Genomic DNA, 56,203 nt, shown 5'->3' with positions numbered 1-56,203 from the left:
CACCGGTTCGCTGCCGGGCTTCGTCGCCTGTCTCTGGGTGTGCATCGAGGACGACGTCGCGGCGGTCACTCTCGCCAATGCCACGTCCGGGCCGCTGATGGCGTCGGTGGCGGCCGATCTCGTAAGGATCGTGGCGGAGGCCGAGCCCCGGTTCCCCGAGCCGTGGCGGCCGGTACCCGAGGCCGAGGTCGATCGGGAGCTGCTGGAGCTTGCCGGGCCCTGGTACTGGGGTACGTACGCGTTCGGGCTGCGCCTTGGCGCGGACCGCGGTGTGACCCTCGAACCGCTGAGCGGTGTCGGACGGCGGGCGACCTTCCGAGCGCTGCCGGAGGGCGGCTGGATCGGACTGAACGGCTACTACCTGGGGGAGACACTCCGCCCGGTCCGTCGTCCTGACGGCTCGGTGAGCCATCTCGATCTGGGGTCGTTCGTCTTCACCCGGGAGCCGTACGAGCAGAGTGACGCGGTCCCGGGCGGAGTGGACGAGGCCGGCTGGCGCGGACTCTGAGCGGCTGTTTCACGTGAAACAGGCCATCGAGGACCGCTAGGCGGGAGCGTGGGGGCCTTCGACGACGCGGACCAGGGGTGCCAGCTCCGGGTTCTTGGCCGCCTCGTCGAGGGCTTCGCGCAGCGCCCGGTCATTTGTGGGCCGGGCCTCGGTGAGGAGTTCCATGCCCGCCTCGGTGACGTCGGTGTAGATGCCGCGGCGGTCGGTGGCGCAGAGGTAGCGGGTCAGGAGACCTCGGTCCTCCAGGCGGGTCACGAGCCGTGTGGTGGCACTCTGGCTGAGGACGACGGCGTCGGCGACCTGCTTCATCTGGAGATGCCCGCCGGGGCCGCTGTGCTGGCGGCTGAGCACATCGAGCAGGGAGTACTCGCGGACGCTCAGGCCGTGCTGCGACTCCAGAGCGCGCTCGATGTGGGACTCGATCCTGCCGTGCAGCAACGAGAGGGCACACCAGCCCTGGGAGAGGGCGGTGAGTGCGGGGGCGGTCGCGGTCATGGTCTCTCCTCGGTCCGGAGCGGCTTCCCCCAGAGTAGACGATGTGCGCAAAAGCCCGCGTGTGCAATTACTGGTCTTATCCCGCCGCCACGGTCAGGGGTGCGAACCGACGGCTCCAGTCACCCGGAAGGTCGGGCCGGGAGCGTGTCATGACCGCGTTGAACGCGATCGGGGCGAGGCCGCACGCCTTGAGCCAGGCCAGCAGTGCCTCGTGGCGTACGTCGACGTCCGTGCGCAGGGGGCGGTCGGTGGCGGCGGCCAGGGCGGCGACGAGGGCCTGTGCGGTGGCCGTGTCCCGAGCGATCAGCGGGCCGACCACATGGGTGTCCATGTTGGGCCAGGCCGCTGCGAAGCCGGTGATCTCGCCGTTCTCCTCGGCGACGCGGAGGTGGTCCGCGAAGGCCGGCAGCCGGGTGATCATATGGGTGCGGTCCAGGCCGAAGACCTCGGCATCCAGGCGGAGCACGGTCGGGAGGTCCTCGGCCGTGGCGGCGCGGGTCGTGATCGCCGGGACCGGCTCCGTCGCCGTGAAGTGTCCGCGGAGCATCTCCGCGCGACCCGTCTGGGCGAAGCCCAGCTGCTCGTAGAGCGGCTGACCGTTCGGGGTCGCGTGCAGCGTGAGCGGGGTGTTCCCGGCCTCCGCCACCACATGTCGCATCAGGCGGATCCCCACGCCCCGGCGGGCGTACCGTTCGGCGACCAGCACCATGCCGATCGCGGAGAGCTCGGGCCCGTACGAGGTGACGATGCTCGACGCGATCAGCCCCTTGCCGTCGGGGTCGTCAATGCCGAAGCCGGTACCCGCAGTCAGCAGAAGATTCCATTTGTGCTCCTCGCGCGGCCAGCCCCGGTCCTCCGAGAGATCGGCACAGGCGGTGAGGTCTGCGGAGGTGAGGACACGGATGGGGAGCTGGTCGAGCGGGGCAAGCGACGTCGGCATGAGGCTCAGGCTCTCTGACGCGATGATCGTTCGTCCACCGCTTTACGGGAACTGGCCAGGGCCCGCAGGCGTCGGCCCCTGCGGGTCAGGCCCCAGGGCTTCAGCACCGAGATCGCGGTCATGAAGAGATATGCGGTCGTCGACACCATGGGCGCCGACACCAGGCTGGCGTCGGGCACCCCGGCAGCCGCGGCATGCTCGATCTCCGGGCGCAGGGCGAAGACGGTCGCGGCTGCGGTGGCGAGGGTGATCCAGAACTTGATCCAGACCCAGCGGTGTCGCGCCAGCCCCCAGGGAGTCCCCAGGGAGAGCACCAGCCCGCTCACCAGCGTCACCACCGCGACGGGAGCCAGCAGCCAGTCCCCGAAGACCTTCATCGCGCGGTACGAGGCGTCGGTGAGGGAGGGGTCGCCCGTCGTGTAGGCCGTGATGCCGAGCGTCAGCAGACCCACACTGAGCCCGAGCCACGCCACAGAGATGGCGACATGGACGACGAGGAGAGCCCGCCGAGCGGGGCGCTGAAGATGTTTCACGTGAAACACCGTGTCGTCCCATGCCCTCACCCCGCGTCTGACAGGAGGAGTAACCACACGTACTAGCCTCGGCGTACATGACCACTTCTCCGGGCGCGGGCAGGCTTCACCTCTTCGACCTCGACGGCACCCTCATCAGGGGCTCGGCGGCCGCGGTGGAGATCTCGCGCCAGCTCGGCGTCGACGAGGAGATCGCCGCCCTGGAGCGGAGGTTCCTGCTGGACGGGATGGCGCCCGACGAATTCGCGGTCCAGGCCCATGCCCTGTGGTCCGCTCTGACTCTGGAGCAGGTCGTGGCCGCGTTCGAAGGGGCTCCCTGGCTGGCAGGCATTCGCGAGGTCTGGGCCGACATCCACGCTCAGGGAGGGCGCTGCGCCGTCATCTCGCTCTCGCCGGACTTCTTCGTGGAGCGTCTCCTCGACTGGGGGGCCGATGCGACCCATGGCTCCCGGTGGCCGGCGGTTCCGTTCACCGCGCCCATCCACCGGCCTGGCATCCTCAACGCCGCCGCGAAGGTGAGCATCGCGCGCCGCCTCTGCGCGGAGTACGGGCTGGGCCTGGAGGACTGCGTGGCCTACGGCGACTCGATGTCCGACGCGGAGCTCTTCGCCGCCGTACCGGTCACCGTGGCGGTGAACGCCGATCACCACCTTGCGGGGCTGTCGCGCCACACCTACGCCGGGGGCGATCTGCGCGAGGCCTACGACCTGATCCGAAAGAGCGAAGCCTAGTCCGTGCAACGTGGCTAATGCCCGAGAATTCCACTTTCTGTCCGAACCGGAGGCCGAACCTGTCAAGCTGCGGCGACAAGAGCCGCATGCGTGAGGCGAGGCACACGATGGAAGAGGCCGTGCACGACGACGGCGAAGAGCCGCCCCGGATAGCTCCGGGCCCGTCTCCGGACAGACCATTTCCCGACAGACCGTCCCCCGACAGACCGTCCCCTGACGCGATCCTCATTCGCCGCACTCTGGCCGAGATCGCTCCCGTCGCCGACAAGGTGACCTCGTACTTCTACGCCTTACTCTTCGTCCGCCACCCCGAGATGCGCGCGATGTTCCCCGCGGCGATGGACACCCAGCGCGACCGCCTCCTCAAGGCGCTGCTGACGGCGGCCGAGCACATGGACGACGCCGCCGTACTCACGGAGTACCTCCAGAACCTGGGCCGTGGACACCGCAAGTACGGGACCCGGCCGACGCACTACCCGGCCGTCGGCGAGGCGCTGATCGGCGCGCTGATCCGGTACGCCACTCTGACCTGGAACAAGGAGAGCGAGGCCGCCTGGGTGCGGACGTACACGACGATCTCGCAGATCATGATCGACGCGGCGGCCGAGAACGAGCTGCACGCGCCCGCCTGGTGGCAGGCCGAGGTCGTCTCCCACGATCTGCGGACCCCGGACGTCGCGGTGATCACGCTGCGGCCCGACCAGCAGTACACCTTCCTCGCCGGCCAGTACACGACGCTGGAGACGCCGTGGTGGCCTCGCGTATGGCGGCACTACTCCTTCGCCTCGGCCCCTCGCCCCGACGGGCTGCTCACCCTCCACGTCAAGGCCGTCCCGGCCGGCTGGGTGTCGAACGCCCTGGTGCATCATGCGCGCCCCGGCGACGTCCTGCGTCTCGGCCCGCCCGCGGGGTCGATGACGGTCGACCACTCCACGGACAACGGGCTGCTGTGCCTGGGCGGCGGTACGGGGATCGCGCCCATCAAGGCGCTGGTCGAGGATGTCGCCGAGCACGGCGACCGACGCCCCGTGGAGGTGTTCTACGGCGCGCGCAGCGGACATGACCTGTACGACATCGACACGATGATGCGGCTCCAGAAGACCTACCCCTGGCTGTCCGTGCGGCCGGTCACCGAGGACCAGGCACAGCTGCCGGACGCCGTGCGCCAGTACGGCCCGTGGACCGAGTGCGAGGCCTATCTGTCGGGGCCACCCGGCATGATCCGGCGCGGGGTCGACGCCCTGCGGGGGGTCGGCATCCCCGCGGAGCGGATCCGCCACGACCTTCTGACGGAGCTGGCGTCCTAGCCCGGAGGCTCGCTCCGGGCCCAGGAACGCGCTGTTCGGTCCGGTCAGCCCAGGTCGGGGGCGTGCATCGCGCGGACGCCCTCGATGTTGCCGTCCAGGTAGTGACGCAGGGACAACGGCACGAGATGGACGGCGGCGATGCCGACCCGGCTGAAGGGCACCCGGACGATCTCGTACTCGCCGCAGGGCTCCTCCACCTCGGGCCCATGCCGCAGCGAGGGATCCATCGACTCGAGCCGGCAGACGAAGAAGTGCTGGACCTTCACCCCCGAGACACCGCCGTCGACGATGTGCTCGACGGTGTCGACGAAGCAGGGGACCACATCGGTGACCTTGGCGCCGAGCTCCTCGTGCACCTCGCGGTGCAGGGCCTCGACGACGGTGGAGTCCGAGGGCTCGACCCCGCCGCCGGGTGTCAGCCAGTAGGGATCCACCCCCGGCTTCGTGCGCTTGATGAGGATGAGGTCGTTTCCATCGAGCAGAATGGCGCGTGCGGTGCGCTTGACCACAGGACGTTCGGTCATGGGAAGAAAATGGCCCGCCACAGGTGTCCTGAAACTCACCAGTCGCCGGAGGCTCGCAGGAGCCACTCGTGCGCCCGCGCGATGTGCGGCAGCGCGAGGGTCCCGGTACGGACGACCAGGAAGTACGTCCGCAGCGGCGGCACGGGCGGATCGAGCAGCGCCACGAGGCGGCCCTGTTCCAAGGCCTCCTCGCACAGATAGCGGGGCAGGACGGCGAGGCCGGCCCCGGAGGCCGTGGATTCCAGGACGGCCCGCAGGTCGGGCGCCACGACGGTGGCGGTCGCGGCCGGCTTGGTCTCGAAGACGGCCGCCCAGTAGCGGGAGACGAACGGCAGCGACTCGTGCACCTCGACCACCGGCAGCTGCTCCAGAACCACGGCACCCCTGCGCAGGAGCAGGTCGGGCGCCAGCCGGGCGGCCCAGCGGGGGGCGGCGACCAGGACATGTTCCTCGTCGCAGAGCGGAGTGGAATGGAACAGCCCTCCGCGCGGGCGGGCGGTGGCGACGGCCAGATCGTGGTGGCCCGCGGCGAGCCCGTCGAGGATCTCCTCGGTCGTGGCGGGGAACCCGGCTCGCACGGCGAGCCCCTGGGCGACCAGCGGGGTGAGGGCGGGTAACACCCGCGCCGAGGTGAACTCGGGAGGTCCGGCGAGATGGAGGGTGCGGACGCCGTTCTCCTCGTCCAGACCGGTCTCGGCGATCTCCACGAGCGCGTCCAGATGCGGGGCGGCGCGGTGGGCGAGCTCGTCGCCGATGGTGGTGGGGGTGACCCCACGGGCCTGTCTGAGGAAGAGCGGGCGGCCCAGCTGACGTTCCAGGGTGCGGATCTGGCTGGTGACCGCGGGCTGGGAGAGGCCGAGAAGGGCCGCGGCGCGGGTGAAGGAACCGGCCCGGTGCACCGCGACGAAGGTGCGCAGTAGGGCGAGGTCCATGTCCGCCCCCTCCTGGCCGTTGTCGGCCTCGACTCATGCGGTCGGCTGACTGCGCCTCAGGACCGTCCAACTATAAATAAGTCGATAGGTCTCTGTCGCTACCGTGATTGGACACTGACGCAGAGTCAACTAGCCTTGTGCAGGCGGTTCTCCGCGCGTAAAACCCGGGGCGTTCCGAGCCATGAGGGGGGAGGCTCGGAGCGCCCCGTTCTGTGCGGGGCGCTCCGGAACCGGTCAGGCCTGCACGCGGGCACGACGCAGGCAGGCACGCGGGCATGCCTGCGGGCATCAAGCGGTGCGTCTCAGCCGGCCGTGGCCGCTTCCGCCACGTCGAGGGCGCGCAGGACGTCGGTGATCAGGTCCTCCGGGTCCTCCGCTCCGACGGAGAAGCGGATGAAACCCTCCGGCACGGCGTCGCCGCCCCACCGACCGCGCCGCTCGGCCGTCGAGCGCACACCGCCGAAGCTGGTGGCGTCGTCCACGAGCCGCAGTGCGCCGAGGAACCGCTCCGCCCGCTCCCGGTCGGCCAGGACGAAGGAGACCACGGGCCCGAAGCGCTTCATCTGCGTCGCCGCGACCGCGTGGGACGGGTCGTCCGGCAGTCCGGGATAGCGCAGCCCGGTCACCTCTGCCCGCTTGCTCAGCGCCTCCGCGAGAGCGAGCGCCGAGGTGCACTGTCGGTCGATGCGGAGCTGCAGCGTGGCCAGGGAACGGTGGGCGAGCCAGGCCTCCATGGGCCCGGGGATGGCCCCGACGATCTTGCGCCAGCGCCGGACGTCCGCCGCGAGCCCCGGGTCGAGGCAGCTGACGTGGCCGAGGAGGATGTCGCCGTGGCCGGTCATGCCCTTGGTGTCGCTGGCGACGGAGAAGTCCGCGCCCAGCTCCAGGGGCCGCTGGCCGAGGGGAGTGGCCAGGGTGTTGTCGACGGCGACCAGCGCCCCGGCCTCGTGCGCGGCCCGCGCCAGACGGCGGATGTCGCAGACGTCGAGCCCCGGGTTGGAGGGCGTCTCGATCCACAGCAGCCGCGCACCCTCCAGTACGGACAGCTGGGCGTCGCCGCCGGTGGGCGCGGTGCGGACCTCGATCCCGTACGCCCTGAGCTGCTCGTGCACCAGGGGCAGCGCCTGATAGCCGTCGTCCGGTACGACGACCGCGTCGCCGGCCTTCAGCTGGGAGAAGAGGACGGCGGAGATGGCTGCCATGCCCGAGGCGAAGACGAGCGTCTCGACACCCGGCTCCCCCGGCGCCTCCAGCTCCCCGATGGCGCGTTCCAGGTGCGTCCAGGTGGGGTTCTCGTCCCGGCCGTACGTATAGGGGCCGGTGGGGTCGCCCGGCAGGTGGAAGTGGGCGGCGAAGACCGGTCCCGGCAAGGTCGGTTCGTACTTCACCGGCTCGGGGAGTCCCGCCCGTACCGCCCGTGTCCCGTCACCGACGGCACCGAGTTCCTCGGCGCCCCCGAACGTGTCCGTGCTCATGCCGACCGATCCCCCACACTCTCGCTCACCGCGGCCAGCAGTCCCTCGCTCGCCGCCTCCACCATCTCAAGGCACTCCTCGAAGCCTTCTGTCCCCCCGTAGTACGGGTCGGGCACGTCGAGGCCGTCGGCCGCCGGGTCGTACGAGCGCAGCAGCCGCACCTTCGCCTCGTCCTCCGGGGTCGGCGCGAGCGCGCGCAGGGCCCGCTGATGTCCCTCGTCGAGGGCGATCACCAGGTCGAGGGCAGGGAACCACGAGGCGCGGAACTGGCGTGCGGTGTGTCCGGAGGCGTAGCCGTGCTCCTCCAGGACGGCGACCGTGCGCGGGTCGGCGGCGTCACCCTCGTGCCAGCCGCCGGTGCCCGCGCTGTCCACCTCGACCGCGCCCGCCAGGCCGGCCTCCTCCACGCGGGCGCGGAAGACGGACTCGGCCATCGGAGAGCGGCAGATGTTGCCGGTACAGACGAAGCAGACGCGGTAGGTCATCGTCCGCACTCAGTCCCCGTCGGGGAGGACGACGTTGAGCGCCCAGGAGACGATCGAGATGATCAGACCGCCGAGGACGGCGGTCCAGAAGCCGTCGACGTGGAAGTCCAGCCCGATGGTGTCGGCCAGCCAGGAGGTGAGCAGGAGCATCAGGGCGTTGATCACCAGAGTGATCAGGCCGAGGGTGAGGATGAACAGGGGAAGCGAGATCAGCTTGACGACCGGCTTCACCAAGAAGTTCACCAGGCCGAAAACCAGAGCGACGAGTATGAGCGTCCAGGCCTTGTCGGCGGTGCTGTTGCCGGTCAGCTCGATGTCCGGCGACAGCAGCCAGACGGCCACACCCAGGGCACCCGCGTTCGCGAGCGTCTTGACTACGAAATTCATCATGTGTCTGATCGTGGCAGACATGATCGGGCCAACGGCAGGGGCAGACGACCGATGAAAGCATTCCGACTGGACGAGCTGGAGGCGGAGCGCGCCGCCAACGACGGTGCGTACCTCCAGTTCCTGCGGGAGCGGAACATGTCCGTCGGTCTGTACGCCCTCGACGCGGGCTCACTCGACCCTCAGCAGCCGCACGGTCAGGACGAGGTGTACTTCGTCGTGAGCGGGCGGGCCGCCATCACGGTCGGGATGGAGACGACGCAGGTGGCGCGAGGCAGCGTGGTCTATGTGCCGGCGGGTGTCGCCCACAAGTTCCACCACATCACCGAGGACCTGCGGGTCATGGTGGTGTTCTCGCCGCCGGAGAGCTGAGCCGCCCGAGAGCCAGCTGAGCCGCCGGGGCGCCGGGCTCCCCTAGGGGGCGGATCAGGGGAGAGCAAGGGCTCCGAGGCCCCCGCGGGCACAGGTGTCCCGCCTAGCATCGGGAGTGTCCGGCGCAGAGTGCGCGGGACGGACACTGCGGAGATGAGGGAAGCGCGATGGCGGTACGAGAGATTGTCGCGGGGATGCCCTGGTGGGTGAAGTGGGTCGCCATACCCGTCATCGCCCTGTTCGTCTTCGGTGGTCTGATCACCAGCATCGCGACGTTCGTGATCGGTCTGCTCTTCAAGGCGCTGATCTTCGTCGCCCTCGTCGGTGGACTGATCTACGTCGTACGGAAGTTCATGTCCTCGTCGTCGTCGCGCGAGGACTGGTAGAACACGCTACCGAGCGGTAGGCGCGGGCCGCGGGTGTGTTAGCCCGGGCGAGGGACGCGGCCCGAGAATCCAGGCTCGGGCCTGAGAGCTGCCATTAGAGTGCAGATCTCTGCCGCCCCGGGGAAAGCCGGCGTAGACCTCCGCATCGTCCTGCGGTGGTCCACCCGTCCCGGGCGGGTCCGCCATGGACCCCACCGGTTCCCAGGCCGCGGCGGGCGCGGGGGCGGCCCCCGCGGGCGGGTGTACGGCACCCGTCGTCACGCCTGGGGGTGACCTTTGGCCACGGCTACGCAGTCCGCCGCTCCTACCCTGATCGGCTCGGTGCAGCGGGCGCTGAGACTACTGGAAGCCGTGGGCTCCCACGAGGACGGAGCTCCCGCCAAACAGCTCGCGCGTGAGGCAGGGCTCCCGCTGCCCACCGCGTACCACCTGCTCCGCACCCTGACGCACGAGGGCTATCTCCGCCGCGAGAAGGGTGTGTTCGTCTTCGGCGACGCGGCAGGTCGACTCGCCGGTGGCGGAGTTCTGCAGAATCGTCGCACCAAGATCGAAGATTCCCTCGCGCGCTGGCGCGACGAAATCGGGGTCCCCGTCTACTTCGCGATCTACCGCGAGGGCGAGATCGAGCTCGTCGCCGTCGCCGACACCCCGTCCGCCCCCGCCGTGGACGAATGGGCCGACTTCCGCGAGACGGGTCATGCGCATGCGATCGGTCAGTGTCTGCTCAGTCAACTGGATCTGAAATCTCGTCAAGACCACCTCGATCGCCATCCGGTGGAATCCATCACCCCGTACACGGTGCGTAACCGCCGCACCCTTTTGGATCGTTTGGGCGGTATGGGGCGAATGGAGCCCCTGGTGGAGCGTCAGGAATATGCGCTGGGCACGGTCTGCGCCGCAATCCCCATCACCGCGGGCTCCACCGCGGCCACGATGGCCATTTCCCTCCCCCTCCACCAGCAAGAACGGTTGCTGCCCGCAGTCAACCAACTACGTAACGAAATCGGAGGGCTCTTCAGCTCCTTCGCTTTCTCTATCAGTATCTGAAAAATCACTCCTTGTGATCTGCTAGTGCGTGCAGCACGATTGCGTCAAGCAGGCCATGGGGGATCATTCCTGGCCGTTTTGGTCACAGCTTTCAGCTGCTGTGTTTACACAACTGCTTCATCTACTGCGGGGTACATCATGCGAGAGTCGGTGCAGGCCGAGGTCCTGATGAGCTTCCTCGTCTCCGAGGAGCTTTCCTTCAGGATTCCGGTGGAGCTGCGTTACGAGACCCGGGATCCCTACGCGGTGCGGATGACGTTCCACCTCCCCGGAGACGCCCCGGTGACCTGGGCGTTCGGCCGGGAGCTGCTGCTCGACGGGATCAACGGACCGAGCGGTGACGGCGATGTTCACATCGCGCCCACCGAACCCGAGGCTCTCTCGGACGTCGCCATCCGGCTCCAGGTCGGCAGCGACCGCGCGCTGTTCCGCGCCAGCGCTCCGCCCCTCGTCGCGTTCCTCGACCGTACGGACAAGCTCGTTCCGCTGGGCCAGGAACGGACATTGGGCGACTTCGAGGACAATCTGGAGGCGGCGCTCGGCCGGATCCTCGCGGAGGAGAACGCCGGCTGAACCGGCGCACTCACTTGGCGCGACGGCGGCGGCCACCTCTGGCCGCGGGCTTCCCCACGCCACCCGGCCGGTCGGCCGAGACCACCAGGGCAGCGAGAGCCGTGGTGAGCGGCACCGAGGCGACCAGCCCGATCGATCCCACCAGCGTGCGGACGATCTCCTCCGCGACCAGTTCGCTGTTGGCCACGGCCCCCACGCTGCTCTGAGCGATGGAGAAGAGCAGCAGCAGGGGCAGGGCCGCACCGGCGTACGCCAGCACCAGTGTGTTCACCACGGACGCGATGTGATCGCGGCCGATCCGGATCCCGGCCCGGTACAGTGCCCGCGGCCCCATACGGGGATCGGCCTGGTGCAGCTCCCACACGGACGAGGTCTGTGTCACCGTCACGTCGTCGAGCACACCGAGCGAACCGATGATGATGCCCGCCAGCAGCAGACCCGACATGTCGATCTCCGGGTAGAGACCGTGGATCAGCCCGGTGTTGTCGTCGGTGTTCCCCGACAGCGACGCCCAGCTGATGAAGTACGAGCCGAGCAGCCCGATCAGCAGCAGTGAGATCAGCGTCCCGAGCACCGCGACCGACGTGCGGGCGGAGAGTCCGTGGCACATGTAGAGGGCGATCAGCATGATCGCGCTCGACCCGACCACCGCCACCACCAGCGGATTCGACCCCTGCAGAATCGCCGGCAGGATGAAGAAGGTCAGCACCATGAAGCTGATCGCCAGCGCGATCAGTGCCATCACGCCGCGCATCCGTCCGACGAGCACCACGGCGAGGGCGAAGATCCCGGCGAGGACGGCCAGCGGAATCTTGCGGTCGACGTCCGTCACCGAATACTGCAGATCGCGTGGGGCGTCGGGCGCGTACGCCACCACCACGCCCTGCCCCTCGTCCAGTTGACGCGGTGCGTCCGGCTGCACGATCTCGGTGAAGGTACGGCCCTTGTCCGGACCGCTGGTGACCTCGATCGTCGCCTTCTCGCACTGCCCCTGCTGCGCGTTGAGCGCCTCACGCCCCTGGGGCGTCGAGACGTCCCCGGTCGGCGGCACCTGACCGGCGTTCACGTCCTGGCAGTCGACCTGCTCGACCGAGGTGACCTTGCCCTGGTAGGTCTGCCGGTCGAAGCCGACGCCGGTGCGTTCGTGCTCCGGGGCCCCGCCGGGCCACAGGACGACGAGCCCGACCACGACGGCCGTGGCGAACGGGATCAGGACGGCGGCGATGATTCTGCGCAGATGCCGGGAGACGGGCGCGGCCGGTCCGTGGCTGTGGGTGTGGCCGTGCCCGTGACCGACGTCACCGGGTCCGTGACCGACGTCGCCGTGTCCGTCGTGGCCGTCGGGTTCCGGGGTCTGCTGCGAGGAAGTCACCGACCGATCATCGCAAGAACGGCGGGGGCCCACTGTTCAGCATGGCCGGGTTGACGCTAGCGTGGTGCCACCTTTGCACACGCGGGAGCTCGGAGCACCGGGCTGAGAGGGCGCTGATCACCGTACGCGCGTACCGATGTACGTACGGGAGGAGGCTGCGCCGACCGCCGAACCTGTTACCGGGTAATGCCGGCGTAGGGAGATCGGTCTCATGACCATTCAGGATGCACGCACGCCTGCCACCAGCCAGAACGAGGCTCAGGACGAGCGCAAGCCGGGCTGGCACAAGGGATACGTCGAGGGCTCGCGCCCCGACCTCCGGGTGCCCGTCCGACAGGTGCACCTCACCAACGGCAAGGACGTGACGCTGTACGACACGTCCGGTCCGTACACCGACCCCACCATCGACACCGACGTACGGCGCGGCCTCCCGCCGCTGCGCGAGAACTGGATCATCGCGCGGGGCGACACGGAGGAGTACGCGGGCCGCCCGGTCCGCCCCGAGGACGACGGCATCAAGCACACCTCGCCGCGCGGTGGCCTGAAGAACCTCGACGCGGTCTTCCCCGGCCGCCCGCGCCAGCCCCGCCGGGGCCGAGACGGCCAGGCGGTGACCCAGCTCGCGTACGCCCGCCGGGGCGAGATCACCCCGGAGATGGAGTACGTCGCGATCCGCGAGAACGTCTCCCCCGAGGTCGTACGGGAGGAGATCGCGGCAGGTCGGGCCGTCCTTCCGGCCAACGTCAATCACCCGGAGATCGAGCCGATGATCATCGGCAAGCGGTTCCTGGTGAAGGTCAACGCCAACATCGGCAACTCCGCCGTCACCTCCTCCATCGAGGAGGAGGTGGAGAAGATGACCTGGGCGACCAAGTGGGGCGCGGACACGGTCATGGACCTCTCCACCGGCCGCAACATCCACACCACGCGCGAGTGGGTGCTGCGCAACTCTCCCGTGCCGATCGGCACCGTGCCGCTCTACCAGGCCCTGGAGAAGGTCGACGGGAAGGCCGAGGAGCTGACCTGGGAGATCTACAAGGACACGGTCATCGAGCAGGCCGAGCAGGGCGTCGACTACATGACGGTCCACGCCGGCGTGCTGCTGCCGTACGTGCCGCTGACGGCCCGTCGCAAGACCGGCATCGTCTCGCGCGGCGGCTCGATCATGGCCGCCTGGTGCCTCGCGCACCACAAGGAGAACTTCCTCTACACGAACTTCGAGGAGCTCTGCGAGATCCTGGCGACGTACGACGTCACGTACTCGCTGGGCGACGGCCTGCGGCCCGGCTCGATCGCCGACGCCAACGACGAGGCGCAGTTCGCCGAGCTGCGCACGCTCGGTGAGCTGAACACGATCGCCAAGCGCCACAACGTGCAGACGATGATCGAGGGCCCGGGCCACGTCCCGATGCACAAGATCAAGGAGAACATCGACCTCCAGCAGGAGATCTGCGAGGAGGCGCCGTTCTACACGCTCGGCCCGCTCACCACGGACGTCGCCCCGGCGTACGACCACATCACCTCGGGCATCGGCGCCGCGATGATCGCCTGGTGGGGCACGGCGATGCTCTGCTACGTCACGCCCAAGGAGCACCTGGGCCTGCCCAACCGCGACGACGTGAAGACCGGTGTCATCACGTACAAGATCGCGGCGCACGCGGCCGACCTGGCCAAGGGGCACCCGGGGGCGCAGGAGTGGGACGACGCGCTGTCGGACGCGCGGTTCGAGTTCCGCTGGGAGGACCAGTTCAACCTGGCGCTCGACCCGGACACGGCCCGCGAGTTCCACGACGAGACGCTGCCGGCGGAGCCCGCGAAGACCGCGCACTTCTGCTCGATGTGCGGTCCGAAGTTCTGCTCGATGAAGATCTCGCAGGACATCCGCAGGGAGCACGGCGGCGACCTCAAGTCGGACGAGATCGCGGCCGGCATGGAGGAGAAGTCCAAGGAGTTCGCGGCCGCGGGCAACCGGGTGTACCTGCCGCTGGCTGAGTAGTCGCGCCCTTCCGTACGTACGTCATGGCGGGTCGCATGAAGCGGCGGGGGCGGACCGCATGGTCGGGGGGCCGTGTGGCTCGCGCCCGCCGCGGCGTCTCCGGCGCCGCGGTCCCGCACCCGCCCGGGCAGGTCTGCTCCGGTCCGGTCTCCTCGGACCAGGTCTGCTCCGGTCCGTCTGCTCTGGGCAGGTCTGCTCCGCCGTCTACTCCGGGCCGTGGTCCGGAGGGCCGAAGTCCGGGCTGGAGAAGTCGGGGCTGCTGAACCTCGGGCGGGTGCCCGAGGAACCCTCGTTCGGGCTGGTGAAGTCCGGGCCGCTGTAACCGATCTTCGGTATGCGATCGGCGCGGGGCGGTGCGACGGGCGGCGCCGCCGGGAGGGGGTCCGGGGCGGCCAGGGCGTCGCGCAGGAACGGCACGATGCCCCGGTCCACCAGCGCGCGGCGCCAGGCCTCGCGGGCGCGGGACAGTTCGTCGTCCGCCTCGGCGGGCGGCGGATCGCTCGCGGCCACCTGCGTGGAACGGTTGCCCAGCGCCGTGAGCAGTAGCCCGACCGCGGCGCAGAAGAGGCCGGCGGCGGCGACGGCGCCGAAGAACCATCCCGCGGTCAGCAGCGTGTCGGCGAACGCGAGCGTGGGGGCCAGCACCTTCAGTACGGCGCCGAACAGCAGGAATATCACCGCTGCCGTGCCGGCGAGGACCGGGGCGAGGACCGTCACGATCGCGACAATGCCGGCGCCCGGTCCGGCGCCCGGCCCCTCGCCCTCTGCCGCCAGGACGGCGTTCATCACGCTCGAACCGCTCGGTGAGCGGCTCTCTTCGCGGACCTTCACGAAGTGGTCGTACTCGACCGCCGCCGCGGCGGTGATCAGCGCCGTCGCGTTCAGTGCCATCGTGCGCAGCTGTTCGGCCGTGAGCCGCTTTCCGGTCTCGGCGAGATCCGGATGGTCGTGCGCGTTGCGCAGTGCGTCGTCGAGGAGTCGCACGTACTCGGCACGATCCTCGGTCAGCAGGTGCGGAGCCACGTTCATGTGCATCCCCCGATGCTCCGTAGGGCCTTGCCGGCCGTGAGGAACGGCCGGTTGGGCGGAAACGGAGGAGAGCCTGCTACGGATGAGCCGATGGTATTGCGGTTATGGCACAGGGTGACAGGGGGTTTCCCGAAATCGACTTCCCCGGATGCGGAGGGTTATGCCTCAGCCATGCAGGGGGAGTTGGACGACCAGCAGCTTTCCGGCCATGGTCACTCCGCCGTCCATGGCGATCGCGAGACCGTCCGCGTACACGTGCGGACCGTCGACGACCGGGTCCGAAGCGGCCTCGCCGTCCTCCGTGCCGACCTGGCCCAGGAGGTACGGGATGGGGCTGTGACCGTGCACGACACGGCCGCCGCCGTAGGTGGCGAGCAGCTCCTGGACGGCCTGGGGGCCGGCGTCGTCGCGGAAGGCGAAGCGCTTGGTGAACTTGCGGAACAGGTCCCAGACCTCGTCCGCGTCGTTCCGGTTGATGATCTCGTGGACGGTCTCGTTGACGTCCTCGATGGTGGAGCCGTAGTCGAGGTAGGCGGTGGTGTCGGAGTGCATCAGCAGGTGCCCGTCCTCCTCCACCACGGCGTCGAGCCGGGACATCCACTGGAGGTGGACGTCCTGGAGGCGGTCCATGTCGTGCTTCTGGCCGCCGTTGAGCAGCCAGGCCGCCTGGAAGGTGGCGGTGCCCGCGCCGGAGTTGACGGGGGTGTCCCCGAAGCGCTTGGCGCCGATGAGGAGCAGCTCGTGGTTGCCCATCAGGGCCTTGCAGTAGCCACCGGCGGCCGCGGCCTCCGCGGAGAGCCGCATGACGAGGTCGATGACCCCGATGCCGTCGGGGCCGCGGTCGGTGAAGTCGCCGAGGAACCAGAGGCGGGCGTTGCCCGCGGCCCAGGCGCCGTTCTCGTCGATCAGGCGCCGCTCGCGCAGGGCGTCGACGAGCTCGTCGAGGTATCCGTGGACGTCGCCGACCACCCAGAGGGGGCCGGGGCCTTCGCCGGCCGGGGCGGGCGCGGGGGCCGCTGCCGGGTCCACGTGGACCTGGACGGTGTCCCCGCGGTTGATCACCGGGAGGTCGCGCTCCGTGGGGGTGTAGCCCTCGGGGAGCTGGTCGTCCGGGAAGGCGTTCCCGGGGTGGCCCGGAGTTGCGGCGGCGGGGGTGACCAGGGTGGTCAGGGCGGAGAGCGCGGGGGAGGGCCGGCCGAGGAGGAGCGTGGGGTCGGCGACGGTGACGCGCGCGGGGGGTGCCGGCTCGGACGGTGCGACCGCATCGATCGGCTCGACGTACTCGATCGGCCTGAGGTGCTCGACCGGCTCGACGTGCTCGACCGACCTGAGGTGCTCGACAGGCTCGACGACCTCGACGCGCTTCGCGAACTCGACCCGTTCGAAGGAGGCCCCGTGCGCGACGGGTTCACCGTGCGGGCCCGTTTCGAGGGGTGCGCCGTGCGCGACGGGAGCGACGGGTTCGCCGGGCGCACCCGGGTCGACCGGTGCGCCGGGCTCGTACGGCACGACGGGGTGTCCGGCCGGCGGCTCCGGGGCCTGGCCCTGCACGGGCACCCGGGCGTACGGCGGTACGCGGAAATCACGCAATGTCGCCGTGCGCACCACGGGTTCCTGCCCGGCCCCCTGAGTCATCGACCCCTCCACCACCGTCGCGATGCCCTGCACATCGCGGACCGACCTGGTCGGGGTGGTCCGCGGTGTCGTGCGCCCATCATAGGAATGAGGGTCCGCCTGTGTGACGCACCAGGGGTGGTGAATCCGGGTCCACTCCGGGTTCACCGGTTGTTTCGCCCGAATTGAGAAGGTCCAGTCCAGGGTTGGGGCAGGGCCGAGGCCTGGTTTGTGTCCGGCTCCGGGTCCGTACCCCCTCCGTACCCGGCTCCCACCCGACCCGACATGGGCCGGGTTTCGGCGCGTACGTGTTCGTCGTCAGTCCTTCGAGGGTGACCGGGGCGGACTCACCGTCGTCCGCGGAGAACGCCTCTGGGAGGACGTCCGCACGATGAGTTCGGTCGGTATCACCTGCTCGACGGGTCCGTCGGTGTCGATCCCCTCGATGGCGTCGATGAGGAGCTGGACGACGGCCGTGCCGATCCGGCGCGGTTTGAGCGAAAGGGTCGTGATGGGCGGTTCGGTGGTGGCGTAGACGGTCGATTCGCTGCAGCAGACCAGCAGCAGATCGTCCGGCACGCGCAGTCCGTAGCGGCGGGCCGCCGCCAGGAGATCGGTTCCGTTCGGGTCGAAGAGTCCGTAGACGGCGTCGGGACGGTCGGGGCGGGCGAGCAGCCGGTCGGCCGCGACGGCGCCCGCGCACGGGTCGTGCGCCGGGTAGGCCTCGTAGACGGGGTCCTGTCCGACCCGCTCGCACCAGTTGAGGTACGCGGTGGTGGACAGGCGGGTGTACGTGTCGGTGGTGGTTCCGGTGAGAAGGCCGATCCGGCGGGCGCCGGCGGCGGCGAGATGGTCGAGGAGGTCGAGGACGGCGGCTTCGTGGTCGTTGTCGACCCAGGCGGTCACCGGGAGCGTGCCGGCGGGGCGTCCGTCGGAGACGACGGGCAGGCCCTGGCGGACGAGCTCGGTGACCACCGGGTCGTGGTCGGAGGGGTCGATGACGACGGTGCCGTCGAGGGCGACGTTCGACCAGACGTCATGGCGGGAGGTTGCGGGCAGGATGACCAGGGCATAGCCACGGGCGAGCGCGGCCGAAGTGGCGGCTCTGGCCATCTCCGCGAAGTACGCGAATTCGGTGAAGGTGAAAGGTTCATCCCCGTATGTCGTCACGGTCAGGCCGATGAGGCCGGACTTGCCGGTACGGAGCGTGCGGGCCGCCGCGGATGGGCGATAGCCCAGCCGGTCTGCGACCTCGCGGACGTGACGGCGGGTGGCGTCCGGGAGCCGGCCCTTGCCGTTGAGCGCGTCGGAGACAGTCGTGATGGAGACCCCGGCGGCGGCGGCCACATCCCGGATGCCCGCTCGCCCCTGCCGGCTTCCCCGGGTCTGTGCCCGGCTCACCTGGTGCTTCCCTGCTGCTGTCATGGCGAGCCGATAGTAGGGCGAGGCCGGGTGGTTGGGACGCCCGCATATTCACCCATTGACAGGCACGTTTTTGCATGATCAAGAACTGCCAATTGCCTTGGAAGTCAAGTGAGTTAAGGCCTCTTGGGTGTGATCTACGGTTGTCGACCCGCATGGGCCTGCCAAGGAGGTCATGTCTCGAAGAGGTCTCAACTCACCTCTACGGGGGATGCGCGCCACGGCGCCCGCCACCGGCGCGCGCCACCCGTTCCCGCGCTCCCCCACTCGTCCACAGGTTCCCCACTCCGTTGTCCACAGCCCATTCGCAGCGGAGGCGAATCCTCATAAGGTGAGGAGTATTGGTGGTACGGACGGTCGAGGAGGACCACAGTGAGCGCAGTGAGCGAGACCGGCGGAACCGGCGCGGCCGGCGGGACGGACGCGGGCGGCCCCAGGCTGCGTGCCGTGCTGGACGGCATCCCCACCTACAAGCCGGGCAAGCCCGCCGCCGCGGGCGGTGCGGTCGCCTTCAAGCTGTCCTCCAACGAGAACCCGTATCCGCCCCTGCCGGGTGTGATGGAGAGCGCGCTGTCCGCGGCCGCCGCCTTCAACCGCTACCCCGACATGGCCTGCACGGGCCTGATGAACGAGCTCGCCGACCGCTTCGGGGTCCCGGTCTCGCACCTGGCCACCGGTACGGGCTCGGTCGGCGTGGCCCAGTCGCTGCTGCAGGCGACCTCGGGCCCGGGTGACGAGGTCATCTACGCCTGGCGGTCCTTCGAGGCGTACCCGATCATCACGCAGATCAGCGGGGCCACCTCCGTGCAGGTGCCGCTGACCGACGGCGAGGTGCACGACCTCGACGCGATGGCCGAGGCGATCACCGACCGGACGCGGCTGATCTTCGTCTGCAATCCGAACAACCCCACGGGTACGGCGGTGCGCCGCGCCGAGCTGGAGCGCTTCCTGGACCGGGTGCCCTCCGACGTCCTGGTGGTGATCGACGAGGCGTACCGCGAGTTCGTCCGTGACGCCGACATCCCGGACGGCATCGAGCTGTACCGCGACCGGCCGAACGTCGCCGTGCTGCGGACGTTCTCCAAGGCGTACGGCCTGGCCGGGCTCCGGGTCGGTTTCGCGATCGCCCATGAGCCGGTGGCGGCGGCGCTGCGCAAGACGGCGGTGCCGTTCGGAGTGAGTCAGCTGGCGCAGGACGCGGCGGTGGCCTCGCTGCAGGCCGAGGACGAACTGCTCGGGCGGGTCGGCTCGTTGGTGGGCGAGCGCGAGCGGGTCCACGCGGGGCTCGTGGCCCAGGGCTGGACGGTTCCGGACACTCAGGCGAACTTCGTCTGGCTCCGGCTCGGTGAGCGGACGCTGGAGTTCGCGGCGGAGTGCGAGCGGCACGGCGTGGTGGTGCGGCCGTTCGCGGGCGAGGGCGTGCGCGTCACGATCGGTGAGTGCGAGGCCAACGACCTGTTCCTGAAGACGGCGGAGGGCTTCCGCAACGGGGGCTGATCAGGGCGCCGGGGAGGTCAGACCTCCACGCGCTCGACGCGGATCGGGTCACCGTCCCTGACGGTGGCCAGGACGCGCGCGTCGCCGTCCAGCGAGCCCAGCACGTTGCAGGGGCTCGCGAGCCGGCATTCGGAGCCCCGGGATATCGGGGTGGGGCCGTAGGGGAGTGCGAGGGCGTCGCCCTCGGTCCAGAAGGCGACCGTGCCCGGCTCCACCACCTGCCGCGCGCCGGACTCCACGGCGGTGGACACCGGAGTGTCGAAGTACACCTCCTCGCCCCAGGTCCGGGCGGTGGAGGAGATCGGCAGAGCCCCCAGGAGCGCCTTGCTCGTGGGGGTTTCGTCGAGGGTCGCCGTGGTGTGCCCGGCCGGCCAGGAGATACGGATCTGAAGGGTCATGGCCAGGATTCAACAATATGTTGAAGGTCCTGGGAAGGGGTGACCTTCGGTAGGGGGACCCCCGGTCTTACGTACGGATTTCGTATGAGCCATAATGCTTGTGAATGTGAACGCGTTCACAAGCGTGTCCCGTTCATCCCTGGATTGGTGGGATTAAAGGGGCAAACTGCCGATCTGAGCACGGCAAGGTAAGGAGAGACGACGTGGACCTAGCTCTGGCGCCGGAGACGTTGGCGCGATGGCAGTTCGGCATCACCACCGTCTACCACTTTCTCTTCGTCCCCCTGACGATCTCCCTCGCCGCCCTCACCGCCGGTCTCCAGACCGCATGGGTGCGCACGGGGAACGAGAAGTACCTCAAGGCGACGAAGTTCTGGGGCAAGCTGTTCCTGATCAACATCGCCATGGGGGTCGTGACCGGCATCGTGCAGGAGTTCCAGTTCGGCATGAACTGGTCCGACTACTCGCGCTTCGTCGGCGATGTCTTCGGGGCGCCGCTGGCCTTCGAGGCGCTGATCGCCTTCTTCTTCGAGTCCACGTTCATCGGCCTGTGGATCTTCGGCTGGGACAAGCTGCCGAAGAAGATCCACCTGGCCTGTATGTGGATGGTGTCGATCGGCACGATTCTCTCGGCGTACTTCATTCTGGCGGCGAACTCCTGGATGCAGCACCCGGTCGGCTACCGGATCAACGAGGAGCGCGGCCGGGCCGAGCTCACCGACTTCTGGCTGGTGCTGACCCAGAACACCGCGCTCACGCAGTTCTTCCACACCATGACGGCCGCCTTCCTGGTCGGAGGCGCGTTCATGGTGGGCATCTCCGCCTTCCACCTGGCACGCAAGAAGCACGTGCCGGTGATGCGGACCTCGCTGCGGCTCGGCCTGATCACCCTGATCATCGCCGGACTCGGCACCGCCATCAGCGGCGACCTGCTCGGCAAGGTCATGTTCAAGCAGCAGCCGATGAAGATGGCCGCGGCCGAGGCGCTCTGGGACGGCGAAGCGCCCGCGCCGTTCTCGATCTTCGCGTACGGCGATGTCGACAAGGGCCACAACAAGGTGGCCATAGAGATCCCGGGACTGCTGTCCTTCCTGGCCAACGACGACTTCAGCTCGTACGTCCCGGGCATCAACGACATCAACAAGGCCGAGCAGGAGAAGTTCGGGCCCGGCGACTACCGGCCCAACATCCCCGTCGCGTACTGGGGCTTCCGCTGGATGATCGGCTTCGGCATGGCCTCGCTGACCATCGGCATGGTGGGTCTCTGGCTGACCCGGAAGAAGTTCATGCTGGCGCCGGGGATGCGGACCGGCGAGGACGAGGTGCCGAATCTGGTCCTGTTCAAGCGGAAGGCGCTCAGCCCCCGCCTGGGCAGGTGGTACTGGATCATCGCCCTCTGGACCATGGCGTTCCCGCTGATCGCCAACTCCTGGGGCTGGATCTTCACCGAGATGGGACGCCAGCCGTGGGTCGTCTACGGCGTGCTGCGCACCAGGGACGCGGTCTCCCCCGGCACCTCCCAGGGTGAGGTCCTCACCTCCATGATCGTCTTCACGCTGCTCTACGCGGTGCTCGCCGTGATCGAGGTCAAGCTGCTGGTGAAGTACGTCAAGGCCGGACCGCCCGAGCTCAGCGAGTCCGACCTCAACCCGCCCACCAAGATCGGCGGGGACGACCGCGACCCCGACCGGCCCATGGCCTTCTCGTACTGAGGCTCAGGAGATCGAGGCATGGAACTCCACAACGTCTGGTTCGTACTCATCGCCGTCCTCTGGATCGGCTACTTCTTCCTGGAGGGCTTCGACTTCGGGGTCGGCGTCCTGACCAAGCTGCTCGCCCGTGGCCGCACCGAGAAGCGGGTTCTGATCAACACCATCGGTCCCGTCTGGGACGGCAACGAGGTGTGGCTGCTCACGGCCGGCGGCGCGACCTTCGCGGCGTTCCCCGAGTGGTACGCGACGCTCTTCTCCGGTTTCTACCTGCCGCTGCTGATCATCCTGGTCTGTCTGATCATCCGCGGCGTCGCCTTCGAGTACCGCGTGAAGCGGCCCGAGGAGAAGTGGCAGCGCAACTGGGAGGAGGCCATCTTCTGGACCTCCTTGATCCCCGCCGTGCTGTGGGGTGTCGCCTTCGGGAACATCGTGCGGGGCGTGAAGATCGACAGCGAGATGGAGTACGTCGGCACTTTCGGGGACCTGCTCAACCCGTACGCGCTCCTCGGTGGCCTGGTCACTCTCGCCCTCTTCACCTTCCACGGGACGGTCTTCGCCGCCCTCAAGACGGTGGGGGACATCCGGGCCCGTGCCCGGGCGCTCGCACTGAAGCTGGGTCTCCTCACGGCCGTCCTCGCGCTGGGCTTCCTGGTCTGGACGCAGGCGGACAAGGGCGACAGCTGGAGCCTGGGCGCCATGCTCGTCGCCGTGGTGTCGCTGGTCGGCGCCATCGGAGCGATCAAGGTGGGGCGTGAGGGCTGGTCGTTCGCACTGTCGGGTGTCACGATCGCCGCGGCGGTGGCGATGCTCTTCTTCACGCTCTTCCCGAACGTCATGCCGTCTTCGCTCAACCCCGAGTGGAGCCTCACCGTGACGAACGCTTCGTCGAGCCCGTACACCCTGAAGATCATGACCTGGTGCGCCGCGATCGCCACTCCGCTGGTGATGCTCTACCAGGGCTGGACGTACTGGGTGTTCCGCAAGCGCATCGGTACGCAGCACATCGCCGGCGACGCCGCTCACTAGGGGGAGATGTTTCACGTGAAACCGATCGATCCGCGCCTCCTCCGGTACGCCAGGGCCACCCGCTTCTTCCTCGGAGCGGTCGTGGTGCTCGGCCTGGCCGGGGCGGCGTTGGTCGTCGCCCAGGCGATGCTCATCGCCGACGTGGTCGTGGGCGCCTTCCAGAAGGGCCTGTCGGTTTCCGATCTGACCACGCCCCTGTTCCTGCTCGCCGGTGTCGCGGCGGGGCGGGGGCTGGTCTCCTGGCTGACCGAGCTGGCCGCCCACCGGGCGAGTGCCGCGGTCAAGTCCGAACTGCGGGGGCGGCTGCTCGACCGGGCGGCGGCACTCGGGCCGGGGTGGCTCAGCGGCCAGAAGGCCGGTTCGCTGGCCGCTCTTGCCACCCGCGGAGTGGACGCGCTCGACGACTACTTCGCGCGCTATCTGCCGCAGCTGGGGCTCGCGGTGGTGGTGCCGGTGGCGGTCCTGGCCAGGATCGTCACCGAGGACTGGGTCTCGGCCGCGGTGATCGTCGTGACCCTGCCGCTGATCCCGCTCTTCATGATCCTCATCGGCTGGTACACCCAGGCTCGGATGGACCGTCAGTGGAAGCTGCTGTCCCGGCTCTCGGGGCACTTCCTCGACGTGGTGGCCGGGCTGCCGACGCTCAAGGTGTTCGGACGGGCCAAGGCTCAGGCCGATTCGATCCGCGCCATCACGTCGGAGTACCGGCGGGCGACGATGAAGACGCTGCACATCGCCTTCCTCTCCTCCTTCGCCCTGGAGCTGCTCTCGACGCTCTCGGTGGCGCTGGTCGCGGTCGGGATCGGCATGCGGCTGGTCCATGGCGACCTCGACCTGTACACGGGTCTGGTCATCCTCATCCTGGCGCCCGAGGCCTATCTGCCGATCCGGCAGGTCGGGGCGCAGTACCACGCGGCGGCGGAGGGGCTGGCGGCCGCGGAGGAGATCTTCGAGGTCCTGGAGAGCCCGGCGCCCGAGAACGGCATGGGCACGGTGCCTCTGTCGACCCGTATCGAGCTCACCGATGTGACCGTCCGTCACGCGGGCCGGTCCGCACCCTCGTTGGATGCGGCTTCGCTCGTCGTCGAGCCCGGTGAGACCGTCGCTCTCGTGGGGCCGAGCGGGGTCGGCAAGTCCACGCTCCTCGACGTGGTGCTGGGGTTCGCCACACCGGAGGAGGGCGGCTCGGTCCGCGTCGGGGGCGCCGAACTCGGCACGCTCGGCAGGGAGGAGTGGCGGTCGCGGATCGCCTGGGTGCCGCAGCGGCCCTATCTGTTCGCGGGGACCATCGCCGAGAACGTCCGTCTGGCCCGCCCCGACGCCTCCGACGAGGCGGTACGGGAGGCCCTGCGGGACGCCGGCGCGGACGGGTTCGTCCGGTCCCTCCCGTCCGGCGCCGACACGATGCTCGGCGAGGACGGCGCGGGTCTCTCGGCGGGACAGCGCCAGCGTCTCGCCCTGGCCCGCGCGTTCCTGGCGGACCGGCCCGTGCTGCTGCTGGACGAGCCCACGGCAGCGCTGGACGGCGAGACCGAGGCGGCCGTGGTCGAGGCGGTCCGCCGCCTCGCCGTCGGCCGTACCGTCCTCCTGGTCGTCCACAGGCCGGCACTGCTCGCGGTCGCGGACCGCGTGGTGGAACTCGCGCCGGCGAGCGCCCCTGACGAGCGGCCCGCCAGGCCCCTGGACCGCTCGTCCTGGCCCTCCGCCGTGCCCGCGCAGGCGCCCGCGCAGGCCGCGACGGAACCGGCCGCGGCCGCCGAGGCCGGGGCAGTGGCGGCGGCGGACACCGCGGATACCGCGGACACGGGAGAGCGGCGATCGGTCTTCGGGCGCGTCCGCGCCATGGCCGGGGAGCTGCGGGGGCGGATGGGCCTCGCCCTGCTGCTCGCGAGCCTGGCGCTCGGATCCGCCGTAGGACTCATGGCGGTCTCCGGGTGGCTCATCTCCCGGGCCTCCGAACAGCCCCCGGTGCTCTATCTGATGGTCGCCGTCACGGCCACGCGGGCGTTCGGCATCGGCCGGGCCGTGTTCCGGTACGCCGAGCGGATCGTGTCCCACGACGCGGTGCTGCGGATGCTCGCCGAACTCCGGGTCACCGTCTACCGGCGCCTGGAGCGCATCGCCCCCGCCGGGCTGCGCCGCACCCGTCGTGGCGACCTGCTCTCCCGGCTCGTCCAGGACGTCGACGCGCTCCAGGACTACTGGCTGCGCTGGCTGCTGCCCGCGGGCGCCGCGCTCGTGGTGGGGGCCGGCTCCGCGGGGTTCACCGCCTGGCTGCTCCCCGAGGCCGGGGCCGTGCTCGCCCTCGGCCTCCTCGCTGCGGGTGTCGCGGTGCCGCTGCTGAGCGGGCTGCTGGCCCGCCGCGCCGAGCGACAGCTCGCGCCCGCACGCGGCGCTCTCACCGTCACCGTCGTCGATCTGCTGCGCGGCTGTGCCGAACTGACGGTGGCCGGGGCGCTGAAGGACCGTACGGAACGGGCCGGAGCGGCCGACCGTACGCTCACCGCCATCGCCCGCCGGCAGGCGGCCGCCACCGCCCTCGGGGCCGGGCTCTGCGCGCTCGTCTGCGGTCTGACCGTCGCCGCGGCCGCGTTCGTCGGCGTCCAGGCCGTCCATGACGGCCGTCTGGACGGCGTGGCGCTGGCCGTCGTCGTCCTGACCCCGCTCGCCGCCTTCGAGGCCGTCACCGGCCTCCCCCTCGCCGTCCAGTACCGCCAGCGGGTCAAGCGCAGCGCCGAGCGCGTGTACGAGGTCCTCGACGCTCCCGTACCCGTGCACGAGCCCGTGCGGCCCGCCACACCGCCGCCGAGCGCCTTCCCGCTGGAGGTCGTCGGCCTCTCGGCACGGTACGCGGGGCAGGAGCGGGCGGCGCTCGGCGACTTCGCGCTCACCCTGGAGGCCGGGCGGCGGGTCGCCGTCGTCGGCGCCTCGGGTTCCGGCAAGACCACGCTCGCCCAGGTGCTGCTCCGGTTCCTGGACGCCGACACCGGCTCGTACCGGATCGGCGGGGTGGAGGCGGCCGAGCTCGACGGCGACGACGTCCGGCGTCTCGTCGGTCTCTGCGCCCAGGACGCCCACATCTTCGACAGCACCCTCCGCGAGAACCTCCGCCTGGCGCGGACCGGCGCGAGCGACGGCGAACTGCGTGCGGCACTGGACCGAGCCCGCCTCCTCGACTGGGTGGACGAGCTGCCCGAGGGGCTCGACACCCTGGTCGGCGAGCACGGTTCGCGGCTCTCGGGCGGTCAGCGGCAGCGCCTCGCGCTCGCCCGGGCCCTCCTCGCCGACTTCCCGGTCCTCGTCCTGGACGAGCCTGCGGAGCATCTGGACCTCGCCACGGCGGACGCCCTCACCGACGATCTGCTGCTCGCCACCGAGGGGCGCACCACCGTCCTGATCACCCACCGGCTGCACGGCCTGGACGCCGTCGACGAGGTCGTGGTCCTGGACGAGGGCCGGACGGTGCAGCGCGGGCCCTACGCGGAGCTGGCACGGGCCGACGGCCCGCTGCGGCGGATGCTGGAACAGGAGCGCGAGACCGACCGGCTCCTCACCCCGGGCCGGTCTTCTGGCGGTCCCGCGGGCGAGGCCCCGGGCGGGATCTCGGACGGGACCCCGGGCGAGGCTCCGGGGCAGGACGCGGTGCACCCGACTTTTCTTGCCAAATAGGACTTACTAGGCTCAAGGCCATGACCGCCGCCGTGCCTGATCTCCCGGACCCCCTGGAAGCCGCCACCCAGGCCACTCGCAGCCTCCAGGGCCTGTCCATGGAGCTCACCGCGCGCGTGCCCCAGCTCCTTGAGGCGATGCGCTCGGTCGGCACCGGGCTCGAACTGCACTCCACCCTCGACCGCATCTGCGAGACGGCGGCCGAACTCGCCGGCTCCCGTTACGCGGCCATCGGCGTCGTCGACGAGGAGGGCGAGGGCCTCTCCGACTTCGTCACCTACGGGGTCGACGACGAGGTCGCCCGCCGGATCGGGCGCCGCCCCGACGGCCACGCCGGGCTGCTGGGCGCACTCATCCGCGACCCCCGGACGATCCGGCTCGCCGATCTGTCCGCCGACCCCCGCTCCGCCGGATTCCCGCCCGGACACCCGCCGATGCGGACCTTCCTCGGAGTCCCGATCCGGGTCCAGGGCGAGATCTTCGGCAACCTCTACCTCGCCGAGAAGAACGACGGCGGCGAGTTCAACGACTACGACGTCCACATGGTCCGCGTCCTCGCCACCGAGGCGGGCATCGCCATCGGCAACGCCCGCCTCTACGAGGCCGCCCGCCAGCGCGAACGCTGGATCGACGGCTCGGTGGCCGTCACCACCGCCCTGCTCTCCGGCGGCGACGCGGACGACGCCCTCTCAGTGGTCGCCGAGCAGGCCCGCAGGCTGGCCGACGCGGCCGCCGGGATCGTGCTCCTGCCCGCCGAGGCAGGCGGGCTCGAGATCGTCGCCGTCTCCTCCGAACCGGAGTCCCCTGCGCTGGGCCTGGTGATCCCGCCGGAGAGCGCCGTGGTGGACCGGCTCCTCGAAGGCGAGGCCGTCTTCGTCGACGACGCCTCGACCGACCCGCGCATGGTCAGCCGCCTCGCCGCCCGGTACGGCCCCAGCATGATGCTGCCCCTGCAGAGCGGCGGCAGGGTGCTCGGCGCGCTCGCCACGCCACGCGCGCGTGGCGGCCGGCCGTTCACCGAGGCGGAGCGGACACTCGCCACCCAGTTCGCCTCCCAGGCGGCGCTCGCGCTGATGATGGCCGAGGCGCAGCGCGACCGGGAGCGGCTGGCCGTCTACGAGGACCGCGACCGGATCGCCCGTGACCTGCACGACCTCGTCATCCAGCGGCTCTTCGCCACCGGGATGATGCTGGAGAGCGCGCAGCGGAGGTCGGTCGTGCCCGCGGTGCGCGACGGCGTCGGCAAGGCCGTCGACGAACTCGACGTGACCATCCAGGAGATCCGTACCGCGATCTTCGCGCTCCAGCAGGGGCCCGCCGAGGCCCCCTCCGGGCTGCGCACCCGGGTGCTGCGGGAGATCAACATGGCCGCCGTGCCGCTCGGATTCAAACCGGCGCACCGCTTCCTCGGGGCGATCGACTCGACGGTCGGCGAACTCACCGGCAAGAACCTCATCGCCGCGCTGCGCGAGGCGTTGTCCAACGCCTTCCGGCACGCGCGGGCCACCCGGATCGAGGTCGTCGTCGACGCGGGCGTCGAACTCCCCGACGGCGCCGCCGGGGTGCGGCTCTCGGTCGCCGACGACGGCGTCGGCATCCCGGAGGGCGGGCGGCGCAGCGGACTGCGCAACCTGACGCGGCGCGCGGAGTCGCTGGGCGGGTCGAGCTGGTGCGACCCGGGCATCGGCGAGGACGGCGGCGGTACGACGGTGGTGTGGCAGGCCCCGCTGTAGGGCGGACCACCGGGCGGATCACCCCTGTACGGCGGACCACCGCTGTACGGCAGTGCGGCTGTCGGCTGTACGGCCGTCGGCCTGCCCGCGGCGGGCCGCCTACGCCCGGCCCCTGGCGCATCCGCCACCGGGGCGTCAGTCGTCGATCGTGCCCGCGAGGATGCGCTCGATCACGACGGCCACGCCGTCCTCGGTGTTGGCGACCGTACGGCGGGAGGCGGCGGCGATCACGTCGGGGTGCGCGTTGCCCATCGCGTACGAACGGCCTGCCCAGCTGAGCATCTCGATGTCGTTCGGCATGTCCCCGAAGGCCACGACCTCATCGGCGGAGATCCCGCGCTCGGCGCAGCACAGCGCCAGGGTGGACGCCTTGGAGACACCGAGGCCGCTGATCTCCAGCAGCGCCGTGGGGCTGGACCGGGTGAAGGAGGCCAGGGCCCCGGCGGACGCGCGGGCCGTCGCGAGGAAGTCGTCGGGCTCGAGGTCCGGGTGCTGGGCGAGGAGCTTGAGCACCGGGGCGGCTGCGCCCGGCTCCTCCTCGAAGAGCAGCTTCTCGGCGGAGGCGACGGTGGCGCCCGGGTCGAGGAAGAACGGCGGGTACTGCGGCTCGTAGTGGATGCCGGTGGTGAGCTCGACGGCGAACGAGGTGCCGGGGGCGGCGGCCCGCAGCGTCGACACGACGTCGAGGGCGACGTCGCGTGCCAGCGGACGCACCTCCAGGAACGTTCCACCGGAGTGGAGGTCGACGACGGCCGCGCCGTTGGCGCAGATCGCGAGGCCGTGGCCGTGGACGTGGTCGCTGACGACGTCCATCCAGCGGGCCGGGCGGCCGGTGACGAAGAAGACCTCGATGCCGGCCCGCTCGGCGGCGGCGAGCGCGGCGATCGTGCGTTCCGACACGGACTTGTCGTCCCGCAGCAGCGTGCCGTCGAGGTCGGTGGCGATCAGTCGGGGGGCCGGGGCGGCGCGGCGCGCGGAGTGGGGTGAGGTCACCGATCCATTCTTCCGCACAAGGTGCACGGGCGTGCGAGGGGGCGCACATCTGAGAGGGGCATTTATCGCCCCGCCGTGCGCCCCCGCCGCTGCCCCTGCGCTCCTGGGCCCCCCTCCGCGCCCCCGATGCTCCGGTGTCAGGAGAGCTGAGCGGCTGCCTCGGTGGCGATCTGCTCGAAGACGCGCTGGTCGGCGGCGAAGTCCGAGTCGGGGATCGGCCAGTGGATCACGATCTCGGTGAAGCCGAGCGCCTGGTGGCGGCCGGCGAAGTCGACGAACGCGTCCACGGACTCCAGCGGCCGGCCGCGGTCCGGCGTGAAGCCGGTGAGCAGGATCTTGTCCAGGTCGGCCACGTTCCGGCCGGTCTCCGCGCACGCCTTGCCGAGCTTCTCGATCTGGCCGCGGATCGCCTCAACGGACTGCTCCGGCGTGCCCTCCTCGTACAGCTTCGGGTCACCCGTCGTCACCCAGGCCTGGCCGTACCGGGCAGCGAGCTTCAGCCCGCGCGGGCCGGTCGCGGCGACGGCGAAGGGAAGCCGCGGGCGCTGGACGCAGCCGGGGACGTTGCGGGCCTCGTCCGCCGCGTAGTGCGTGCCCCGCTGGGTCACCGCGTCCTCGGTGAGCAGCCGGTCCAGCAGCGGCAGGAACTCGCCGAACCGGTCGGCCCGCTCCTTCGGCGTCCAGGCCTCCTGACCGAGCACGGTGGCGTCGAAGCCGTTTCCGCCGGCGCCGATGCCCAGCGTGACCCGGCCGCCGGAGATGTCGTCGAGGGAGATGAGCTCCTTGGCGAGCGTCACCGGGTGGCGGAAGTTCGGTGAGGTGACCAGGGTGCCCAGACGGAGCCGCTCGGTGGCCGTGGCGGCTGCGGTGAGGGTGGGCAGGGCGCCGAACCAGGGGCCGTCGCGGAAGGTCCGCCAGGACAGGTGGTCGTAGGTGTAGCCGGCGTGGAAGCCCAGCTCCTCGGCGCGCTGCCAGCGCTCACGGCCGCCGTCGTGCCAGCGGTGGACGGGAAGGATCACGGTGCTCAGGCGCAAGGTCATGCACACGAGCCTACGGCGGCCGGCGGGAAGCGTGCAGGGGGCGGGCGGCCGCCCCGCGTCAGCGGATCCGGCCGCTCAGCCAGGGGGTCAGGCTGTCGTCCAGGATGAGTTCCTTGTACGTCTCGTCACCGGGCAGCGGCACGATCAGACGCCAGCCGGGCGGGAAGAACCTGCCCTTCACATGGGCGAGCCCGCCGTGGACGGAGCGCACGAAGGCGGGGACGTGGTCGCGGGGGACGTCCTCGAACTCCACGCCGTCGACGGTGATCTTCGCGTCGTCCTCGGGAAACAGACGGACGGCGACCGACGGGGAGCCGCCGAGCTCGACGAAGGCCTCGTGCGGGAGCGAACCGTCCGGGTCGAGCACGGTGAAGACACCTGCGGAGGTGCGCCGGGAGGTCTGATCGGCACCGATGTCGTCGGTGACGGTCATCTCCAGGTTGTACTCACGGGCGATCTCGCGGAGCGCGGTGACGGCCGACTCCGTGGTGGCCAGATGGGGGTGTGCCATAGGAACGATCATGCCCCAGCGGTGCCCGGTACGGACGCCTCAGCCGGGAAGGCGGAGGAACTCCGGGGGGACCGCGTCGGTCAGCCAGACACCGTTGGCGCTGACGTGGAACACATGACCGGCCCGGTGCATCGCTCCGGCGTCGACGCCGAGGACGACCGGACGGCCGCGGCGGGCACCGACGCGGGTCGCTGTCTCCCGGTCCGGGGAGAGGTGGACGTGGTGGCGGGCCATGGGGCGCAGGCCCTCGGCCCGGATGGCGTCCAGCCGGGCGGCGACCGTACCGTGGTAGAGGTGCGCGGGCGGCTCCGCGGGCGGCAGGTCGAGGTCGACCTCGACGGTGTGGCCCTGGCTGGCGCGGATCCGCGTTCCCTCGATCGCGAAGCGCTTCTTGTCGTTGGCGGCGACGACATGGTCCAGCTCGGCGCGGGTGATCGGGAAGCCGTTGGCGGCCGTCGCGCGCAGGAGGTCGTCGATCTCGGTCCAGCCGTGCGCGTCGAGGGTCAGTCCGATCCGCTCGGGCTGGTGCCGCAGGTGTTTCGAGAGGTACTTCGACACCTTCACGCTGCGTCTCTCGTCCATCGGTCTGTTCATGACGCCAGGATGCCGGAGCGCGGATCGGTCGACCAATGAATTCCCAGACGATGTTTGATCCACAGCGAACTTGAGTTATCCACAGGGGAATTGACGATTCTGTGGACAACGCGCCTGTCTCGTCAGTGCATTTGGGCTACTCCGCCATTTTCAGGGTGGTTTGAGGCGAGGGCGTCCAATGTTCGGGTCTGCACCTCGCGTTCGGCGGCCGCCGCGATGAACGCGGCCACGTTCTCGGCGCCAACCAGACTCTGTACGGCCCGAATCGTGCCCGACGGTAGGACGACGGGCCGGGGCTCGTCGTCGCGTACCGGCGGGGGTTCGGGCGACAGGTGGTGCTGGAGATGCCGTGTGGCGAACAGGCGCATGGCCCGCGCGAGTTCGGCGTCCACGGTCTGCTGGGCGAGCGGTCTCAGCCGCCGTACCATCGCCGCCGCCTCGACCGCGTCGGAGTCCGTCGGCGGCCGGTGCTCCAGATAGCGGGCAAAGACGTGCTCGGTCGTGAACTCCAGGAAACGGGAGGCGATGTGCTCGACCTGGACGCGAAGTTCCCGCAGATGCCCGGAGATCGCCGGGAGCGGGACGCCTGCCTCGTACAACTCGGCCGCCACCGCCAGCTCTTGGGGACTCGGAACGAGGAACTCGTCCTCCCGGTCCGGGATCCGCTCCAGGACGCCGAGGTCGATCGCCTCGCGGATCGCGTCCTCGTCGGGCTTGCCGCCGAAGGTGGCGTCCAGGTCCGCACGGGAGATGCGGTCGGCCTCCTCGTCCGTCCACGGGCCGTCGACCTCGGCGACCAGACCGAGGACGCCGCCGAGACCGCGCCCCGCGTCCCAGGCCTCCAGGAGCTCCTTGATCGAGGCCAGGGTGTAGCCACGGTCGAGCAGGTCCGCGATCTGCCGCAATCGGGCCAGATGCGTGTCCCCGTACACGTTGGACCTGCCCCGGCGCTCGGGCCGGGGCAGCAGGCCGCGGTCCTGGTAGGCACGGATCGTCCGGACCGTGGCGCCGCTGTGGTGCGCCAGATCCTCGATCCGGTACTCCGCCGCGGCGGCCTGCGCCGAGGGGGCCCCGCCACCCTGTCCCGTCTGCTCCGACAAACCCACTCCCACCGCTCGATCCTGCTACCCGATCGCGGTCCTGCGCGGGGAGCTCTCCCGCGAGGGATGGTACGACCGCCGGCCGGCGCCCGCACCGGTCCTCATGCCGGCGGCTCCAGCCGGGCTATCGCGCGCAGCGCCTTCGGGGCGAAACGGGACAGGAGGTGGGCGCCGCGCGCCTCGGGCGTCACGGGGACGACCGCCTGATCGTGGACGACGGCGCGCAGGATCGCGTCCGCGACCTTCTCCGGCGGATAGTTGCGCAGCCCGTAGAGCCGGGAGGCCTTCTTCTGGCGGCGCTTCTCCTCCTCCTCGCCGGCTCCGGCGAACCGGGCCGTCGCCGTGATGTTCGTGTTCACGATCCCGGGGCAGATCGCCGAGACCCCGATGCCCCGGTCCGCCAGCTCGGCGCGCAGGCATTCGCTCAGCATGAGTACGGCCGCCTTCGACGTGCTGTACGCGGGCAGGGCGCGGGAGGGCTGGAAGGCCGCGGCGGAGGCGGTGTTGACGATGTGGCCGCCCTGGCCGCGCTCGGCCATCTGCCCGCCGAAGATCCGGCAGCCGTGGATGACGCCCCACAGGTTGACGTCGAGGACCTTCTTCCAGTCCTCGCTGGTCGTGGCGAAGAACGAGCCCGAGAGGCCTATCCCGGCGTTGTTGACGAGGACATCGACGATTCCGTACTCGCTCGCGACCTTCGCCGCGAGCTTCTCCATGGCCTGTTCGTCGCTGACGTCGACGGTCTCGCCCCAGGCCTCGGGGGCGCCGATGAGCCGGGCCATCTCCGCCGTGCGCGCCGCGCCCTCGCCGTCCCGGTCGACGGCGACGACCCGCGCGCCGGCCTCGGCGAAGGCGAACGCGGTGGCCCGGCCGATGCCGCTGGCCGCGCCCGTGACCAGCACCAGCTGGCCGCCGAACCGCTCGGCGTACACGGGACGGGCCGTGCTCTTCGCGGCCGTGCTCGGCGCCTTGGTGGCCGGGTCCTCGTTCGCCCGGACGAACTCGGTGATCCAGGCCGCCAGTTGGTCGGGACGGGTGCGCGGGACCCAGTGCTTGGCCGGCAGGGAGCGCCGGGTCAGGTCCGGGACCCACGCGGCGAGGTCGTCGTAGAGCCGCTCGGACAGGAACGCGTCGCCGGTGGGCGTGATCAGCTGCACGGGCGCGTGGGCGTACGCGTCGGCGCGCGGCCGGCTCAGCCGGGAGCGGACGTTGTCCCGGTAGAGCCAGGCGCCGTTGCTTGCGTCGTTGGGCAGCGAGGGCGTCGGATAGTCGCCGCGCGGGACCTTCTCGACGCGCTCCAGAAGCTTGGGCCACCGCTTGCCGAGCGGTCCGCGCCAGGCGAGCTCGGGCAGGACGGGGGTGTGCAGCATGTACACGTACCAGGACTTGGCGCCCTGGCCGAGGAGCTGGCCGACCCTGCGCGGAGTGGGCCGCGTCATGCGCTGCTTGATCCAGTGCCCGAAGTGGTCCAGGGACGGGCCGGACATGGAGGTGAAGGAGGCGATGCGCCCCTCGGTGCGCGGGACGGTCACGAACTCCCAGGACTGCACCGAGCCCCAGTCGTGTCCGACCAGGTGCACGGGCCGGTCCGGGCTCACCGCGTCCGCGACGGCCAGGAAGTCGTCCGTCAGCTTCTCCAGCGTGAAACCGCCGCGCAGCGGAGCGGGTGCCGTGGACCGTCCGTGCCCCCGGATGTCGTACAGCACGACATGGAACCGCTCGGCGAGCCGGTGGGCGACCTCCGACCAGACCTCCTTGGAGTCGGGGTAGCCGTGCACGAGCAGGACGGTCGGCCGGGCGGAGTCGCCCAGCTCGGCGACGCACAGCTCGATCCCGCCCGTACGGACCCAGCGCTCCCGCGCCCCGTTCAGTGCCGCCGTCATGCCGCCGCCCCCTCTTCGTTCCAGCGCCGCACGTGCGGCAGGTCGTCGTCCAGCCAGAAAGCGCTCTGCTCGGGGTCCTTCGAGTCGGTGACGACGAGGATCTCCTCGAACTTCGCTCCCGTACCCCGGAATCCGAGGTGCGGCTCGACCGCCCACAGCCCCGGCCGGGGCGGGTGGTCGGAGAACGTGTACGGCGACCAGAGCGGCGACCAGCCGTCACGGTGGCCGTGGATCGCGTCGCTCGCGAGGCCCTTCAGCGACTGGGTGCCGAAGCCGAACAGGGTGGGGGACCAGCGGCGCTCCCTGACCCGATCGATCTTGTGGGCGATCACTCCGAAGGGATACGCGCGGTGCCGGTTGGCGTATCCCTGGCGGACCATGAGCCGGTCCACGTCCTCGTAGATCTCCCGGAGCGAGCGGCGCTCGCGCACCTCGGCCAGGATCAGTTCACGGTGGGCCCGGAGGTCGGCGAGGAGCTTGTCGTGGACCGGGTTCAGGCCCAGACAGCCGGAGTAGCCGATGTCCGAGGTGTAGCCCTTGTACACGGGGGCCATGTCGAGGATGAACGGCATCCCCGCTTCGAGCCGCCGGTTCGTGGGGAAGAACTGCAGAGGGATCTTGAAGTCGACGAAGGCCGTGCGGTCGCCGAACCAGGCGAAGGGGCGGTGGAACCAGTCCCTGACACCCCGCTCGTGCAGCCAGTCGCGCTGCATCTTCGCGGCCTCGCGCTCGGTCACGCCCGGCCTGAGCTGCCCCGCGACGGCTTCCGCGCACTCGTACGAGAGACGCTGCACCTCCCGGAACCCGCGCAGCTCCGCGGTCAGTTCGCCTGTCACTGCTGAGGCCATGCCACCCGTCCGTCCCATGAACATCCGTGTGTGCGCTACGTGGTCGTAACTTGACACTGATGAATGTGACAATGCCCGGCGGCTACGTCAAGAGGTGTGCAGGGCGCCTGTGGAAAACTCGGCCGGGGCGCCCACGGAAAGACTTTGGTCTCGACTCCCCTAAGGATCCGTACGCCTGGAGTCGTACACGGATCGAGCCGTTGGGCTGACGACTCCTGTGGTGCACGCCACTACCGTCGAACCGTGACTGTGATCGCCACCGAAAGCCTCAGCAAGCGGTTCCCCCGGGTGACCGCTCTCGACCGGCTCTCCCTGGACATCGGGCCCGGTGTGACCGGACTGGTGGGTGCCAACGGAGCCGGCAAGTCCACGATGATCAAAATCCTCCTGGGCCTGTCCCCCGCCACGGAGGGCAGCGCCCACGTGCTCGGCCTGGACGTCGCCACCTCCGGCGCGCAGATCCGTGAACGGGTGGGGTACATGCCCGAGCACGACTGCCTCCCGCCGGACGTCTCGGCGACCGAGTTCGTCGTCCACATGGCACGGATGTCGGGCCTGCCCGCCACCGCCGCCCGCGAGCGGACGGCCGACACCCTGCGCCACGTCGGTCTGTACGAGGAGCGGTACCGCCCCATCGGTGGCTACTCGACCGGTATGAAGCAGCGGGTGAAGCTCGCCCAGGCGCTGGTCCACGACCCGCAGCTGGTCCTCCTCGACGAGCCCACCAACGGCCTCGACCCGGTCGGCCGCGACGAGATGCTCGGCCTGATCCGCCGGATCTGGACCGACTTCGGCATCTCGGTGCTCGTCACCTCCCACCTCCTCGGCGAGCTGGAGCGGACCTGCGACCACGTCGTCGTCATCGACGGCGGGAAGCTGCTGCGTTCGAGCTCCACCAGCGACTTCACCCAGATCACCACGACCCTCGCGGTCGAGGTCACCGACTCCGACAGCCACCCCGACGGCGCCCAGGCGCTGCGCACCGCGCTCGCCGCCGCGGGCGTCACCCTCCACGAGGGGCTCGAGGACGGGCTGCCGGGCGCCGGCCACATCCTCCTGGTGGAGGCCGTGGGCGAGGAGACGTACGACCTCGTCCGCGACACCGTCGCCGACCTCGGCCTCGGTCTCGTACGGATGGAGCAGCGGCGGCACCACATCGCCGAGGTCTTCCGCCCCGACGCCCAGCAGCAGGAGGAGGTGCCGGCGCGATGAGCTCCCAGGCCCCCGAGACCACGCAGATCCACAACATCGGCTACCGCAACTACGACGGGCCGCGCCTCGGCCGCGCCTACGCGCGCCGCGCGCTCTTCTCCCAGTCGCTGCGCGGAGCGTACGGACTGGGCCGCAGCGCCAAGTCCAAGGTGCTGCCGATGCTGCTGTTCGCGGTGATGTGCGTGCCCGCGCTGATCATCGTCGCCGTCGCGGTCGTCACCAAGTCGTCCAAGCTGCCGATCGAGTACACCCAGTACGCGATCTTCCTCCAGATGGTGATCGCCATCTTCCTGGCCTCGCAGGCACCGCAGTCGGTCTCCCGCGACCTGCGGTTCCGCACGATGCCGCTCTACTTCGCCCGCCCCATCGAGCGCGTGGACTACGTGATCGCCAAGTACGGCGCGATGGCCTCCGCGATGTTCATCCTCACCGTCTCCCCGCTGCTGATCCTCTGGATCGGCTCGCTGCTCGCCAAGATGGACTTCGCCGAGCAGACGCAGATGCTGGGCCAGGGCCTCGTCTCCGTGACGCTCCTCTCGCTGCTCTTCGGCGGCATCGGCCTCGTCATGGCCGCTCTCACCCCGCGCCGCGGCTTCGGCGTCGCCGCCGTCATCGCCGTCCTGGTGATCTCCTACGGCGCGGTCTCCACCCTCCAGGGCATCGCCTACGGCACGGACAACGTCGGCGCCGTCAAGTGGATCGGCCTGTTCTCGCCGATCACCCTCATCGGCGGAGTCCAGGACGCGTTCCTCGGTGCGCCCACCGCCGCCCCCGGCGGGGAGGCCGCGACGCCCGGTACCGCGGTCGGTGTGATCTATCTGCTGGTCGTCCTCGCGCTGATCGCCGGCTCGTACGGAGTCCTGATGCGCCGCTACCGAAAGGTCGGGCTGTGACAACGCTCAACATCGACCACACCTCGCGGTGGTTCGGCAACGTCGTGGCCGTGAACGACGTCACGATGACCATCGGCCCGGGCGTCACCGGCCTCCTCGGCCCCAACGGCGCCGGGAAGTCCACCCTCATCAACATGATGGGCGGCTTCCTCGCCCCCTCCACGGGCACGGTCACCCTCGACGGCGCGGCGATCTGGCGCAACGAGTCCGTGTACCGGCAGATCGGCGTCGTGCCCGAGCGGGAGGCGATGTACGACTTCCTCACCGGGCGTGAGTTCGTCGTCGCCAACGCCGAGTTGCAGGGCCTGGGCGACAAGGAGGCCCAGGCCGCGCTCGCCACGGTCGAGATGGAGTACGCGCAGGACCGCAAGATCGCGACGTACAGCAAGGGCATGCGCCAGCGCGTGAAGATGGCCTCCGCCCTCGTCCACGACCCGTCGGTGCTCCTGCTGGACGAGCCGTTCAACGGCATGGACCCGCGCCAGCGGATGCAGCTGATGGACCTGCTGCGCCGCATGGGCTCCGCGGGGCGCACGGTGCTCTTCTCCTCGCACATCCTGGAGGAGGTCGAGCAGCTCGCCTCGCACATCGAGGTGATCGTGGCCGGGCGGCACGCGGCCTCCGGCGACTTCCGCAAGATCCGCCGGCTGATGACGGACCGGCCGCACCGCTATCTCGTACGGTCCAGCGACGACCGGGCGCTCGCGGCCGCGCTGATCGCCGACCCGTCCACGTCCGGCATCGAGGTCGACCTGGCCGAAGGCGCCCTGCGCATCCAGGCGGTGGACTTCGGCCGCTTCACGGAGCTGCTGCCCCGGGTCGCCCGGGCGCAGGGGATCCGGCTGCTGACGGTCTCGCCCTCGGACGAGTCCCTCGAATCGGTCTTCTCGTACCTCGTAGCGGCCTGAAAGGAGCCTGACCGATGTACAACCCCACAGTCGCCCGGCTCACCTACCGGGCCCTCCTCGGCCGCCGGCGGGCGCTGATCCTCTTCCTGCTGCCCGCGCTCCTGCTGGCGATCGCCGCGGCGGTACGGGTGTTCAACGGAGCCGACGACCAGGTCGCGGCGGACGTCCTCGGCGGTTTCGCACTCGCCACGATGGTGCCGCTGATCGGCGTCATCGCCGGAACGGGCGCGATCGGCCCGGAGATCGACGACGGCTCGATCGTCTATCTGCTGTCCAAGCCGGTGAAGCGGCCGTCGATCATCTTCACCAAGCTGATCGTCGCGATCGCCGTCACGATGGTCTTCTCGGCGGTGCCGACCTTCATGGCCGGCATGATCCTCAACGGCAACGGCCAGCAGGTGGCGGTGGCGTACACCGTCGCGGCGCTGGTCGCCTCCATCGCCTACAGCGCGCTCTTCCTGCTGCTGGGCACGGTCAGCCGCCATGCGGTGGTCATCGGGCTGGTCTACGCGCTGGTCTGGGAGGCCCTGTTCGGCTCGCTGATCTCCGGAGCGAAGACGCTGAGCGTGCAGCAGTGGTCGCTCGCGGTCGCCCAGAAGGTCAGCGGCGAGGGTCTGATCACCTCGGACGTCGGCCTGGCGACGGCGGTGTCGCTGCTGATCGGCGTGACGGTCCTCGCGACCTGGTACGCGGGCCAGAAGCTGCGGACGCTGAAGCTGGCGGGCGAGGAGTAGGACGAAGCGACGCACCCGAGGCCCCCCGCGAGGGGCCTCGGGTGCGTCAGACCTTGCGGTCTCCGGCCGCGAGCAGGCCCACCACCAGGGCCGTCGCGCAGACGCCCAGGACCAGGACGATCGGCACCGTCCACGACCCGGTCGCCTGGTGCACGGCGCCGGCTACCAGAGGCCCCGCCGCCGCCAGCAGATAGCCGACGGTCTGGGCCATCCCCGAGAGCCGGGACGCGGTCACCGCGTCGCCGGCCCGCAGCACGATCAGGGTGAGGGCGAGGCCGACGCCTCCGCCCTGCCCGACGCCGAGGAGCGCGGACCACAGCCAGGCGCCCTGTACGGGCGCGGCCAGCAGTCCTGCGTAACCCGCCGCGACCAGCGTCGTGACCAGGACAACCAGCGGGCGCTGACTCCGCATACGGCCCGCGAGCAGCGGCACCGCGAAGGCTCCCGCCACCTGGGTCAGGGTGTTGAAGGCGAACAGCACACCGGCCGTGGAGCGGCTCATGCCGTGGTCCGTGAAGATCGTCGGCATCCAGGCGATCAGGACGTACGTCCACAGCGACTGCAGGCCCATGAAGAGGGTCACCTGCCAGGCGAGCGCCGAGCGCCAGACGCTCCGCGCGGGTGCGTCCACCACCACAGGGCGGCCCCCATCCCCGCCGTACGGAGGACGACCCTGTCCCGTACGGCCGTTGGGTTCCGTACGGCCCTGCCCCGTGCGGCCCTTGGGTCCCGTGCGGCCCTTGGCGAGCAGCACCTGCGGCAGCCAGGCCACCGCGGCGAGCGCCGCCAGCAGCGACCAGAAGGCGAGCGAGGCCTCCCAGCTCCCGCCGAAGGCGTCCTCCAGCGGCACCGACGCCGCCGCCACCACCGTCGCGCCGGCGATCATCGCGCCCGTGTAGAGCGAGGTCATGGGCGCGGCCCGGTCGGGGAAGTCCCGCTTGATGAGCCCCGGCATCAACACGTTGAGCAGGGCGATCGCCGTGCCGACCAGGACGCCGCCGCCGTACAGCGCGTACAGCGACGGCAGGACGCGCACCAGGATGCCGGCGCCGAGCAGCACGAGCGCCGCGAGCAGGACCGGCTCGACGCCGAAGCGCCGCCCCAGCCACGGCGCGACCAGCGCACCCGCCCCCAGGAAGAGCACGGGCACCGAGGTCACCAGCGAGCCGGCCGTGGACGACAGGCCGTACTGCGCCGCGATCTCGCCCACCAGGGGAGCCACGCTCGCCAGCGCGGCCCGCATGTTGAGCGAGGCGAGCACGATCGCGGCCATGAGCAGCACCGGGTGGGCGAGCCGTGACCGGCGCCGCGCGGTCGCCGGGGCGGCGATCGCCCCCGAGGCCGCGGTCGCTTCGGTGGCTCCGCTCCGCGCGCCGAGAACCGGACTGCCGGACTCGGGCCTCACCGAGGCTCCCCGGCCTGAGGCTCCTCGGCCTGAAGCTCCTCCGCCTGAGGCTCCTCCGGCTGAGCCCCCTCCGCCCGCGCTCGCTCGGTCGGTGACGTCCCCTCCCGCGCGTCCCCTGCCCGCGCGTCCCTTGCCCGCGCATCCCCCTCGCGCGCGTCTCCCTCCCGCGCGTCCCCCGTCAGAGCCGCCACCGTCTCCATCGGTACGCGCAGCAGCTCCCGGGCCTGTGCCTCCGCGGCGTCCGCGTCGCCCGACTCGATCGCCGCGATCAGCGCCTCGTGCGCGTCGATGTCGACGGGCGGCATCTGCCGGTCGCCGAGTGCCTCGACGAGCACCTCGTGCACCTGGGTGGAGAAGAAGCGGTACACCTCGCCGAAGGCCGTGTTGTGCGTGGCCGCGACGACGGCCAGGTGGAAGGCCAGGTCCGCGTCCGCGTCGCGGTCGCCCTCCTCGCGCAGGGTCGTGAGGGCGGCCCGCAGCCGCAGCAGGTCGTGGGTGTCCCGCCGTACCGCCGCGAGGCGCGCCGCCTCCGCCTCCAGCGCCACCCGCAGCTCCAGGACGTCCCGCGCGCCGGCATGGCGCACTCCGCGCAGGACGGCCGCGGGGTCGGCGGTCGAGCGGACGAACGTGCCGTTGCCCTGGCGCGAGGCGAGGAGGCCCGCGTGGACCAGGACACGGACCGCCTCACGGACGGTGTTCCGGCCGACGCCGAGCTGTTCGGCGAGCTCGTGCTCGGTCGGGATGCGGTCGCCGACCGCCCACTCGCCCTGCGCGAGCTGCTCCCGCAGCTGCTCGACCACCGAATCCACCAGCGAGGTCCGCCCCGCCGCCTTCAGCGCCATCACCACTCCACACGATCGGCCCGGTTGCCCAGTCATCCTACAACTGACTCTCGGGGCCCTCCGGAGAGCGCCGGACTACTGTGGCTCCGTACGGGACACGAACACCCTCACCACCCTCGGGAGTCAGTCATGTCAGACCGCTTCGACGTCGTCGTACTCGGAGCTGGCCCCGGCGGCTACGTCGCCGCCATCCGCGCCGCCCAGCTGGGCAAGCGGGTCGCGGTCGTCGAAGAGAAGTACTGGGGCGGTGTCTGCCTGAACGTCGGCTGCATCCCCACCAAGGCGCTGCTGCGCAACGCCGAACTCGCCCACATCTTCAACCACGAGGCCAAGACCTTCGGCATCCAGGTCGACGGCACGGTCTCCTTCGACTACGGCCAGGCGTTCAGCCGCAGCCGGACGGTCGCGGACGGCCGGGTCAAGGGCGTCCACTTCCTCATGAAGAAGAACGGCATCACGGAGCTCGACGGCCGCGGCACGTTCGTCGACGCGAACACGATGCAGGTCGCCAAGTCCGACGGCACCACGCAGACGATCACCTTCGACAACTGCATCATCGCCACCGGCGCCACCCCGCGCCTGCTGCCGGGCACCGCCCGCACCGAGCGCGTCGTGACGTACGAGGAGCAGATCCTCGCCGAGGACGTGCCGCAGTCGATCATCATCGCCGGCGCCGGCGCGATCGGCGTCGAGTTCGCCTACGTCCTGCACAACTACGGCGTGAAGGTCACCATCGTCGAGTTCCTCGACCGGATCGCGCCGCTGGAGGACGCGGACGTCTCCAAGGAGCTGGCCAAGCAGTACCGCAAGCTCGGCATCGACGTCCTCACCTCCACCCGCGTCGAGGCGATCGACGAGTCCGGCCCGCAGGTCCGCGTCACCGTCACCGGCAAGGACGGCGCGCAGAAGGTCCTGGAGGCCGACAAGGTCCTGCAGGCGATCGGCTTCGCCCCCAACGTCTCCGGCTTCGGCCTGGAGTCCACCGGCGTGGCGCTCACCGAGCGCGGCGCGATCGAGGTCGACGGCCGCTGCCGCACCAACGTGCCGCACATCTACGCCATCGGCGACGTGACCGCGAAGCTGATGCTCGCGCACACCGCCGAGTCCATGGGCGTCGTCGCCGCCGAGACCATCGGGGACGCCGAGACGATGGAACTCGACTACCCGATGATCCCGCGCGCCACCTACTGCCAGCCGCAGATCGCCAGCTTCGGCTGGACCGAGGCGCAGGCGCGGGAGAAGGGCTACGACGTCAAGGTCGCCAAGTTCCCGTTCACCGCGAACGGCAAGGCGCACGGCCTCGGTGACTCCACCGGTTTCGTGAAGATCATCGCCGACGCGCAGTACGGCGAGATCATCGGCGCCCACCTCATCGGCCCCGACGTCACCGAGCTGCTGCCGGAGCTGACGCTGGCCCAGCAGTGGGACCTGACGGTCCACGAGGTCGCGCGGAACGTCCACGCGCACCCGACGCTGGGCGAGGCCGTGAAGGAAGCGATCCACGGTCTTGCCGGACACATGATCAATTTCTGAGAACTCTCCCGGCGCGGGGTGATAGGCACGGGAACGTGCCGAGTGAAACCCTCCCCGGTGGTGCGAAGCCGGGTGGCGAACCGTCCCGACCGATCAGGTCGTGGGTGCGTTCGTCACCCGGTACGCATGTGTGGCTGCTCGTCATCGCGATCACCAGCATCGTCATCGCGCTGTCGTCCGACGGGGTGGAGCACTACCTGCTCCATCGCAACAGCAGCAATCTCTACCAGCTCTCCCACCACCCGGTCCGGGCGCTGCTCGGCAGTGCGTTCTGGATCGAGGACCCGGCGGACTTCCTGCTGTACGCGCTGCTGTTCGAGGTCTTCCACGCGCCCGTCGAGCGCTGGCTGGGCACGCTGCGCTGGCTCGTCACGGTCGCCACGGCGCACGTCGCGGCCACGCTCATCAGCCAGAAGGTCGTCCTGGAGGCGATCCAGGACCACGATGTGCCGCGCAGCATGGCGCACGTGGTGGACATCGGGGTCAGCTACGGGATCGCGGCGTCGGTCGGGATTCTGACGTACCGGATTCCGCGGCCGTGGCGGTGGCTCTATCTGGCGGGAGCGGTGACCTTCTTCGCCGTACCGCTCTTCACGAGCCACACGTACACGGATCTGGGGCACGCGATCTCGCTCGCGATCGGGCTGGCCTGCCGGCCGCTGACGTGGGGCGTGCCGGACGGAAAACCGTTGGCCTCCGAACCTCCCCCACGCGCACACTAGTTGTGCGGGAGATGCCCGCCATGAGGCCGCCGGGCCGGTCACGAGACCGGCCACGAGACCGGGGAGGAGCGCGACGATGACCGACACCAGTTCGAGCCGGAGTTCGAGTCCGTCGAGCTCCCTGCAGGGCGGCGCCCCCTAGCGCCGCCGGGGCGGCCGCTTCGAGCGCGCGGGTTCTCCGCGTGAGGCCGCCCACCCGGAGGATTGGCCGAGCGGTAAGGCACTGGCTTGCTAAGCCATGGTCGGGGTCAGCCCCGCGCGCGTTCGATTCGCGCATCCTCCGCACAACGCACGGTCCTACGCCTGGACTGCGCCCACCCGCGCGGTGACGAGCGCACCGCGCCCGTGCCCGGCCGGTACGACGCCCATGCCCGCGCCGGCTCCGCGCCCGCGCAGGTACTACGCCCGTGCCCACGCCGGTTCCGCGCCCGTGCCCGCGCAGGTGCTACGCCTGTGCCGCGCCGGTACCGCGCCTGTGCCGCGCCGGTACCGCGTAGGTACTACGCCCGTGCCCGCGCCTGCACTTACGTCTGCAGGAGGTGCTCCAGCACCACCGCGATGCCGTCGTCCTCGTTCGAGGCCGTCACCTCGTCCGCGACCGCCTTCAGGGATTCGTGCGCGTTCGCCATCGCCACACCCCGCGCCGCCCAGCCGAACATCGGGATGTCGTTCGGCATGTCGCCGAAGGCGATCGTCTCCGCCGCCTTCACGCCGAGCCTGCGCGCCGCGAGCGAGAGGCCGGTGGCCTTGCTCAGGCCCAGCGGGAGGATCTCCACGATCCCCGGGCCCGCCATGACCACGTCCACCAGACTGCCGGCCGTGTGCCGCGCGGCGCCCGCCAGCTCGTCGTCCGACAGCGTGGGGTGCTGGATGTAGAGCTTGTTCAGCGGGGCGGACCACAGCTCCGCCGGGTCCTTGAAGGGTACGAACGGCAGCGGCCCCTCCTGCACCCGGTAGTCGGGACTGACCAGCACCTCGCCGTCCAGGCCGTCCCTGCTCGCCGCCATGGCCAGCGGGCCCACCTCGGCCTCGATCTTCGACAGCGCCAGACCGGCCAGCTGCCGGTCCAGGGTGACCGAGGTCAGCAGCCGGTGCTCGCCCGCGTGGTAGACCTGCGCGCCCTGACCGCAGACCGCGAGTCCCTCGTAGCCGAGGTCGTCGAGGATGTGTCGCGTCCAGGGGACGGACCGGCCGGTGACGACGATGTGCGCCGCCCCCGCCGCCACCGCGGCGGCGAGAGCGTGACGCGTCCGTTCCGAGACGGACTCGTCGGCGCGCAGCAGCGTGCCGTCGAGGTCCGTCGCGACGAGCTTGTACGGGAAGGAGCTCACCGGGAGATCGGCTCCAGGACCTCGCGGCCACCCAGGTACGGCCGGAGAACCTCGGGCACCCGCACCGAACCGTCCGGGAGCTGGTGGTTCTCGAGGATCGCCACGATCGTGCGCGGTACGGCGCACAGGGTGCCGTTCAGCGTCGCCAGGGGCTGGACGACCTTCTTGCCGCCCCGCTCGTCACGCATCCGCACGGACAGGCGGCGCGCCTGGAAGCCGTCGCAGTTCGACGCGGAGGTCAGCTCGCGGTACTTGCCCTGCGTCGGGATCCAGGCCTCGCAGTCGAACTTGCGCGAGGCGGAGGAGCCGAGGTCGCCGGTGGCCACGTCGATGACCTGGAAGGGCAGCTCAAGGCTGGTCAGCCACTGCTTCTCCCACTCCAGGAGCCGCTTGTGCTCGTTCTCGGCGTCCTCCGGGGCGACGTACGAGAACATCTCGACCTTGTCGAACTGGTGGACCCGGAAGATGCCCCGGGTGTCCTTGCCGTACGTGCCGGCCTCGCGGCGGAAGCACGGCGAGAAGCCGGCGTAGCGCAGCGGGAGCTTGTCCGCGTCGATGATCTCGTCCATGTGGTACGCGGCGAGCGGCACCTCGGACGTACCGACGAGGTAGAAGTCGTCCTTCTCCAGGTGGTACACGTTCTCCGCGGCCTGGCCGAGGAAACCGGTGCCCTCCATGGCGCGCGGGCGGACCAGCGCCGGCGTCAGCATCGGGATGAACCCGGCCTCGGTCGCCTGCGCGATGGCCGCGTTGACGAGGGCCAGCTCCAGCAGGGCGCCGACACCCGTCAGGTAGTAGAAGCGCGAGCCGGAGACCTTGGCGCCCCGCTCGACGTCGATGGCGCCGAGCGCCTCGCCCAGCTCCAGGTGGTCCTTGGGCTCGAAGCCCTCGGCCGCGAAGTCGCGGATCGTGCCGTGCGTCTCCAGGACGACGAAGTCCTCCTCGCCGCCCACGGGCACGTCCGTGTGGACGATGTTCCCCAGCTGCAGCAGGAGCGTGCGGGCCGTCTCGTCGGCCTCGTTCTGCTCGGCCTCGGCGGCCTTGACGTCGGTCTTGAGCTGCTCCGCCTTCTGCAGGAGCTCGGCGCGCTCCTCGGGGGAGGCCTTGGGGATCAGCTTGCCGAGCGCCTTCTGCTCGGATCGGAGCTCGTCGAAGCGGACGCCGGACGACCTGCGCCGCTCATCGGCGGAGAGCAGGGCGTCGACGAGCTCGACGTCCTCTCCACGGGCGCGCTGGGAGGCGCGAACACGGTCGGGGTCCTCACGGAGCAGGCGAAGGTCAATCACCCCACCAGGCTACCGGTGCGTGCTCGCCCCACCCCACCCGATATAGCCGTGCGTGTCGCTATGCCCGAATTGCCGGTATTGGGAAATGCTCTCCCTATTCGTCAATAAACGGGACAACGACCCCCGAAAAGGGGCGGACCGGTGTGCGTGGCTGACCGAACCGCCCTGCGGGGACACGGACTTCTCCACAGCGGGGGCGCGGACCGCGGAGTTTTCCACAGCCTGTGCGGAACTTCTGTGGATGGTGAACGAATTCCTGGGCGCAATCATGATCAAACCACCCCCGGACACTCTTCCGGGTGGGAATTCCTCGTTCTCACTCGCTCTAAAGAGTTGATCAACGGAATGGGGGTGACGAGAGGAGAGCTGCGCCCTGTGGGTGATCGGAAGCCGACTGGAGCGATTTGTCGACCTCACTCCCCAGCCATATCGACTTGTCCCCAGGTCGAGCCCGCAGCCTGTGGATAACTATGTGCGTGGAAGGAAAATATGCAGGTAGGACTAGTGGCTCGTGCCTGTGGACGACCGCCCCCGGCGACGGAGGCGGTGGGGCACGATCAGGTCAGGCCCGACCGTCCTGGGCCCTCGCCAGCCAATCGGAGGCCGCCATGAACTCCGCGTCCGACGTCCCGCGCCGCAGCGCCCGTACGTCCTCCGTCGCGACGCCCGCCCGCGGGTACGAACCGAGGAACCGCACCTTCGGGCAGATCCGCTTCAGACCCATGAGCGCCTCGCCCACGCGCCGGTCCGAGACATGGCCCTCGGCGTCCACGGCGAAGCAGTAGTTGCCGATCCCCGCGCCCGTCGGACGGGACTGGATCAGCATCAGGTTCACCCCGCGCACCGCGAATTCCTGCAGCAGCTCGAGGAGGGCACCCGGATGGTCATCACCCAGCCACAGCACCAGCGACGTCTTGTCCGCGCCCGTCGGCGCCGCGGGCCGGGCAGGACGGCCCACCAGCACGAACCGGGTCTCGGCGTTCTCCGCGTCGTGGATCTCGGTGACCAGGGCCTCCAGGCCATAGGTCGCCGCCGCGAACTCGCCGGCGAAGGCCGCGTCGAACCGGCCCTCCTGCACCAGCCGGGCACCGTCCGCGTTCGAGGCCGCCGACTCCCACAGAGCGTCGGGCAGGTGGCCGCGCAGCCAGTTCCGCACCTGCGGCTGCGCCACGGGGTGACCGGTGACTGTCTTGATCTCGGCCAGCTTGGTGCCCGGCCGGACGAGCAGCGCGAAGGCGATCGGCAGGACCACCTCGCGATAGATCATCAGCGGCTCGCCGGAGGCCAGCTCGTCCAGCGTCGCGGTGACGCCGCCCTCCACCGAGTTCTCGATCGGCACGAGCGCGGCGGCCGCCTCTCCGTTGCGCACGGCGTCCAGCGCGGCGGGGACGGAGACCATCGGGACGAGCTCCCTGGTCGCGGCCTCGGGCAGCGTACGCAGCGCGGCCTCCGTGAACGTGCCTTCGGGGCCGAGATACGTATACCGAGTGGCTGACATACGGTCACCCTAATAGGCGCCCGGCTTTCAGGACTCCAGAAGCCGCTGGCCCACGTACTCGCCCTCCGCCGCCCCGCCCGGTACGGCGAAGAGGCCGCTCGCCTCGTGCCGGAGGAAAGGGGAGAGCGCGTCGCCGCGGTCGAGCTTGCGCTGGACGGGCACGAAGCCCCTGAGCGGGTCGGCCTGCCAGCAGATGAAGAGCAGCCCGGCGTCGGGGGTGCCGTCGGGCGCGATGCCGTCGTGGAAGGAGAACGGGCGGCGCAGCATGGCGGCCCCGCCGTTCTGTTCGGGGGCGGAGATCCGGGAGTGGGCGTTGTCCGGGATCACGAGCTTGCCGTCGGGTCCGGTCTTGTCGAGGTCGAGTTCGGTGGTCTCGGTCCCTCCGGTGAGCGGGGCACCGTCGGACTTGCGGCGGCCGATGACCTTCTCCTGCTTGTCGAGGGGGAGCTTCTCCCAGTCGTCGAGCAGCATGCGGATCCGGCGGACGACCGCGTACGAGCCCCCGGCCATCCACTCCTGCGCTCCGGACGCGCCGGTGCCGCCCCCGGCGGGGACGAAGATCCGCTGGTCGAAGTCGGGGTCGGACGGCTTGGGGTTGCCGGTTCCGTCCACCTGGCCCATGAGGTTGCGGGCGGTCATGGGCCTGGCCGTGGCTCCCGCGGACCGGTTGAAGCCGTTCATCTGCCAGCGGACGGTGGCGGCCGAGCCGGCGTCCTTCTGCAGGGCCCGCAGGGCATGGAAGGCGACCAGCGCGTCGTCGGCGCCGATCTGGACCCAGAGGTCCCCCTCGGACCGCTTGGGGTCGAGGGCGTCGGCGGAGAAGGCGGGCAGCGCGTCGAGCTGCCCGGGACGGCGGGCGGTGAGCCCCGTACGGCCGAAGAAGGAGTGACCGAAGCCGAAGGTGACCGTCAGGGAGGAGGGTCCCGCGTCCAGGGCGATGCCGGTGTCGTCGGTCGACGGTTCGCCCGCCATCAGGGCCTTCGCCGTCGCCGACCAGCGGCGCAGCAGCGCGGCGGCCTCCTTGCGGCCGGCTCCGGGCGCGAGGTCGAAGGCGATCAGATGGCCCCGCGCCTGAAGCGGAGTGGTGATCCCTGCCTGATGTTTCCCGTGAAACATCGCCTGGGCCGAGCCGACCGTCGCCAGCGCCTTCCCCTCGCCGGCGGAGGAGGCGGAGGTGCCCGAGTCGGCGACCGCCGCGTACACCCCGGTACCGCCCGCCGCGCCGAGTGCGAGTCCGGCCGCGCCCGCCGCGCCGACCGTGCCGAGAAGCCGCCGCCGGGAGATCTCAAGGTTGTCGTCGTTGCTCACGTCGGTCAGCCGATCTTCACGTTCTTGTCGATGGTGGTCTGGTCGATGTCGGAGGTACGGACGGTCACTTGGATCTGCCACTCCCCGGCCATCGGGATCTGCACGCCGTTGGCGCTCCAGTGTCCGGCCTGGATCCGGTCGGGTACGACGGGCAGCGGGCCGACGTCCTTCGCCTTCAGCGTGAAGGCGACCTTGATCTCGGGAAGGTCCAGGGGGCGGCCGTCGGGGTCGTCGACGAAGAGGTGCAGGACGTTGGCGCCGGTCCGGCCGGGGTCGAGGCTGAGCCGTACGGTCCCCTTGCCCGCGGCGCCTCCGGTGTCGAACGGCAGCCGGATGTCGACGGGCCGCTCGGGGACAGCGGTCGAGCCGGCGGCGGACTGCGAGCGTCCCGCCTCCTCCTCCGTGCGGCCGGGTTCGGTCGAGGTCAGGACGGTCGTCACGGCGAGCAGGACGACGGCGACGACAGCTTCGGTCAGGACGGAGCGTCGCAGGCCGGTGCGCTCGGGGTCGGCGTCCCGGTCCCGCTTCGTGCGGGCGGTGGCGACGGCGGCGCGCTGCCGGGCGAGCTGGGCGGCCCGCTCGGGGTCGACGGCCTCTTCCTGAGCGGCCTCTCCGGCGGCCGCTTCTCCGGCGGCGGTCTCCGTGGTGTCCTCGGCCTCGGCGGCTTCCTCCGCCTCGGACGCCGCCCCGGGCGCCGCCTCGGGCGCCTCGGACGCGTCGGTGTCGTCGGTCTCGCCCAACGCGTCGGTCTCGCCCAACGCGTCGGTCTCGCCCAACGCGTCCTCCTCGCCCAACGCGTCCGCCTCGGCCAACGCGTCGGAGCGGCTGTCGGCGCCGGCGCCGTCGGAGGCCCCGTCGGACACCGTCGGGTCGCCGAGGCGCTGGGTCCAGCGCCGGGACACCCAGGCGATGCCGACCAGGACGGCCACCAGCCCGATCTTGGCCAGCAGCAGCCGGCCGTAGGAGGTGCCGGTCAGCGCGGACCAGGAGCCGACCTGACGCCAGGACTGGTAGAGCCCGGTGGCCGCGAGGACGACGACCGAGCCGAAGGCGATCTTCGAGAAGCGTTCCACCGCCGCCCGCTCGATGCCGGGCGCCCGGTACAGCGCGACGAGCAGGGCGGTCAGTCCGCCGAGCCAGGACGCCACGGCCAGCAGGTGCAGCAGGTCGACGGGCATCGCGATCAGCGGCTGGATGCCGGTGGAGGCGTGCTCGGCGAGGGCCCAGGTGCCGGCGATGCCGGCGGCGACCACACTGCCGCCGATCGCGAGCCCGAAGGTGAGGTCCTTCTTCTCCTTCTCGTCGGTCCGTTTGGTGTACGTCCCGAAGAGCACGGCGATGAAGAGCGCGGCGGCGCCGAGCAGCAGCAGCCGGGAGATCAGTGCGGCGCCCGTCTTCGTCTCCAGGACGGAGCCCAGTCCGCCGAGGTCGAAGGCGTCGGCGAGTTCGCCGGATCCGGTGTACGGGTTGCGCAGCAGCAGCATTGCCAGGGTGGCCGCGGTCAGGGTGAGCCAGCCCCGGACGACGAGCCGCTGGAGGGCCTGGACGCTCGCGCCGCGCGGCCAGCAGGCCAGGACGAAGGCGCCGCCGCCGACGAGGACGACGAAACCGGCGTAGGAGAGGTAGCGGGCGATGCCGTAGAGCGCGCCGACGAGTCCGCCGCCGACCTCCTGGTCGGGGAGGGCGACGGAAGTCTGGGAGGGGGCGCCGATGGAGAAGGTGAAGGCGCCCGCGATGGGGTGGCTGTCGGCGGAGACGGTCTGCCAGGCGACGGTGTACGTGCCCTCGGGCAGCCCGGCGCGGAGGCCGACCCCGTATCGGACGATCGAGCCGCTGCACAGGTCGCGTATCTCGGAGGTGTCCACGCGCTTGCCCGCCGGGTCGAGGACCCGGATCGAGTCGTCGCTCATGGCGACCTGCTCGGAGAAGGTGAGGTTGACGTCCTTGGGGGCGGTGGCGACCACCGCCCCGTCCTGCGGGTCGCTGCCGGTGAGCGCGGCATGCGCGGACGCGGGCGCCGCTGCGGCGAGCAGGGTGCCGAGAAGCGTGGCCGCGACGAGCAGCAGCCGAACCAGGGCGGTTCCGAGGCGCGGGGCGGTGGTGGTGGGCATGTGTGTTGTCAGTCCCTCAAGTAGCTCAGTGCTGCTTCGGGTTGTGGGTGGCGGCCTCGACGGGAAGATCGACCTTGATGGGGTCGGACTTCTCGAAGTGCAGCTCGATGCTGACCTTCTCGCCCTGCTTGGGCTTGGTCTTCAGCGCCATGAACATGATGTGGCTGCCACCACGTTCGAGCTTCAGCTCGCCGTTCGCGGGGATGTCGAAGGACTTCACCTGCTGCATCTTCTGGTTCTTCGTCTCGTGGATCTGGACGTCGTCCGAGATCGGGCTCGTGACGGAGGTCAGCTTGTCCGCGGCGCCGCTGTCGTTCTTGATGGTGAGGAAGCCGCCCGCCATGTCCATCACGGGCTGCGGCATGAACGCGCCGCTCACCTTCAGTTCGGGCTTGCCGTCGGCTCCGGCGGCCCCGGCGGAACTGTCGGTCGAGCACCCGGTCAGCACCAGCCCGGAGGTGAGGGCGAGGGCGGCGATCAGGGTGGTGGTGCGGCGGTTCACGGGTTCTCCCCCTTGATGAGCTTCGGCAGGTCCTTGGCGTAGTCCTCGACCCTCGTGTCCTCGCCGTACAGGACGTAGCCCTGGTCGGTCGTGGGCGAGAAGGCGATCACCTGGGCTCCGTGCATGGAGACGACCGAGCCGTCCTTCTCCTTCTTCGGCGGGTCGATGCCGATGCCGATCTGGCGGGCGCCCGCCTGGATCGTGGTGAAGTCGCCGGTGAGCCCGACGAAGGACGGGTCGCCGGCGGCGGGCAGCCACTTGGCGAGTTCGGCCGGGGTGTCCCGCTCGGGGTCGGTGGTGACGAAGACGACCTGGAGCTTGTCCTGGTCGGCCTTGGGGAGCTGCTTCTTGGCGATGGCGATGTTGCTCATCGTCAGCGGGCAGACGTCGGGGCAGTGCGTGTAGCCGAAGTAGATCAGCGTCGGCTTGCCCTTGGTCTGCGCGCGGAGGTCGAACTGCTTGCCCTGGGTGTCCGTGAGGACGAGGTCGGGCTTGCTGAAGGGGCGGTCGAGGACGGTCGCCGCCTTGGCGCTGTCGCTGCCGCCGGAGACCTCGGCGACCGTTCCGTTGCCGGAGCCGGTGGCCTTGTCGTCTCCGCCGCCGAGGCCGACCGCGACCGTCACCGCGAGGGCGGCGACGATCGCGGACGCGGCGACGATCAGGGGTGCGCGGCGGCTGGGCCGGGGCCGCGCGTCGGTGCTGGGATCGTTCGTCTTCTGGACGGACATGGAACTCGTTCTCTCGTGGTTCTCTGCGGTTCAGGCCGAGCGGCGGCGACCGGCGAGCAGGCCGAAGGCGACGCCCGCGACGCCGACGAGGATGCCGACGATGCCGAGGACACGGGCCGTGGTGTCGCTGCTGCCGGAGTCGGCGGCGCTCTCGGTGTGGGCCTTGTCGCCCTTGGCCTCGTCCTTGGCCTTGTCGTCGTGGCCGGCCTTGTCGTCCGCCTTCGCGCCGCCGCCGTGGTGGTCGTCGCTCGCCGCGGAGAGCTTCAGCACGGGCGCGGGGTTCTGGAGTTCGGCGCCGTCCTTGGGCTCCTCGATCCAGCGGACGACCTCGTTGTTGTCGTACGTCTGGATGGCCTTGATGACGAGCTGGTCGGTGTCCTCCGGCAGCTGGCCGAGGGAGAGCGGGAACTGCTGGAACTGACCGGGGCCGATCTTCGCGCCGCCCTCGGCGGTCCAGGTGACCTTGGTGACGGCCTCGTTGATCGACTTGCCGTGCAGCTCCAGCGGCTTGGCGAGCTTGGACTTGGTGACCTCGGACTTCCAGCCCGGGACGGGCTGCGGCATCACGGAGGCGAGGGGGTGGTCGGCCGGGAAATTGACCTCGACCTTGATGGTGGAGGCGTTGTCGCGCTCGTTCGGGACCTTGACGTTGACCGTCGCGTAGCCGCCCTTGGCGGCCTCGCCCTGCGGCTGGACGCCGACGTGCGCGAAGGCGGTGCCGGAGAGCAGCACGACGGAGGAGAGGGCGATGCCACCGGTGAGGGCGATACGGGAAACGTTCATGACTTCAGGACACTCCAGCTCGTAAGAAGGGTCGGGGTTCCGGCACGCCGACGGCCGGAAGGGTGTGATCCGGGTGGTGCGGGCGTACGACGGGCCGCGGGTCCGCTCTCGCCGAGCGGTCCGCGTCAGGCTGCGAGGACGCAGTCGGCGGCCGGGGGGCCGCGCCGGACGACCGTGTGCTGGAGTGCCTCGGCGCCGGTGGGCGGCGAGGTGTCGCCCGCGGTACGGGCGGGGCGGAGAGAACCGGCGGCCGGAAGCCCGGGGAGGCCGGCGAGCAGGGCCCGTACGAGAGTCAGCGCGGCGCGCAGGGAGCGGACGAGAGCGCATTCGGCGAGCTCGGTCGCCCCGTGGGTGGAGAGCCGGACGAGCCGGCCGAGGGCGAGGTCGCCGTGGCGCAGGAGCCAGCCGGTGGCGAGTGCGGCCAGGAGGTGGCCGAGCACCATCGGCAGGCTTGGCAGGAGGTCGACACCGGTCGCTCCGGCCGCGCCGGTCGCCAGGTGCGCACCGTGGGCCGCGTGCGCGGTGGCGGCGTCGGCCGGGTCGAGCCCGGCGTCGCTGATGATGCGGGTGGCGTCGGCGGCGCTCAGGGACGTCGCCCCGCCGCCGCAGACGATCTTGGCGGCCATCCGGATCAGCGCGTCCTCGGTGACCGGGCCGAGAGAGCCGGCCGCGAGCGGCCGCTGTCCGAGCCCGAACAGGACGTGCAGGCCGAGCTGTCCACCGGCCAGCGCGGTGACGATGGCGGGGAGCGAGCGCTCCCGTCCGGCGAAGAGCACGGTGACGCCGAAGATCGCCAGGAACCCGGCGGCCAGTGTCCACAGGGCGATGCCCGCGCACGCGGCGAGGGCGTGCCCGAGCCCGGACAGCACGACGCAGACCGCGGTGAAGACCGCGGCCCTCAGCATGCGTGGCGCGAGCGCGGGGGCAGACATGGCGGGCCCATCATCGCACCAGCCCCATGCCTCACATGAGGCAGGTCCGGAAGATCACCTTTGGTGCCTTCGGGCCGACTTCTGACGGGGTGCCGGGTGGTGGCTCCGGTAGGCGACCGGAGGGCCTCGGCTGGGTCCTCGGGCGTGCCTCGGATGCGCCTTGGGTGCGTCCTCGGACGCGTCCTCGGGTGTGCCTCGCGTGCGCGGCGCGTGCATGTCCGGACCGGCATACACCGGCGCACGGCGCGTACACATCCGCCGAACGAGGGCTCTTGTGGTTGCGAGGGGCTTACGGACCCCTTAGGGCGGCAATAGGTAACGGTATGTCGCGCCGCAGCATGTCGAGCCGCAGCCAGGAGGCTGAAGCATGAGCATCTGGTGGTCCCTCCATCTGAGGCGCGAGGCCGCGAGCGTTCCGCTCGCCCGGCGGCTGTTGCTCGGCACGATGGAGACGGCGGGGGTCGATCCCGACGTGTCCTACGAACTGTCGGTCGCCCTGACCGAGGCGTGCGCCAATGCCGTGGAGCACGGCGGGGACTCCGGTGCCGGCCCGGCCTCGGAGGAGTACCGGGTGACGGCCTATCTGGACGGCGAGACCTGCCGCATCGAGGTGGCCGACTCGGGGCCGGGTTTCTCCGCTGCCGGGTTCCCGGTGGCCTCCGCCGCCGCGGATGCCGAGAACGGGCGGGGTCTGCGGTTGATCGAGGAGCTGGCGGACCATGTCCACTTCGGCCGTACGGGGCGGGGCGGGGCGCTGGTCAGCTTCGACAAGATCGTGAAGTGGCGGACGGACGCGCCGCTCGCGCTGACCTGACCCGCTGCGGCCTGGCCGGCTCTGCTCCGGCCCGGCCCGGACCCGGCTCTGCCCCGGCCCGGCTCTCACCCAGCCGTCAGCCGGCTCTCACCCGGCTCTGCCCCCGCCCGGCCCGGCACCCAGCTCTGCCCCCGCCCGGCCACGACCTGACCGGGTGTGACCCGACCCGACCTGACCGGGTGTGACCTGACGAGGCGTACGAGAAAGGCCCTCGCCGACCGTGACGGTCCGCGAGGGCCTTCGTCGTACGCGCGCCTCGGGCGACGCGCGGTGGGTCAGCCCTTCAGGCCGGCCATCCACGCCTCGACCTCGTCGGCCTGGCGCGGCAGCGAGGCGGAGAGGTTCCGGTTGCCGTCCTCCGTGACGAGGATGTCGTCCTCGATCCGGATGCCGATGCCCCGGTACTCCTCCGGCACGGTCAGGTCGTCGGCCTGGAAGTAGAGCCCCGGCTCGACGGTCAGGCACATGCCCGGCTCCAGGGTGGTGTCGACGTACGCCTCCGTGCGCGCGGCGGCGCAGTCGTGGACGTCCATGCCGAGCATGTGACCGGTGCCGTGCAGCGTCCAGCGGCGCTGGAGACCCAGCTCCAGGACACGGTCGACGGGGCCCTCGACCAGGCCCCACTCGACGAGCTTCTCGGCGAGCACGCGCTGGGCGGCGTCGTGGAAGTCGCGGTAGGCGGCGCCGGGCTTCACCGCGGCGATGCCGGCCTCCTGCGCCTCGTACACGGCGTCGTAGATCTTGCGCTGGAGCTCGGTGTACCGGCCGTTGATCGGCAGGGTGCGGGTGACGTCGGCGGTGTAGAGCTCGACCGTCTCGACGCCGGCGTCGAGGAGCAGCAGCTCACCGGAGCGGACCGCGCCGTCGTTGCGGACCCAGTGGAGGGTGGTGGCGTGCGGGCCGGCGGCGCAGATGGAGCCGTAGCCGACGTCGTTGCCCTCGACGCGGGCGCGCAGGAAGAAGGTGCCTTCGATGTAGCGCTCGCTGGTGGCCTCGGCCTTGTCGAGGACCTTGACGACGTCCTCGAAGCCGCGGGCGGTGGAGTCGCAGGCCTTCTGGAGCTCGGCGATCTCGAAGGCGTCCTTGACGAGACGGGCCTCCGACAGGAAGACGCGCAGCTCCTCGTCGCGCTCGGCGGTGACCTTGTCGGTCAGCGCGGCCTCGATGCCGGCGTCGTGGCCGCGGACGGCGCGGACCGGCCCGGTGGCCTCCTTGAGCGCGGCGGCCAGCTCGCGGACGTCCTTGGCCGGGATGCCGAGGAGCTGCTCGGCCTCGGTCAGGGAGTGGCGGCGGCCGACCCACAGCTCGCCCTGGCCGTCCAGCCAGAACTCGCCGTTCTCGCGGTCGGAGCGCGGCAGCAGGTAGACGGTCGCCTTGTGGCCGCTCTTCGTCGGCTCCAGGACGAGGACGCCGTCCTGCGTCTGGTCGCCGGTGAGGTAGGCGTACTCGGTCGACGCGCGGAAGCTGTACTCGGTGTCGTTCGAGCGCGTCTTCAGGTTGCCCGCGGGGATGACGAGGCGCTCGCCCGG

51 protein-coding genes, 1 tRNA gene, 1 pseudogene and 1 riboswitch (2 of these 54 running past the window's edge) are annotated in these 56,203 nt (G+C 70.7%); of the genes and pseudogenes, 21 read left to right on the top strand and 32 right to left on the bottom strand.

From position 1 onward, the window contains the following. Window positions 1-508: the end of a serine hydrolase domain-containing protein gene (locus tag ACFVGW_RS13510; protein WP_385852069.1), read on the top strand. 875 nt of this gene lie to the left of the window's left edge; only the last 508 of its 1,383 coding nucleotides appear in the window; the start codon falls outside the window, past its left edge; the stop codon is at window positions 506-508. Between the two features lie 36 nt (window positions 509-544). Here the strand turns inward: ACFVGW_RS13510 and ACFVGW_RS13505 are convergent, their stop codons facing one another. The 3 genes from ACFVGW_RS13505 to ACFVGW_RS13495 all read right to left on the bottom strand — a co-directional run bounded on the left by ACFVGW_RS13505 (window position 545) and on the right by ACFVGW_RS13495 (window position 2,476). Further along, window positions 545-1,003 (bottom strand): MarR family winged helix-turn-helix transcriptional regulator, encoded by a 459-nt coding sequence (locus ACFVGW_RS13505; RefSeq protein WP_385852068.1) that lies wholly within the window; start codon window positions 1,001-1,003, stop codon window positions 545-547. A 76-nt stretch (window positions 1,004-1,079) separates the two neighbouring features. Beyond that, window positions 1,080-1,943 (bottom strand): GNAT family N-acetyltransferase, encoded by an 864-nt coding sequence (locus ACFVGW_RS13500; protein WP_385852067.1) that lies wholly within the window; start codon window positions 1,941-1,943, stop codon window positions 1,080-1,082. Between the two features lie 5 nt (window positions 1,944-1,948). Continuing rightward, on the bottom strand, window positions 1,949-2,476 hold the full coding sequence (locus ACFVGW_RS13495) for a DUF2269 domain-containing protein (protein ID WP_385852066.1): 528 nt from the start codon (window positions 2,474-2,476) through the stop codon (window positions 1,949-1,951). Window positions 2,477-2,553: 77 nt separating this feature from the next. Between ACFVGW_RS13495 and ACFVGW_RS13490 the strand changes: the two genes are divergently transcribed. Both ACFVGW_RS13490 and ACFVGW_RS13485 read left to right on the top strand, forming a co-directional pair. Continuing rightward, window positions 2,554-3,207, top strand: coding sequence for an HAD family hydrolase (locus ACFVGW_RS13490; protein WP_385852065.1), 654 nt, complete (start codon window positions 2,554-2,556; stop codon window positions 3,205-3,207). 86 nt (window positions 3,208-3,293) lie between these two features. Then, window positions 3,294-4,514: a globin domain-containing protein gene (locus tag ACFVGW_RS13485; protein ID WP_385852064.1), complete on the top strand. Its 1,221-nt coding sequence runs from the start codon at window positions 3,294-3,296 to the stop codon at window positions 4,512-4,514. A gap of 44 nt (window positions 4,515-4,558) precedes the next feature. Here ACFVGW_RS13485 and ACFVGW_RS13480 read toward each other — a convergent pair whose 3' ends face one another. The 5 genes from ACFVGW_RS13480 to ACFVGW_RS13460 all read right to left on the bottom strand — a co-directional run bounded on the left by ACFVGW_RS13480 (window position 4,559) and on the right by ACFVGW_RS13460 (window position 8,320). Continuing rightward, complete coding sequence (locus tag ACFVGW_RS13480) at window positions 4,559-5,038, bottom strand: NUDIX domain-containing protein (protein ID WP_383227549.1); 480 nt, start codon at window positions 5,036-5,038, stop codon at window positions 4,559-4,561. A 35-nt stretch (window positions 5,039-5,073) separates the two neighbouring features. Further along, a complete protein-coding gene (locus ACFVGW_RS13475) occupies window positions 5,074-5,970 on the bottom strand; it encodes a LysR family transcriptional regulator (protein WP_385852063.1) in 897 nt (298 codons plus the stop codon). A 302-nt stretch (window positions 5,971-6,272) separates the two neighbouring features. Beyond that, the gene (locus ACFVGW_RS13470) at window positions 6,273-7,445 is read right to left on the bottom strand and encodes a cystathionine gamma-lyase (protein WP_385852062.1); all 1,173 of its coding nucleotides are present in this window, start codon (window positions 7,443-7,445) and stop codon (window positions 6,273-6,275) included. Further along, window positions 7,442-7,930 carry a low molecular weight protein-tyrosine-phosphatase gene (locus ACFVGW_RS13465; RefSeq protein WP_385852061.1) on the bottom strand — a complete coding sequence of 163 codons (489 nt, stop codon included), beginning with the start codon at window positions 7,928-7,930 and terminating at the stop codon, window positions 7,442-7,444. The genes ACFVGW_RS13470 and ACFVGW_RS13465 overlap by 4 nt, the downstream gene beginning before the upstream one ends. A 9-nt stretch (window positions 7,931-7,939) precedes the next feature. After that, window positions 7,940-8,320: a phage holin family protein gene (locus ACFVGW_RS13460; protein WP_385852060.1), complete on the bottom strand. Its 381-nt coding sequence runs from the start codon at window positions 8,318-8,320 to the stop codon at window positions 7,940-7,942. A gap of 51 nt (window positions 8,321-8,371) precedes the next feature. Between ACFVGW_RS13460 and ACFVGW_RS13455 the strand changes: the two genes are divergently transcribed. From ACFVGW_RS13455 to ACFVGW_RS13440, 4 genes are all read left to right on the top strand, one after another. Beyond that, a complete protein-coding gene (locus ACFVGW_RS13455) occupies window positions 8,372-8,689 on the top strand; it encodes a cupin domain-containing protein (RefSeq protein ID WP_355110745.1) in 318 nt (105 codons plus the stop codon). A gap of 167 nt (window positions 8,690-8,856) precedes the next feature. Next, window positions 8,857-9,075, top strand: coding sequence for a DUF5326 family protein (locus ACFVGW_RS13450; protein WP_383227538.1), 219 nt, complete (start codon window positions 8,857-8,859; stop codon window positions 9,073-9,075). A 321-nt stretch (window positions 9,076-9,396) separates the two neighbouring features. Beyond that, window positions 9,397-10,122 (top strand): IclR family transcriptional regulator, encoded by a 726-nt coding sequence (locus ACFVGW_RS13445; RefSeq protein WP_385852059.1) that lies wholly within the window; start codon window positions 9,397-9,399, stop codon window positions 10,120-10,122. A gap of 138 nt (window positions 10,123-10,260) precedes the next feature. After that, the gene (locus ACFVGW_RS13440) at window positions 10,261-10,695 is read left to right on the top strand and encodes an SsgA family sporulation/cell division regulator (RefSeq protein ID WP_352188575.1); all 435 of its coding nucleotides are present in this window, start codon (window positions 10,261-10,263) and stop codon (window positions 10,693-10,695) included. Between the two features lie 10 nt (window positions 10,696-10,705). Here ACFVGW_RS13440 and ACFVGW_RS13435 read toward each other — a convergent pair whose 3' ends face one another. Further along, complete coding sequence (locus ACFVGW_RS13435) at window positions 10,706-12,067, bottom strand: YibE/F family protein (protein WP_385852058.1); 1,362 nt, start codon at window positions 12,065-12,067, stop codon at window positions 10,706-10,708. A 71-nt stretch (window positions 12,068-12,138) separates the two neighbouring features. Beyond that, window positions 12,139-12,285, top strand: a riboswitch (TPP riboswitch). Here ACFVGW_RS13435 and thiC point away from each other — a divergent pair. Beyond that, entirely contained in the window at window positions 12,279-14,063 is a 1,785-nt protein-coding gene (thiC, locus tag ACFVGW_RS13430) for a phosphomethylpyrimidine synthase ThiC (protein ID WP_383308845.1), read from the top strand. Its footprint overlaps the riboswitch before it by 7 nt. A 204-nt stretch (window positions 14,064-14,267) precedes the next feature. Here the strand turns inward: thiC and ACFVGW_RS13425 are convergent, their stop codons facing one another. The 3 genes from ACFVGW_RS13425 to ACFVGW_RS13415 all read right to left on the bottom strand — a co-directional run bounded on the left by ACFVGW_RS13425 (window position 14,268) and on the right by ACFVGW_RS13415 (window position 18,131). Continuing rightward, the gene (locus ACFVGW_RS13425; protein ID WP_383227529.1) at window positions 14,268-15,098 is read right to left on the bottom strand and encodes a hypothetical protein; all 831 of its coding nucleotides are present in this window, start codon (window positions 15,096-15,098) and stop codon (window positions 14,268-14,270) included. A gap of 159 nt (window positions 15,099-15,257) precedes the next feature. Next, on the bottom strand, window positions 15,258-16,727 hold the full coding sequence (locus tag ACFVGW_RS13420) for a metallophosphoesterase (RefSeq protein ID WP_385852057.1): 1,470 nt from the start codon (window positions 16,725-16,727) through the stop codon (window positions 15,258-15,260). A gap of 297 nt (window positions 16,728-17,024) precedes the next feature. Next, window positions 17,025-18,131 carry a LacI family DNA-binding transcriptional regulator gene (locus ACFVGW_RS13415; protein WP_352057874.1) on the bottom strand — a complete coding sequence of 369 codons (1,107 nt, stop codon included), beginning with the start codon at window positions 18,129-18,131 and terminating at the stop codon, window positions 17,025-17,027. A 378-nt stretch (window positions 18,132-18,509) separates the two neighbouring features. On the opposite strand from ACFVGW_RS13415, the gene hisC reads away from it, so the two are divergent. Continuing rightward, window positions 18,510-19,625, top strand: coding sequence for a histidinol-phosphate transaminase (gene hisC / locus ACFVGW_RS13410; protein WP_385852241.1), 1,116 nt, complete (start codon window positions 18,510-18,512; stop codon window positions 19,623-19,625). 17 nt (window positions 19,626-19,642) lie between these two features. On the opposite strand, the gene ACFVGW_RS13405 is transcribed toward hisC, so the two are convergent. Next, entirely contained in the window at window positions 19,643-20,023 is a 381-nt protein-coding gene (locus ACFVGW_RS13405; RefSeq protein ID WP_385852056.1) for a cyclophilin-like fold protein, read from the bottom strand. A gap of 203 nt (window positions 20,024-20,226) precedes the next feature. Between ACFVGW_RS13405 and ACFVGW_RS13400 the strand changes: the two genes are divergently transcribed. Genes ACFVGW_RS13400 through ACFVGW_RS13385 form a run of 4 tightly spaced genes read left to right on the top strand, consistent with a single transcriptional unit; the run spans window position 20,227 to window position 28,163 of the window. Further along, complete coding sequence (locus ACFVGW_RS13400; RefSeq protein WP_383227525.1) at window positions 20,227-21,735, top strand: cytochrome ubiquinol oxidase subunit I; 1,509 nt, start codon at window positions 20,227-20,229, stop codon at window positions 21,733-21,735. A gap of 18 nt (window positions 21,736-21,753) precedes the next feature. Continuing rightward, complete coding sequence (gene cydB / locus ACFVGW_RS13395) at window positions 21,754-22,761, top strand: cytochrome d ubiquinol oxidase subunit II (RefSeq protein ID WP_383227522.1); 1,008 nt, start codon at window positions 21,754-21,756, stop codon at window positions 22,759-22,761. A 6-nt stretch (window positions 22,762-22,767) separates the two neighbouring features. Continuing rightward, entirely contained in the window at window positions 22,768-26,430 is a 3,663-nt protein-coding gene (gene cydD / locus ACFVGW_RS13390; protein WP_385852055.1) for a thiol reductant ABC exporter subunit CydD, read from the top strand. Between the two features lie 20 nt (window positions 26,431-26,450). Continuing rightward, window positions 26,451-28,163 (top strand): GAF domain-containing protein, encoded by a 1,713-nt coding sequence (locus ACFVGW_RS13385; RefSeq protein WP_385852054.1) that lies wholly within the window; start codon window positions 26,451-26,453, stop codon window positions 28,161-28,163. A 135-nt stretch (window positions 28,164-28,298) separates the two neighbouring features. Here ACFVGW_RS13385 and ACFVGW_RS13380 read toward each other — a convergent pair whose 3' ends face one another. From ACFVGW_RS13380 to ACFVGW_RS13350, 7 genes are all read right to left on the bottom strand, one after another. After that, entirely contained in the window at window positions 28,299-29,156 is an 858-nt protein-coding gene (locus tag ACFVGW_RS13380) for a Cof-type HAD-IIB family hydrolase (protein WP_352188585.1), read from the bottom strand. A gap of 137 nt (window positions 29,157-29,293) precedes the next feature. Then, window positions 29,294-30,196 (bottom strand): LLM class flavin-dependent oxidoreductase, encoded by a 903-nt coding sequence (locus tag ACFVGW_RS13375; protein ID WP_383308854.1) that lies wholly within the window; start codon window positions 30,194-30,196, stop codon window positions 29,294-29,296. A 58-nt stretch (window positions 30,197-30,254) separates the two neighbouring features. Continuing rightward, entirely contained in the window at window positions 30,255-30,707 is a 453-nt protein-coding gene (locus ACFVGW_RS13370) for a hypothetical protein (protein WP_385852053.1), read from the bottom strand. A gap of 39 nt (window positions 30,708-30,746) precedes the next feature. Next, a complete protein-coding gene (locus ACFVGW_RS13365) occupies window positions 30,747-31,289 on the bottom strand; it encodes an RNA 2'-phosphotransferase (RefSeq protein ID WP_385852240.1) in 543 nt (180 codons plus the stop codon). Window positions 31,290-31,423: 134 nt separating this feature from the next. Next, entirely contained in the window at window positions 31,424-32,401 is a 978-nt protein-coding gene (locus ACFVGW_RS13360) for a MerR family transcriptional regulator (protein WP_385852052.1), read from the bottom strand. Between the two features lie 101 nt (window positions 32,402-32,502). Further along, window positions 32,503-34,284, bottom strand: a complete 1,782-nt coding sequence (locus ACFVGW_RS13355; protein WP_385852051.1) for an SDR family oxidoreductase — start codon at window positions 34,282-34,284, stop codon at window positions 32,503-32,505. Then, window positions 34,281-35,132 carry a M24 family metallopeptidase gene (locus ACFVGW_RS13350; protein ID WP_385852050.1) on the bottom strand — a complete coding sequence of 284 codons (852 nt, stop codon included), beginning with the start codon at window positions 35,130-35,132 and terminating at the stop codon, window positions 34,281-34,283. The genes ACFVGW_RS13355 and ACFVGW_RS13350 overlap by 4 nt, the downstream gene beginning before the upstream one ends. A gap of 249 nt (window positions 35,133-35,381) precedes the next feature. Here ACFVGW_RS13350 and ACFVGW_RS13345 point away from each other — a divergent pair, with 249 nt between their 5' ends. The 4 genes from ACFVGW_RS13345 to ACFVGW_RS13330 are packed head-to-tail and all read left to right on the top strand — an operon-like array spanning window position 35,382 to window position 38,879. Continuing rightward, the gene (locus ACFVGW_RS13345; RefSeq protein ID WP_352188651.1) at window positions 35,382-36,344 is read left to right on the top strand and encodes an ABC transporter ATP-binding protein; all 963 of its coding nucleotides are present in this window, start codon (window positions 35,382-35,384) and stop codon (window positions 36,342-36,344) included. Next, a complete protein-coding gene (locus ACFVGW_RS13340) occupies window positions 36,341-37,237 on the top strand; it encodes an ABC transporter permease (RefSeq protein WP_352188591.1) in 897 nt (298 codons plus the stop codon). The genes ACFVGW_RS13345 and ACFVGW_RS13340 overlap by 4 nt, the downstream gene beginning before the upstream one ends. Next, window positions 37,234-38,145 (top strand): ABC transporter ATP-binding protein, encoded by a 912-nt coding sequence (locus ACFVGW_RS13335; RefSeq protein WP_352188592.1) that lies wholly within the window; start codon window positions 37,234-37,236, stop codon window positions 38,143-38,145. Before ACFVGW_RS13340 ends, ACFVGW_RS13335 begins: the two co-directional genes overlap by 4 nt. Before the next feature lie 14 nt (window positions 38,146-38,159). Then, window positions 38,160-38,879 carry an ABC transporter permease subunit gene (locus ACFVGW_RS13330; protein WP_385852049.1) on the top strand — a complete coding sequence of 240 codons (720 nt, stop codon included), beginning with the start codon at window positions 38,160-38,162 and terminating at the stop codon, window positions 38,877-38,879. 46 nt (window positions 38,880-38,925) lie between these two features. Here the strand turns inward: ACFVGW_RS13330 and ACFVGW_RS13325 are convergent, their stop codons facing one another. Together ACFVGW_RS13325 and ACFVGW_RS13320 are read right to left on the bottom strand one after the other, a co-directional pair. Continuing rightward, window positions 38,926-40,284, bottom strand: a complete 1,359-nt coding sequence (locus ACFVGW_RS13325; RefSeq protein WP_385852048.1) for an MFS transporter — start codon at window positions 40,282-40,284, stop codon at window positions 38,926-38,928. 176 nt (window positions 40,285-40,460) lie between these two features. Further along, a pseudogene (locus ACFVGW_RS13320) lies at window positions 40,461-41,126 on the bottom strand (FadR/GntR family transcriptional regulator); the annotation flags it as partial. Window positions 41,127-41,255: 129 nt separating this feature from the next. On the opposite strand from ACFVGW_RS13320, the gene lpdA reads away from it, so the two are divergent. The 3 genes from lpdA (at window position 41,256) to ACFVGW_RS13305 (ending at window position 43,664) form a co-directional block, all read left to right on the top strand. Beyond that, window positions 41,256-42,659, top strand: a complete 1,404-nt coding sequence (gene lpdA, locus ACFVGW_RS13315; protein WP_385852047.1) for a dihydrolipoyl dehydrogenase — start codon at window positions 41,256-41,258, stop codon at window positions 42,657-42,659. A 104-nt stretch (window positions 42,660-42,763) separates the two neighbouring features. Further along, window positions 42,764-43,381, top strand: coding sequence for a rhomboid-like protein (locus ACFVGW_RS13310; RefSeq protein ID WP_385852046.1), 618 nt, complete (start codon window positions 42,764-42,766; stop codon window positions 43,379-43,381). A gap of 198 nt (window positions 43,382-43,579) precedes the next feature. Beyond that, a tRNA-Ser gene (locus ACFVGW_RS13305) sits at window positions 43,580-43,664 on the top strand. 241 nt (window positions 43,665-43,905) lie between these two features. Here ACFVGW_RS13305 and ACFVGW_RS13300 read toward each other — a convergent pair. The 9 genes from ACFVGW_RS13300 to ACFVGW_RS13260 all read right to left on the bottom strand — a co-directional run bounded on the left by ACFVGW_RS13300 (window position 43,906) and on the right by ACFVGW_RS13260 (window position 53,860). Continuing rightward, window positions 43,906-44,712: an HAD family hydrolase gene (locus ACFVGW_RS13300; protein WP_385852045.1), complete on the bottom strand. Its 807-nt coding sequence runs from the start codon at window positions 44,710-44,712 to the stop codon at window positions 43,906-43,908. Further along, complete coding sequence (gene serS / locus ACFVGW_RS13295) at window positions 44,709-45,998, bottom strand: serine--tRNA ligase (protein ID WP_385852044.1); 1,290 nt, start codon at window positions 45,996-45,998, stop codon at window positions 44,709-44,711. Before serS ends, ACFVGW_RS13300 begins: the two co-directional genes overlap by 4 nt. A 562-nt stretch (window positions 45,999-46,560) precedes the next feature. Next, window positions 46,561-47,496, bottom strand: a complete 936-nt coding sequence (gene pheA / locus ACFVGW_RS13290; protein WP_385852043.1) for a prephenate dehydratase — start codon at window positions 47,494-47,496, stop codon at window positions 46,561-46,563. Window positions 47,497-47,523: 27 nt separating this feature from the next. Then, window positions 47,524-48,804: an iron uptake transporter deferrochelatase/peroxidase subunit gene (gene efeB / locus ACFVGW_RS13285; protein ID WP_385852042.1), complete on the bottom strand. Its 1,281-nt coding sequence runs from the start codon at window positions 48,802-48,804 to the stop codon at window positions 47,524-47,526. Window positions 48,805-48,809: 5 nt separating this feature from the next. After that, on the bottom strand, window positions 48,810-50,915 hold the full coding sequence (locus ACFVGW_RS13280) for a copper resistance protein CopC (protein WP_385852041.1): 2,106 nt from the start codon (window positions 50,913-50,915) through the stop codon (window positions 48,810-48,812). Window positions 50,916-50,940: 25 nt separating this feature from the next. After that, window positions 50,941-51,417, bottom strand: a complete 477-nt coding sequence (locus tag ACFVGW_RS13275) for a copper chaperone PCu(A)C (protein WP_385852040.1) — start codon at window positions 51,415-51,417, stop codon at window positions 50,941-50,943. Beyond that, window positions 51,414-52,145, bottom strand: a complete 732-nt coding sequence (locus tag ACFVGW_RS13270; RefSeq protein ID WP_385852039.1) for an SCO family protein — start codon at window positions 52,143-52,145, stop codon at window positions 51,414-51,416. The genes ACFVGW_RS13275 and ACFVGW_RS13270 overlap by 4 nt, the downstream gene beginning before the upstream one ends. A gap of 30 nt (window positions 52,146-52,175) precedes the next feature. After that, window positions 52,176-52,928 carry a YcnI family protein gene (locus ACFVGW_RS13265; RefSeq protein ID WP_385852038.1) on the bottom strand — a complete coding sequence of 251 codons (753 nt, stop codon included), beginning with the start codon at window positions 52,926-52,928 and terminating at the stop codon, window positions 52,176-52,178. Window positions 52,929-53,053: 125 nt separating this feature from the next. After that, window positions 53,054-53,860 carry a hypothetical protein gene (locus tag ACFVGW_RS13260; RefSeq protein WP_385852037.1) on the bottom strand — a complete coding sequence of 269 codons (807 nt, stop codon included), beginning with the start codon at window positions 53,858-53,860 and terminating at the stop codon, window positions 53,054-53,056. Between the two features lie 367 nt (window positions 53,861-54,227). Here ACFVGW_RS13260 and ACFVGW_RS13255 point away from each other — a divergent pair, with 367 nt between their 5' ends. Beyond that, a complete protein-coding gene (locus ACFVGW_RS13255) occupies window positions 54,228-54,674 on the top strand; it encodes an ATP-binding protein (protein WP_352188604.1) in 447 nt (148 codons plus the stop codon). A gap of 275 nt (window positions 54,675-54,949) precedes the next feature. Here the strand turns inward: ACFVGW_RS13255 and ACFVGW_RS13250 are convergent, their stop codons facing one another. After that, window positions 54,950-56,203, bottom strand: partial view of an aminopeptidase P family protein gene (locus ACFVGW_RS13250; protein WP_383227482.1) — the 3' portion only. The gene runs 204 nt beyond the window's last position; the window shows 1,254 of its 1,458 coding nt (coding positions 205-1,458); the start codon falls outside the window, past its right edge; its stop codon occupies window positions 54,950-54,952.

Origin of the sequence: Streptomyces sp. NPDC127129 (assembly GCF_042671585.1) — a bacterium.
Lineage (GTDB): Bacteria > Actinomycetota > Actinomycetes > Streptomycetales > Streptomycetaceae > Streptomyces.
Note: the sequence above shows the minus strand (reverse complement) of the source record. Positions and strands in the feature narration are given on the sequence as shown.

Excerpts from the sequence above, each read along its gene's own strand:
- ACFVGW_RS13505 (WP_385852068.1), bottom strand. The coding sequence starts at position 1,003 with ATGACCGCGACCGCCCCCGCACTCACCGCCCTCTCCCAGGGCTGGTGT.
- ACFVGW_RS13500 (WP_385852067.1), bottom strand. The coding sequence starts at position 1,943 with ATGCCGACGTCGCTTGCCCCGCTCGACCAGCTCCCCATCCGTGTCCTC.
- ACFVGW_RS13490 (WP_385852065.1), top strand. The coding sequence starts at position 2,554 with ATGACCACTTCTCCGGGCGCGGGCAGGCTTCACCTCTTCGACCTCGAC.
- ACFVGW_RS13485 (WP_385852064.1), top strand. The coding sequence starts at position 3,294 with ATGCGTGAGGCGAGGCACACGATGGAAGAGGCCGTGCACGACGACGGC.
- ACFVGW_RS13480 (WP_383227549.1), bottom strand. The coding sequence starts at position 5,038 with ATGACCGAACGTCCTGTGGTCAAGCGCACCGCACGCGCCATTCTGCTC.
- ACFVGW_RS13475 (WP_385852063.1), bottom strand. The coding sequence starts at position 5,970 with ATGGACCTCGCCCTACTGCGCACCTTCGTCGCGGTGCACCGGGCCGGT.
- ACFVGW_RS13470 (WP_385852062.1), bottom strand. The coding sequence starts at position 7,445 with ATGAGCACGGACACGTTCGGGGGCGCCGAGGAACTCGGTGCCGTCGGT.
- ACFVGW_RS13465 (WP_385852061.1), bottom strand. The coding sequence starts at position 7,930 with ATGACCTACCGCGTCTGCTTCGTCTGTACCGGCAACATCTGCCGCTCT.
- ACFVGW_RS13460 (WP_385852060.1), bottom strand. The coding sequence starts at position 8,320 with ATGATGAATTTCGTAGTCAAGACGCTCGCGAACGCGGGTGCCCTGGGT.
- ACFVGW_RS13455 (WP_355110745.1), top strand. The coding sequence starts at position 8,372 with ATGAAAGCATTCCGACTGGACGAGCTGGAGGCGGAGCGCGCCGCCAAC.
- ACFVGW_RS13450 (WP_383227538.1), top strand. The coding sequence starts at position 8,857 with ATGGCGGTACGAGAGATTGTCGCGGGGATGCCCTGGTGGGTGAAGTGG.
- ACFVGW_RS13440 (WP_352188575.1), top strand. The coding sequence starts at position 10,261 with ATGCGAGAGTCGGTGCAGGCCGAGGTCCTGATGAGCTTCCTCGTCTCC.
- thiC (WP_383308845.1), top strand. The coding sequence starts at position 12,279 with ATGACCATTCAGGATGCACGCACGCCTGCCACCAGCCAGAACGAGGCT.
- ACFVGW_RS13425 (WP_383227529.1), bottom strand. The coding sequence starts at position 15,098 with ATGCACATGAACGTGGCTCCGCACCTGCTGACCGAGGATCGTGCCGAG.
- ACFVGW_RS13420 (WP_385852057.1), bottom strand. The coding sequence starts at position 16,727 with ATGACTCAGGGGGCCGGGCAGGAACCCGTGGTGCGCACGGCGACATTG.
- ACFVGW_RS13415 (WP_352057874.1), bottom strand. The coding sequence starts at position 18,131 with ATGACAGCAGCAGGGAAGCACCAGGTGAGCCGGGCACAGACCCGGGGA.
- ACFVGW_RS13405 (WP_385852056.1), bottom strand. The coding sequence starts at position 20,023 with ATGACCCTTCAGATCCGTATCTCCTGGCCGGCCGGGCACACCACGGCG.
- cydB (WP_383227522.1), top strand. The coding sequence starts at position 21,754 with ATGGAACTCCACAACGTCTGGTTCGTACTCATCGCCGTCCTCTGGATC.
- cydD (WP_385852055.1), top strand. The coding sequence starts at position 22,768 with ATGTTTCACGTGAAACCGATCGATCCGCGCCTCCTCCGGTACGCCAGG.
- ACFVGW_RS13385 (WP_385852054.1), top strand. The coding sequence starts at position 26,451 with ATGACCGCCGCCGTGCCTGATCTCCCGGACCCCCTGGAAGCCGCCACC.
- ACFVGW_RS13375 (WP_383308854.1), bottom strand. The coding sequence starts at position 30,196 with ATGACCTTGCGCCTGAGCACCGTGATCCTTCCCGTCCACCGCTGGCAC.
- ACFVGW_RS13370 (WP_385852053.1), bottom strand. The coding sequence starts at position 30,707 with ATGGCACACCCCCATCTGGCCACCACGGAGTCGGCCGTCACCGCGCTC.
- ACFVGW_RS13365 (WP_385852240.1), bottom strand. The coding sequence starts at position 31,289 with ATGGACGAGAGACGCAGCGTGAAGGTGTCGAAGTACCTCTCGAAACAC.
- ACFVGW_RS13355 (WP_385852051.1), bottom strand. The coding sequence starts at position 34,284 with ATGACGGCGGCACTGAACGGGGCGCGGGAGCGCTGGGTCCGTACGGGC.
- ACFVGW_RS13350 (WP_385852050.1), bottom strand. The coding sequence starts at position 35,132 with ATGGCCTCAGCAGTGACAGGCGAACTGACCGCGGAGCTGCGCGGGTTC.
- ACFVGW_RS13340 (WP_352188591.1), top strand. The coding sequence starts at position 36,341 with ATGAGCTCCCAGGCCCCCGAGACCACGCAGATCCACAACATCGGCTAC.
- ACFVGW_RS13330 (WP_385852049.1), top strand. The coding sequence starts at position 38,160 with ATGTACAACCCCACAGTCGCCCGGCTCACCTACCGGGCCCTCCTCGGC.
- lpdA (WP_385852047.1), top strand. The coding sequence starts at position 41,256 with ATGTCAGACCGCTTCGACGTCGTCGTACTCGGAGCTGGCCCCGGCGGC.
- pheA (WP_385852043.1), bottom strand. The coding sequence starts at position 47,496 with ATGTCAGCCACTCGGTATACGTATCTCGGCCCCGAAGGCACGTTCACG.
- ACFVGW_RS13280 (WP_385852041.1), bottom strand. The coding sequence starts at position 50,915 with ATGCCCACCACCACCGCCCCGCGCCTCGGAACCGCCCTGGTTCGGCTG.
- ACFVGW_RS13270 (WP_385852039.1), bottom strand. The coding sequence starts at position 52,145 with ATGTCCGTCCAGAAGACGAACGATCCCAGCACCGACGCGCGGCCCCGG.
- ACFVGW_RS13265 (WP_385852038.1), bottom strand. The coding sequence starts at position 52,928 with ATGAACGTTTCCCGTATCGCCCTCACCGGTGGCATCGCCCTCTCCTCC.
- ACFVGW_RS13260 (WP_385852037.1), bottom strand. The coding sequence starts at position 53,860 with ATGTCTGCCCCCGCGCTCGCGCCACGCATGCTGAGGGCCGCGGTCTTC.
- ACFVGW_RS13255 (WP_352188604.1), top strand. The coding sequence starts at position 54,228 with ATGAGCATCTGGTGGTCCCTCCATCTGAGGCGCGAGGCCGCGAGCGTT.